The sequence below is a fragment of the Acinetobacter sp. Ac8 genome (assembly GCF_055392545.1).
This window is the reverse complement of record NZ_AP043689.1, coordinates 2,418,054-2,475,382: the sequence shown is the minus strand read 5'-3', so window position 1 is coordinate 2,475,382 and position 57,329 is coordinate 2,418,054. Positions and strand designations below refer to the sequence as shown.

61 protein-coding genes (2 of these 61 cut by a window edge) are annotated in these 57,329 nt (G+C 37.6%); 39 read left to right on the top strand and 22 right to left on the bottom strand.

Going from position 1 to position 57,329, the window contains the following annotated elements:
• The 11 genes from ACZ5QH_RS11650 to ACZ5QH_RS11600 all read left to right on the top strand — a co-directional run.
• Positions 1 to 259: the 3' portion of a hypothetical protein gene (locus ACZ5QH_RS11650; RefSeq protein ID WP_303576026.1), read on the top strand. 125 nt of this gene lie to the left of the window's left edge; 259 of the gene's 384 nt are visible here — the last part of the coding sequence; the start codon falls outside the window, past its left edge; the stop codon is at positions 257 to 259.
• A complete protein-coding gene (locus ACZ5QH_RS11645) occupies positions 247 to 1,500 on the top strand; it encodes an MFS transporter (RefSeq protein ID WP_303576027.1) in 1,254 nt (417 codons plus the stop codon). Before ACZ5QH_RS11650 ends, ACZ5QH_RS11645 begins: the two co-directional genes overlap by 13 nt.
• Before the next feature lie 10 nt (positions 1,501 to 1,510).
• Positions 1,511 to 3,787, top strand: a complete 2,277-nt coding sequence (locus tag ACZ5QH_RS11640) for a TonB-dependent receptor (protein ID WP_303576028.1) — start codon at positions 1,511 to 1,513, stop codon at positions 3,785 to 3,787.
• A gap of 140 nt (positions 3,788 to 3,927) precedes the next feature.
• Positions 3,928 to 5,223, top strand: a complete 1,296-nt coding sequence (locus ACZ5QH_RS11635; protein ID WP_303576029.1) for an MFS transporter — start codon at positions 3,928 to 3,930, stop codon at positions 5,221 to 5,223.
• A 70-nt stretch (positions 5,224 to 5,293) separates the two neighbouring features.
• The gene (locus ACZ5QH_RS11630) at positions 5,294 to 6,892 is read left to right on the top strand and encodes a histidine-type phosphatase (protein ID WP_303576228.1); all 1,599 of its coding nucleotides are present in this window, start codon (positions 5,294 to 5,296) and stop codon (positions 6,890 to 6,892) included.
• A 63-nt stretch (positions 6,893 to 6,955) separates the two neighbouring features.
• Positions 6,956 to 7,630, top strand: a complete 675-nt coding sequence (locus ACZ5QH_RS11625; protein WP_239045563.1) for an HAD family hydrolase — start codon at positions 6,956 to 6,958, stop codon at positions 7,628 to 7,630.
• Positions 7,631 to 7,730: 100 nt separating this feature from the next.
• Positions 7,731 to 8,399: a 2'-5' RNA ligase family protein gene (locus ACZ5QH_RS11620; protein ID WP_239045564.1), complete on the top strand. Its 669-nt coding sequence runs from the start codon at positions 7,731 to 7,733 to the stop codon at positions 8,397 to 8,399.
• The gene (cobU, locus tag ACZ5QH_RS11615; protein ID WP_239045565.1) at positions 8,387 to 8,899 is read left to right on the top strand and encodes a bifunctional adenosylcobinamide kinase/adenosylcobinamide-phosphate guanylyltransferase; all 513 of its coding nucleotides are present in this window, start codon (positions 8,387 to 8,389) and stop codon (positions 8,897 to 8,899) included. The genes ACZ5QH_RS11620 and cobU overlap by 13 nt, the downstream gene beginning before the upstream one ends.
• Positions 8,900 to 8,979: 80 nt before the next feature.
• Entirely contained in the window at positions 8,980 to 10,032 is a 1,053-nt protein-coding gene (gene cobT, locus ACZ5QH_RS11610; RefSeq protein ID WP_004821763.1) for a nicotinate-nucleotide--dimethylbenzimidazole phosphoribosyltransferase, read from the top strand.
• A 30-nt stretch (positions 10,033 to 10,062) separates the two neighbouring features.
• Complete coding sequence (locus ACZ5QH_RS11605) at positions 10,063 to 10,674, top strand: histidine phosphatase family protein (protein WP_004821760.1); 612 nt, start codon at positions 10,063 to 10,065, stop codon at positions 10,672 to 10,674.
• Positions 10,671 to 11,411, top strand: coding sequence for an adenosylcobinamide-GDP ribazoletransferase (locus ACZ5QH_RS11600; RefSeq protein WP_034616781.1), 741 nt, complete (start codon positions 10,671 to 10,673; stop codon positions 11,409 to 11,411). Before ACZ5QH_RS11605 ends, ACZ5QH_RS11600 begins: the two co-directional genes overlap by 4 nt.
• A 129-nt stretch (positions 11,412 to 11,540) precedes the next feature.
• Here the strand turns inward: ACZ5QH_RS11600 and ACZ5QH_RS11595 are convergent, their stop codons facing one another.
• From ACZ5QH_RS11595 to ACZ5QH_RS11570, 6 genes are all read right to left on the bottom strand, one after another.
• Entirely contained in the window at positions 11,541 to 13,628 is a 2,088-nt protein-coding gene (locus ACZ5QH_RS11595) for a TonB-dependent receptor plug domain-containing protein (protein ID WP_303576030.1), read from the bottom strand.
• Between the two features lie 194 nt (positions 13,629 to 13,822).
• Positions 13,823 to 14,359: a DUF2058 domain-containing protein gene (locus ACZ5QH_RS11590; protein ID WP_004821753.1), complete on the bottom strand. Its 537-nt coding sequence runs from the start codon at positions 14,357 to 14,359 to the stop codon at positions 13,823 to 13,825.
• 15 nt (positions 14,360 to 14,374) lie between these two features.
• Positions 14,375 to 15,049: a YoaK family protein gene (locus tag ACZ5QH_RS11585; protein WP_004821751.1), complete on the bottom strand. Its 675-nt coding sequence runs from the start codon at positions 15,047 to 15,049 to the stop codon at positions 14,375 to 14,377.
• Between the two features lie 32 nt (positions 15,050 to 15,081).
• Positions 15,082 to 16,278 (bottom strand): serine/threonine transporter SstT, encoded by a 1,197-nt coding sequence (gene sstT / locus ACZ5QH_RS11580; RefSeq protein ID WP_303576031.1) that lies wholly within the window; start codon positions 16,276 to 16,278, stop codon positions 15,082 to 15,084.
• A gap of 169 nt (positions 16,279 to 16,447) precedes the next feature.
• A complete protein-coding gene (locus tag ACZ5QH_RS11575; RefSeq protein WP_303576032.1) occupies positions 16,448 to 18,175 on the bottom strand; it encodes a SulP family inorganic anion transporter in 1,728 nt (575 codons plus the stop codon).
• A 126-nt stretch (positions 18,176 to 18,301) separates the two neighbouring features.
• Positions 18,302 to 18,613 carry an ArsR/SmtB family transcription factor gene (locus tag ACZ5QH_RS11570; protein WP_004720219.1) on the bottom strand — a complete coding sequence of 104 codons (312 nt, stop codon included), beginning with the start codon at positions 18,611 to 18,613 and terminating at the stop codon, positions 18,302 to 18,304.
• A 233-nt stretch (positions 18,614 to 18,846) separates the two neighbouring features.
• On the opposite strand from ACZ5QH_RS11570, the gene ACZ5QH_RS11565 reads away from it, so the two are divergent.
• From ACZ5QH_RS11565 to ACZ5QH_RS11535, 7 genes are all read left to right on the top strand, one after another.
• Positions 18,847 to 19,104, top strand: coding sequence for a hypothetical protein (locus tag ACZ5QH_RS11565; RefSeq protein ID WP_303576033.1), 258 nt, complete (start codon positions 18,847 to 18,849; stop codon positions 19,102 to 19,104).
• Between the two features lie 6 nt (positions 19,105 to 19,110).
• Positions 19,111 to 19,854, top strand: coding sequence for a zeta toxin (locus tag ACZ5QH_RS11560; RefSeq protein ID WP_303576034.1), 744 nt, complete (start codon positions 19,111 to 19,113; stop codon positions 19,852 to 19,854).
• Positions 19,855 to 20,253: 399 nt separating this feature from the next.
• The gene (locus ACZ5QH_RS11555; RefSeq protein ID WP_151802199.1) at positions 20,254 to 20,670 is read left to right on the top strand and encodes a YeeE/YedE family protein; all 417 of its coding nucleotides are present in this window, start codon (positions 20,254 to 20,256) and stop codon (positions 20,668 to 20,670) included.
• Between the two features lie 2 nt (positions 20,671 to 20,672).
• Complete coding sequence (locus tag ACZ5QH_RS11550; RefSeq protein WP_303576035.1) at positions 20,673 to 21,083, top strand: DUF6691 family protein; 411 nt, start codon at positions 20,673 to 20,675, stop codon at positions 21,081 to 21,083.
• A 6-nt stretch (positions 21,084 to 21,089) separates the two neighbouring features.
• Positions 21,090 to 21,956, top strand: a complete 867-nt coding sequence (locus tag ACZ5QH_RS11545; RefSeq protein ID WP_303576036.1) for an MBL fold metallo-hydrolase — start codon at positions 21,090 to 21,092, stop codon at positions 21,954 to 21,956.
• 534 nt (positions 21,957 to 22,490) lie between these two features.
• Complete coding sequence (locus tag ACZ5QH_RS11540; protein ID WP_303576037.1) at positions 22,491 to 24,599, top strand: sensor domain-containing protein; 2,109 nt, start codon at positions 22,491 to 22,493, stop codon at positions 24,597 to 24,599.
• Positions 24,600 to 25,093: 494 nt separating this feature from the next.
• Positions 25,094 to 26,149 (top strand): 3-deoxy-7-phosphoheptulonate synthase, encoded by a 1,056-nt coding sequence (locus tag ACZ5QH_RS11535; RefSeq protein ID WP_244012633.1) that lies wholly within the window; start codon positions 25,094 to 25,096, stop codon positions 26,147 to 26,149.
• Positions 26,150 to 26,245: 96 nt separating this feature from the next.
• On the opposite strand, the gene gcvH is transcribed toward ACZ5QH_RS11535, so the two are convergent.
• The 8 genes from gcvH to ACZ5QH_RS11495 form a co-directional block, all read right to left on the bottom strand.
• On the bottom strand, positions 26,246 to 26,620 hold the full coding sequence (gene gcvH / locus ACZ5QH_RS11530; RefSeq protein WP_004720254.1) for a glycine cleavage system protein GcvH: 375 nt from the start codon (positions 26,618 to 26,620) through the stop codon (positions 26,246 to 26,248).
• A 117-nt stretch (positions 26,621 to 26,737) separates the two neighbouring features.
• Complete coding sequence (locus tag ACZ5QH_RS11525; RefSeq protein WP_004720255.1) at positions 26,738 to 27,769, bottom strand: AraC family transcriptional regulator; 1,032 nt, start codon at positions 27,767 to 27,769, stop codon at positions 26,738 to 26,740.
• A 93-nt stretch (positions 27,770 to 27,862) separates the two neighbouring features.
• A complete protein-coding gene (locus ACZ5QH_RS11520) occupies positions 27,863 to 28,312 on the bottom strand; it encodes a MaoC family dehydratase (RefSeq protein ID WP_004720258.1) in 450 nt (149 codons plus the stop codon).
• Positions 28,313 to 28,568: 256 nt separating this feature from the next.
• Positions 28,569 to 29,057 carry a GNAT family N-acetyltransferase gene (locus ACZ5QH_RS11515; RefSeq protein WP_034616573.1) on the bottom strand — a complete coding sequence of 163 codons (489 nt, stop codon included), beginning with the start codon at positions 29,055 to 29,057 and terminating at the stop codon, positions 28,569 to 28,571.
• A 136-nt stretch (positions 29,058 to 29,193) separates the two neighbouring features.
• A complete protein-coding gene (locus ACZ5QH_RS11510; RefSeq protein ID WP_303576039.1) occupies positions 29,194 to 30,393 on the bottom strand; it encodes an acyl-CoA dehydrogenase family protein in 1,200 nt (399 codons plus the stop codon).
• Positions 30,394 to 30,417: 24 nt separating this feature from the next.
• The gene (locus tag ACZ5QH_RS11505; RefSeq protein ID WP_303576229.1) at positions 30,418 to 31,704 is read right to left on the bottom strand and encodes an acyl-CoA dehydrogenase family protein; all 1,287 of its coding nucleotides are present in this window, start codon (positions 31,702 to 31,704) and stop codon (positions 30,418 to 30,420) included.
• Between the two features lie 258 nt (positions 31,705 to 31,962).
• Positions 31,963 to 33,336 (bottom strand): ABC1 kinase family protein, encoded by a 1,374-nt coding sequence (locus tag ACZ5QH_RS11500; protein WP_004720267.1) that lies wholly within the window; start codon positions 33,334 to 33,336, stop codon positions 31,963 to 31,965.
• 151 nt (positions 33,337 to 33,487) lie between these two features.
• On the bottom strand, positions 33,488 to 33,793 hold the full coding sequence (locus tag ACZ5QH_RS11495; RefSeq protein WP_004720270.1) for a hypothetical protein: 306 nt from the start codon (positions 33,791 to 33,793) through the stop codon (positions 33,488 to 33,490).
• Between the two features lie 353 nt (positions 33,794 to 34,146).
• On the opposite strand from ACZ5QH_RS11495, the gene ACZ5QH_RS11490 reads away from it, so the two are divergent.
• From ACZ5QH_RS11490 to aroC, 3 genes are all read left to right on the top strand, one after another.
• A complete protein-coding gene (locus tag ACZ5QH_RS11490) occupies positions 34,147 to 34,530 on the top strand; it encodes a lysozyme inhibitor LprI family protein (RefSeq protein WP_303576040.1) in 384 nt (127 codons plus the stop codon).
• A 114-nt stretch (positions 34,531 to 34,644) separates the two neighbouring features.
• Positions 34,645 to 35,655, top strand: coding sequence for a 50S ribosomal protein L3 N(5)-glutamine methyltransferase (gene prmB / locus ACZ5QH_RS11485; RefSeq protein ID WP_004720275.1), 1,011 nt, complete (start codon positions 34,645 to 34,647; stop codon positions 35,653 to 35,655).
• Between the two features lie 12 nt (positions 35,656 to 35,667).
• Positions 35,668 to 36,762, top strand: coding sequence for a chorismate synthase (aroC, locus tag ACZ5QH_RS11480; RefSeq protein WP_303576041.1), 1,095 nt, complete (start codon positions 35,668 to 35,670; stop codon positions 36,760 to 36,762).
• 210 nt (positions 36,763 to 36,972) lie between these two features.
• Here the strand turns inward: aroC and ACZ5QH_RS11475 are convergent, their stop codons facing one another.
• Positions 36,973 to 37,446: a hypothetical protein gene (locus tag ACZ5QH_RS11475; RefSeq protein ID WP_004821699.1), complete on the bottom strand. Its 474-nt coding sequence runs from the start codon at positions 37,444 to 37,446 to the stop codon at positions 36,973 to 36,975.
• A 129-nt stretch (positions 37,447 to 37,575) separates the two neighbouring features.
• Positions 37,576 to 38,055: a CinA family protein gene (locus ACZ5QH_RS11470; protein WP_034616588.1), complete on the bottom strand. Its 480-nt coding sequence runs from the start codon at positions 38,053 to 38,055 to the stop codon at positions 37,576 to 37,578.
• Positions 38,056 to 38,519: 464 nt separating this feature from the next.
• On the opposite strand from ACZ5QH_RS11470, the gene ACZ5QH_RS11465 reads away from it, so the two are divergent.
• Positions 38,520 to 38,750, top strand: coding sequence for a hypothetical protein (locus ACZ5QH_RS11465; RefSeq protein ID WP_034616591.1), 231 nt, complete (start codon positions 38,520 to 38,522; stop codon positions 38,748 to 38,750).
• A 143-nt stretch (positions 38,751 to 38,893) separates the two neighbouring features.
• Here ACZ5QH_RS11465 and ACZ5QH_RS11460 read toward each other — a convergent pair whose 3' ends face one another.
• Positions 38,894 to 39,337 carry a universal stress protein gene (locus tag ACZ5QH_RS11460; protein WP_262086116.1) on the bottom strand — a complete coding sequence of 148 codons (444 nt, stop codon included), beginning with the start codon at positions 39,335 to 39,337 and terminating at the stop codon, positions 38,894 to 38,896.
• Between the two features lie 34 nt (positions 39,338 to 39,371).
• Positions 39,372 to 39,833, bottom strand: a complete 462-nt coding sequence (locus tag ACZ5QH_RS11455) for a universal stress protein (RefSeq protein WP_056511305.1) — start codon at positions 39,831 to 39,833, stop codon at positions 39,372 to 39,374.
• Between the two features lie 371 nt (positions 39,834 to 40,204).
• Between ACZ5QH_RS11455 and ureE the strand changes: the two genes are divergently transcribed.
• The 15 genes from ureE (at position 40,205) to ACZ5QH_RS11380 (ending at position 51,538) form a co-directional block, all read left to right on the top strand.
• Positions 40,205 to 40,687 carry an urease accessory protein UreE gene (gene ureE / locus ACZ5QH_RS11450; protein ID WP_004821691.1) on the top strand — a complete coding sequence of 161 codons (483 nt, stop codon included), beginning with the start codon at positions 40,205 to 40,207 and terminating at the stop codon, positions 40,685 to 40,687.
• Positions 40,674 to 41,339, top strand: coding sequence for an urease accessory protein UreF (locus ACZ5QH_RS11445; protein ID WP_239045577.1), 666 nt, complete (start codon positions 40,674 to 40,676; stop codon positions 41,337 to 41,339). The genes ureE and ACZ5QH_RS11445 overlap by 14 nt, the downstream gene beginning before the upstream one ends.
• Positions 41,340 to 41,397: 58 nt before the next feature.
• Positions 41,398 to 42,012 carry an urease accessory protein UreG gene (ureG, locus tag ACZ5QH_RS11440; protein ID WP_239045578.1) on the top strand — a complete coding sequence of 205 codons (615 nt, stop codon included), beginning with the start codon at positions 41,398 to 41,400 and terminating at the stop codon, positions 42,010 to 42,012.
• A gap of 79 nt (positions 42,013 to 42,091) precedes the next feature.
• Complete coding sequence (locus ACZ5QH_RS11435; RefSeq protein WP_303576042.1) at positions 42,092 to 42,658, top strand: HupE/UreJ family protein; 567 nt, start codon at positions 42,092 to 42,094, stop codon at positions 42,656 to 42,658.
• Between the two features lie 43 nt (positions 42,659 to 42,701).
• A complete protein-coding gene (locus ACZ5QH_RS11430; protein ID WP_151801393.1) occupies positions 42,702 to 43,571 on the top strand; it encodes an urease accessory protein UreD in 870 nt (289 codons plus the stop codon).
• 99 nt (positions 43,572 to 43,670) lie between these two features.
• The gene (gene ureA, locus ACZ5QH_RS11425) at positions 43,671 to 43,973 is read left to right on the top strand and encodes an urease subunit gamma (protein ID WP_004720298.1); all 303 of its coding nucleotides are present in this window, start codon (positions 43,671 to 43,673) and stop codon (positions 43,971 to 43,973) included.
• A gap of 28 nt (positions 43,974 to 44,001) precedes the next feature.
• Positions 44,002 to 44,310 carry an urease subunit beta gene (locus ACZ5QH_RS11420; RefSeq protein ID WP_151801394.1) on the top strand — a complete coding sequence of 103 codons (309 nt, stop codon included), beginning with the start codon at positions 44,002 to 44,004 and terminating at the stop codon, positions 44,308 to 44,310.
• A gap of 13 nt (positions 44,311 to 44,323) precedes the next feature.
• On the top strand, positions 44,324 to 46,024 hold the full coding sequence (gene ureC / locus ACZ5QH_RS11415; protein WP_303576043.1) for an urease subunit alpha: 1,701 nt from the start codon (positions 44,324 to 44,326) through the stop codon (positions 46,022 to 46,024).
• 192 nt (positions 46,025 to 46,216) lie between these two features.
• Entirely contained in the window at positions 46,217 to 46,834 is a 618-nt protein-coding gene (locus ACZ5QH_RS11410) for a lysozyme (RefSeq protein ID WP_303576044.1), read from the top strand.
• Between the two features lie 118 nt (positions 46,835 to 46,952).
• Complete coding sequence (locus tag ACZ5QH_RS11405; RefSeq protein ID WP_303576045.1) at positions 46,953 to 47,534, top strand: histidine phosphatase family protein; 582 nt, start codon at positions 46,953 to 46,955, stop codon at positions 47,532 to 47,534.
• A 15-nt stretch (positions 47,535 to 47,549) separates the two neighbouring features.
• On the top strand, positions 47,550 to 48,608 hold the full coding sequence (locus ACZ5QH_RS11400) for a hypothetical protein (protein WP_303576046.1): 1,059 nt from the start codon (positions 47,550 to 47,552) through the stop codon (positions 48,606 to 48,608).
• An 80-nt stretch (positions 48,609 to 48,688) separates the two neighbouring features.
• Positions 48,689 to 49,654 (top strand): allantoinase PuuE, encoded by a 966-nt coding sequence (gene puuE / locus ACZ5QH_RS11395; RefSeq protein WP_303576047.1) that lies wholly within the window; start codon positions 48,689 to 48,691, stop codon positions 49,652 to 49,654.
• Between the two features lie 126 nt (positions 49,655 to 49,780).
• Positions 49,781 to 50,302: a 2-oxo-4-hydroxy-4-carboxy-5-ureidoimidazoline decarboxylase gene (gene uraD, locus ACZ5QH_RS11390; protein WP_303576048.1), complete on the top strand. Its 522-nt coding sequence runs from the start codon at positions 49,781 to 49,783 to the stop codon at positions 50,300 to 50,302.
• Positions 50,303 to 50,335: 33 nt separating this feature from the next.
• The gene (gene uraH, locus ACZ5QH_RS11385) at positions 50,336 to 50,656 is read left to right on the top strand and encodes a hydroxyisourate hydrolase (RefSeq protein ID WP_105712584.1); all 321 of its coding nucleotides are present in this window, start codon (positions 50,336 to 50,338) and stop codon (positions 50,654 to 50,656) included.
• Between the two features lie 159 nt (positions 50,657 to 50,815).
• Positions 50,816 to 51,538: an outer membrane protein OmpK gene (locus tag ACZ5QH_RS11380; protein ID WP_105712585.1), complete on the top strand. Its 723-nt coding sequence runs from the start codon at positions 50,816 to 50,818 to the stop codon at positions 51,536 to 51,538.
• Between the two features lie 204 nt (positions 51,539 to 51,742).
• On the opposite strand, the gene ACZ5QH_RS11375 is transcribed toward ACZ5QH_RS11380, so the two are convergent.
• On the bottom strand, positions 51,743 to 52,237 hold the full coding sequence (locus tag ACZ5QH_RS11375) for an ureidoglycolate lyase (protein ID WP_303576049.1): 495 nt from the start codon (positions 52,235 to 52,237) through the stop codon (positions 51,743 to 51,745).
• 4 nt (positions 52,238 to 52,241) lie between these two features.
• Positions 52,242 to 53,249 (bottom strand): allantoicase, encoded by a 1,008-nt coding sequence (gene alc, locus ACZ5QH_RS11370; protein WP_303576050.1) that lies wholly within the window; start codon positions 53,247 to 53,249, stop codon positions 52,242 to 52,244.
• A 225-nt stretch (positions 53,250 to 53,474) separates the two neighbouring features.
• Between alc and hpxO the strand changes: the two genes are divergently transcribed.
• Entirely contained in the window at positions 53,475 to 54,632 is a 1,158-nt protein-coding gene (gene hpxO / locus ACZ5QH_RS11365; protein WP_303576051.1) for an FAD-dependent urate hydroxylase HpxO, read from the top strand.
• A gap of 194 nt (positions 54,633 to 54,826) precedes the next feature.
• On the opposite strand, the gene ACZ5QH_RS11360 is transcribed toward hpxO, so the two are convergent.
• Entirely contained in the window at positions 54,827 to 55,759 is a 933-nt protein-coding gene (locus tag ACZ5QH_RS11360; RefSeq protein ID WP_303576052.1) for a LysR family transcriptional regulator, read from the bottom strand.
• Positions 55,760 to 56,055: 296 nt separating this feature from the next.
• Here ACZ5QH_RS11360 and ACZ5QH_RS11355 point away from each other — a divergent pair, with 296 nt between their 5' ends.
• Complete coding sequence (locus ACZ5QH_RS11355) at positions 56,056 to 57,111, top strand: aromatic ring-hydroxylating oxygenase subunit alpha (protein WP_303576053.1); 1,056 nt, start codon at positions 56,056 to 56,058, stop codon at positions 57,109 to 57,111.
• 66 nt (positions 57,112 to 57,177) lie between these two features.
• On the opposite strand, the gene ACZ5QH_RS11350 is transcribed toward ACZ5QH_RS11355, so the two are convergent.
• Positions 57,178 to 57,329: the 3' portion of an aldehyde dehydrogenase gene (locus ACZ5QH_RS11350; protein ID WP_303576054.1), read on the bottom strand. Its footprint extends 1,330 nt past the window's final position; the window shows 152 of its 1,482 coding nt (coding positions 1,331–1,482); its start codon lies beyond the right edge, outside the window; it ends in the stop codon at positions 57,178 to 57,180.

Sequence of the window (57,329 nt, the reverse complement as noted above, 5' to 3'; positions counted from 1 at the left end):
TTTGGTGATGAGCAGTGCAAAAGGTACAACATTTCCACAGGAATACCGTCAAATTCAAGCGAATTGGTATAAAAAAAATAAAGCCAATTTTTTTAAGTACTGTGTCGGTTTGGTACGGATCGCCTTAGATCAAGCCGATCAAGAACGGCTCAATACACCTGCGCTACATGTTGCATGGCAAGTTCCTTATTATGTGACATTAGATCGCGCTGATGCATTGCAATGGGCAGTACAGAGGTGGCTATTATGCAACGCATAAATAATTTAACCAAACCATCTGTCACTCAACAGATTTCCGTACTTAGTTTAGGTGTTGTGGTTGTTTTATATTTGGCCCATGCCTTGCCTTTATATTTTTATAATGTGGCATTGCCTGCGATTTTAAGGCACCAAGGGGTAGATCTACGCTGGATTGGGCTATTGTCACTGCTTTACATTCCATGGGCATTCAAATTCTTTTGGGCACCGCTCATTGACCGTTTTTATATTAAAAAATTAGGCAAACGAAAAACGTGGTTGCTGTTCACTCAAATTGCTTTGGTTTTAGGGATTATTGCGCTTGCATTGACTCAGTTTTCTTATGGGTTACTGGTCTTTGTCATTATTGGTTTATGGATATCGAGTTTTGCAGCCACCCAAGATATTGCCATTGATGGATATACCGTTGAAGCATTTTCACCACAAGATTACCGCTTTGGCAGTATGGCGCAAAGCATTGGCGTTGCACTTGGCAGTATGCTCGGTGGTGCTGCAACACTTTGGCTATATCAATATTATGGATGGCAAACAGCACTGATTTGTTTAGCAAGCTTAACCGCTTTGACGATGTTTGCAGTTTTTCAAATACAAGAAAAAAACACTGAACACATGATGAAAAGCCCACCGAGTTTAATGCGAGCATTTAAACGACCTGAAATTCGTTGGGCATTACTTTTAATTGTTAGTTATCGCTTTGTAGAAGCCCCCGCAATGGCAATGCTCAATCCAATGCTGATTGATCAAAAATGGTCACTTTCACAAATTGGCGTGTTGATGTCTGTGGTAGGGGCTGGTGTTGGATTGCTTGCAGCCGTTTCTGCTGCATTGCTGCTCAAAAAGCGAAAGGCGACCCAATTACTGCTATGGGCTGGCTGGGTGAGAACACTGATATATGGACTCTTAGGAATCGCTATTCTGTTCGGATGGCTAAATCAGTGGCAGCTTTTGCTGGGGGTTTTTGTGATTGCATTCCTTGCAATTCGTTATATCGCAATGACTTCTTTATATGCATATTTCATGCAGAGTAGCTCAAAAGCGCAAGCAGGGACAGACTTTACAATTTTGGTGTGTTTTGAATTGCTGGTCTATTTTATTGGCGGGGCTGGCTCAGGTTTTCTTGCCAAATCATTAGGTTATGGCAATTTTTATATTGTTTTAGCTATTGCATCTGTAGTGAGTTTGATTCTCTCACAACTCATTATTTCCAAATCACAAAAAACTCTAAGATCAGAGATGTTGTAAGGGATAAATCATGAAAAGAACATCAATTCAAATACAACTGACGTGTTTAAGTTTGGCTATTGCGACACAGATTTATGCGCAAGAGCCCACGACTCAAAAGGTTGAAAAGACTGGGGCAGAGGTAAAAAGCCTAGCGCCTATCGTGGTCACGGCAACACGTTCTGCAAAAAGTATTTCAGACATTGCTGGGACCGTTTATCGCATTGAGCGTAGCGAAATTGAAAAGCAAGCCAATGCAGGTAAAAGCACGGCAGAAATTTTAGGACTATTGGTACCTTCACTCACACCCAATACTGGTACAACTTCTAATTATGGTATGACCATGCGCGGCCGTGTGGTGCAATATATGATTGATGGGATACCACAAACAGGTTCACGGGATGGATCGCGTCAGCTCAATAGCATTCTTCCTTCAATGATTGACAGAATAGAAGTTGTGTCTGGGGCAACGAGTATTTATGGCTCAGGTGCAACTGGCGGTATTATCAATATCATTACCAGAAAAGGCGGTGATGAAGCTTTAAGTTTTGAAACTAAACTGGGGCTAACCTCTGGGAATAATTTTAAAGGCGATGCCTTGGCTTATGAAGCTTCACAAAATGTTTCATTTAACCAAGATCGCATCAAAGGTAATTTGGGTGTTGGCTATGTTAAACGGGGAGAAATTCAAGACAGTCGTGGCGATCGTATTGGGCCTGAGGTTGCGCAAACAGATCGTCAAGATACCCAAACCCTTGATGTCAATGGACAACTCACTTGGAACATTTCAGATCAACAGCACTTAACCGTTGGCGCACAATATTATAATGATGAACAAGACAGTGATTATGGACCTGATTTTGGTCAGGGTTTATCTGTCATATTTAGAGGAGCTACACCCAGTTTAAAAGCATTAAAAGGCTTACAACTCGAAGACCAACCTAGAACAAAACGCTGGTCAACGCACGCCCAATATAATCATAATGATGTATTGGGGCAAAGTTTAACCTTGGAAGCTTATTACCGTAAAGAGCAGGCAAGATGGTTTCCAACGGCAGTAAATTTACCGCATCCGCAATTACCTCTTCCTACTAGAAGTATTCCTGTTGTAATGCAGTCTAATACCGATATTAATATTTGGGGATCACGTTTAGCCTTACAGAAAGATTTTAGAGTTGCAGATCGGGCTTTAGGGTTAAGTTACGGTTTAGATTTTGAAAATGAGAAAAATGGTCAAGAAGGGCAAAGGTATGATACTAATACTTTTATTGCGAGTAATGGCTTAAATCATCAAGCGACAAAAAACTATGCGATGGGACCAGATGTTCAAATTGCAAAACTTGGTGCATTTATTCAGGCGAATTATGCAGTTACGGATCGTATAAATATACAGGCAGGCGTGCGTCACGAACGAATTAATAGTGATGTCAGTGATTCTACCCCGTACCCTGAAAGTATTGTCGCTGACTTCGATCCTAGCTATACGGCGAAAAGTTTAAAAGGTGGTGAAGTAAAACATAATGCGACTTTATTTAATTTGGGCGGGGTTTATCACTTAAATGATACGCAACAAATTTTTGCTAATTTTTCTCAAGGCTTTAGTATTCCAGACGTACAACGGATGCTGCGAGATGTTCCAGCAAGTTTTGTTGTGACCAGTAATAATATTGATCCGATTAAAGTGAATAATTATGAACTCGGCTGGCGTTTACAAGAGCAAAAGGGACTCAATCTAGGGCTGACTGCTTTTTATAATGATTCTGATAAATCTGTGAGGTTTAATGCTGCCCCAAATTTTAATATTGAAGTGATTGATACCGATGAACGCATATATGGTTTGGAAGCCAATGTAAAATATGCAATTTCTGATATGTGGAATATGGGAGGAACTATTGCTTATACGCGCGGTCAATTTAAAAATATACTCGGTGATTGGCAAGAGCTAGATGCTACACGAGTTTCACCACTGAAAGGCACGCTATTTTCAGAATGGAAATTTGCAGATAATATCCATTTACGCGTACAGACTTTAGCAATTGGTGGTACAGATCAGGCCGCTAAAGACTATGTCAATCCATTAAATGACCGCAGTATTCGAAAACCCGCTGAGATTAAAGGGTTTGCGATTATGGATGTGATCACCAGTGCAAAAGTAGGTCCAGGCAGATTAGGCTTTGGCGTTTATAATGTATGGAATACAGACTATAAAACAGTGTTTAGTCAAGCGGTTGCGCCAACCTATGGGGCTATTTCAAGTTTGGCTGCACAAGGTCGTAGCTACGGTTTAACTTATACGCTGAAGTATTGATCCAGATAAAGCCTCTTTAAAATTTGAAAGAGGCTTTTTATTGAGCAATATCTCGATGAAAAATACTGAATCGTGGGTAACTATATAAATCCAATAAAAATTTTCCTAATCAGTCAAGACTGCTATTTTAGGAGATTCAAATGAATAAAAATAATGATATTTGGATGATGGCAACGCTGATCAACGGGATCAGCTTATCCATGATTTTACCTTTACTCGCACCTCTTATTCGTCTATTAAAAATCTCAGAGCTTCAGGCAGGTCTGATGGTGTCTGCCAGTGCATTGCTGATGAGTTTGACTGCAATGTGGATTTCTAAAAAACCAAATCTTCAAAATCCTTATTATTTATTGAGTATCGGTTTTATTGGAATGAGCATAACGTGGGGACTATTTTCAGGGGTATTAAGTTATGGGCTAATGTATAGCATGCCAATTGGACTACTTTTCACTTTATTATTGCTTACACGAAGCAGTATTGGCTTTTTTATGGCAATGCCGCAAATCGCATTACAAAGTTATGTGATGACGCGATATTTAGATGAAACGACACGCAGTCAGAAGATGGCAAGCTTTGGTGCCTTAAACAGTGCAGGGCTAATTTTAGGGCCATTTTTAACCACATTACTCATTATTTGGGGAATATTGATTCCTTTGTGGCTCGCCGTATTGCTTTTGACTGTCATGAGTATGCTGATAGTAGGTTTATATCAACACAACGGGGAAAATGCTCAACAGTCACATTCAAAACGTCATGATCCAAACCATTCGCCTTTAAACTATCATTTTGATGAAGATCAGCATATTCAAGACACAGTTTTACAAAAAGAGATTTCTCAGCAAGATTCTAGTCATTCGCAATTGGTTCGTCTGAGTGATGATGATCTAAGAAAATCGATGATTTGGTTGATCCTTGGATTTAGTTTATATATTGCGATTATTACTCTGAATTTAACTGCAGGTTTTTATATTCAAGATAAATTTCAATTTAACATTCAGCAAAGTGCCCTCTATTTTTCCCAATGCTTGTTGATTGTGGGGATTGTTTCGGTCTTGATGCAAATTGCGATTTCTAAATGGTTTAAATGGTCTTTAACACAGCTTTTAATGGTCGGATTAAGCACGATGTTGGTTGGGCTGATCTTGTCAATTTATACCCAGCAGATCGTGATTTTTCAGTTGGCTTATGTTTTTTATGGTATCGCTGTGGCATGTCTAATGCCTGCATTTACCACAGGTGCATCACAATCAGTTTCGATAAATTTGCAAACTAAAATTGCTGCTTTATGCACCATGGCGCAAGCGCTCAGTTTGGTTGTTGCACCATTAATGAGCACAGGGCTGTACCAACTTAACATTATCTTCCCATATTATTTACTGCTTAGTATTTTCTTATTGCTGTCTTTTTATTTTGTTGTTTTTAAATGGAATAAATAGAGGATGGTCATACCAGTGTCATGTTCTTTGATTAGTTTGCCTGCATTAAATCAAATATGACATTTCAATGATGAAACCATTTAAAATTAAACATTCGCTAATCATTTGTTTTGCTTCAGGACTATTTTTAACAGCCTGCAATAATGATCATGATGATAATTCAGCTGTTGTCGTCCCACCTAAAGCTGATACATCACTATATTTACAGACCAAACAACCCTATCAACCTCAGCAGAAACTAAGCAGTTATGAAGCAACGCCAGCAGGTTATCGTGCAGTTTTTACAGAATTAGTTGCTCGACATGGTTCACGAGGTTTATCGAGTATTAAATATGATTTAGCTTTATACAACATGTGGTTAAAAGCAAAACAGGAAAATGCCTTAACGCCATTGGGTGAACAATTGGGTGCTGATTTAGAAGCCATGATGAAAGCCAATATTCTATTGGGTTATGGAGTGGAAGGTATACGCCAGTATGGCTATGGCAACGAAACTTCTGTAGGTATTAAAGAACATCAGGGTATTGCAGATCGCTTATTACAACGCTTACCACAATTGTTTAATCAAGCCAGTCAACAAGGTAAATCTGTACAGATCGTTAGCTCGGGTGTGGATCGTGCGGTGGACAGTGCTAAATTTTTTACCAATGAATTGTTGAAACAGCAACCAAGTTTAAAGACTGCAATTACACCAGCAAGCTATCAAAGCCTCAACAGTACCTCTATACCAAGTATTGTCGATGGCGGGGTAAATCGCTTTCATCTGTATTTTCATAGTTTAAATGCACAAGACGATTTGGCCAATGTTAAAACGGATTTAGACAAAACAGTCTATGCGGCTAGTTTAAAATATCAAGATTTTGAAGAGAATGATCCAGATTTAAAACAAAAAATTAAAACATTGAGTGCAGATCCTAATGCGCAAAAAATCGCAACAGAAGTATTAAGCCCAATTTTTAAAACAGCATTTATTCAAAAAATTGGTCAAACTGGCTATAGCTTTAGTAATTCAGGATCATTCACTGTAACAAGCCCTAAAGGTGAACAGATTACTGAAAAAGGAAAGGGGAAAAATACCATTGCCAGTGCAGTAGATGCTGCTGCTTATGTGTACGAGTTGTATTCAATCACTGGCGGAATGCAAGACGAGCTTGGAGCGACAAATTTTAAAAAATATATGCCAATTGAAGCGGCTAAGTTTTATGCGCAATATAACGATGCCAATGATTTTTATAGTAAGGGCCCAAGCTTTGATACAGGCAAAGCTGTAACAACAGATATTGCCAAATCACTCAAACAGGATTTATTTAAACAAGTTGATGATGTTATGAGCAATACACAAAAGAATGTTGCTGTATTAAGATTTGCTCATGCTGAAATCATAATCCCTTTAGCCACCAGCTTAGAGTTAAAGGGGATGATGCAATCTGTGCCCTTGACGCAGACGTTTAATTATTCAAATAGTGCGTGGCGTGGTGAAGATATCTCACCGATGGCAGCAAACTTACAGTGGGATATTTATCAGAATTCGCAAGGGCAGACTTTGTTAAAAATGCTCTATAACGAAAAAGAGATTGCTTTTAAAAAAGGTTGTGATTATGCCCGCTATAAAGCAAACAGCTATTATTATGATTATTTAAAGTTGAAACAATGTTATAGTATTCAATAGATTGCTATAAAATTTGAGGGAGAACGGGTTTCTCCCTTTTAATCTGTTTATAAAAGGGACACTGTGAAATTCCAGCAACATACGATTCAAGCTGCTATTTTTGATATGGACGGTACGATGCTGGACACTGAACGGCTTAGGTTTGATGTGTTAAAACAAGCGTCTTTGGAAATCACTGGTGTAGAATTTAGCTTAGATTATTTGATGCAATGTTTAGGGCTTAATGCGTTAAGCTCAGAACACTTAGCACAAAAGTTTTATGGTCAAGATATCCCTTACCAGCACATTCGGCAACGTGCTGAACAAATTGAACTTGAGATGATTTTGTCGCAAGGCGTACCAGTGAAAGCTGGGCTTTTAGAAATATTAGCTTATTTGCAATCTCAAAATATCCGATTGGCTGTCGCTACATCTAGTACCCGAAAAATTGCTGAAAAATATTTAAAACTTGCAAAAATTGATCATTATTTTACCTTGTTGGTCTGTGGCGATGACGTGATACAAGGTAAACCACACCCAGAAATTTTTAACAAAGCCTGCACGTTATTAAATCTAAATCCGCAACACAGCTTGATGATTGAAGATTCTGAAAATGGGATTACTTCAGCAGATTTGGCTGGGGGAGTAACGATTTTGATTGAGGATATTAAAGCGCCAAATCAGACCATGCTGGCAAGAGCAGATTACTACTTTGAATCTATGTTGGATTTTTATCAAGCAATCATAAAATCTGACTGAATAAAATTCATTTTCAATTGAACAACACTCAGTCAATTCAAGATTTAAACATGATGATTACGTGCTTTAATAGAAGCATTAAAATTAATGTGAATTTGATGTGTTTTTAGGTTCTCAAAGTTTAACAACTCCAACTGAGACACATGATTATCCCGAGTGGCACAAAGGGAGAAAACACTACGCCTTATGGTATATCGAAATTCATCATCCTGAATTATTGGCTTATTTAAGCGATTTAACAGAAAAATTCTCAAACTATTTATTGCACCCCAACACACGCCAATTTCATATCACATTGTATATTTGTGGCTTTCTAACCGAAGATAAAAAGCAATTTGATGATGATTTTATCCAAAGTAAATTTCAACAACAGCTTAAAATTTTGAGCCAAAACCAGTTAAATAGTTTTAAATTAACAACAGGAAAAATAAATAGTTTTAGCAGTGCTTTATTTATAGAAATTCAAGATCACGAAAATAGCCTAAGCAATATTCGACAATTATTATCCCATTCAAGCCAAGAAATTGCTGCTTTAGATTATTGTCCGCATATCACCTTAGGTTTGTATTCAGCTGAGTTTAAAGCGCAACAAATATTTAAGGCTATCGAAACGATTGATCAAAAAAGTTTTGAAATTGGCATTGATCAGCTTAATTTTGGTATATATCAAGCGCAAGTCTTACAGGGGCCTTTAGCTACGTTACATCAGCTTATACTCAATCCGAAAAAAACAGATGGATCTTGGGAGTCAAATTTATGTTGCAATTAATCCTAGGTGGCGCGCGTTCTGGCAAAAGTAAATTAGCTGAACAGATCGCAAAAGACTCAAATCTACAAGTTGTTTATATTGCTACCGCACAAGCATGGGATGATGAAATGCGACAACGTATTTCACACCATCAGACACAACGACCTGATGCATGGCGGCTGATTGAAGAACCACTTTACCTAGCCGATTGTTTAAAAAAAATAGATCAACAAGAACAAGTGATTTTGGTGGATTGCTTAACCTTATGGATGAGTAATTTATTGATGCATGAGGACTCAAATCTTCAGCGCATCGAATGTGAAAAATTGCTGAAAATTCTACCTACATTAAAGTCTAAAATTGTTTTAGTTAGCAATGAAACAGGACTCGGTGTTATACCAATGGGTGAAATAACTCGAAAATTTGTTGATGAATCAGGACGTTTACATCAACTATTAGGTCAAATAGCTGATAAAGTAGTGTTTTGCATCGCAGGTTTTCCGATGTTATTAAAAGGATAAATATTGTGATTTTTATCATATAAACTTGAGCATTTTAACGATTAACAATGAATTTTTAAAATACGAGATGGAGAGCAACAATGAATTGGTGGTTAGAAGCATGTAAAGTGCCAAACGCAGAAACAAAACAACAGGCTGAAGAACGTCAATTACAATTGACCAAGCCAACAGGCTCGCTGTCTGTTTTGGAAAATGTCGCCGTGCAATTGGCAGCTTTGCAAAGTAATTCAAAACCGAATGTAGATAAACCTTGGATCACGATTTTTGCAGGTGATCATGGGGTAATGGCTGAAAATATTTCAGCATATCCGCAAGCTGTAACGCGCCAAATGTTGCAAAACTTTGCAACGGGTGGGGCTTGTATCAGTGTGATTGCTAAAGAATATGCTGCGACTTTACAAGTCATTGATTGCGGCACAGTGGGTGAGGTTTACCAATATCAAGGCGTTGAACGTCATAGTATCGCTCAAGGGACTGCCAATTTTGCTCAACAAGTGGCAATGACTGAACAACAATGTCAGCAAGCCATGGCGCTAGGGCGTGAGAGTGTAGAAAAAGCCATTGCACAGGGTGCTTCAATTTACATTGCTGGGGAAATGGGGATTGGAAATACCTGTTCAGCTTCAGCGATTGCATGTTTCTTATTAAATGAACCAGCTGAGCAACTGACAGGTGTAGGCACGGGGATTCGTGCTGATCAGTTGATTCATAAAAAAAATATCATTCAGCATTCACTTGAGTTACATAAAAATTATGTTGAAAATGATGCATTTAAAGTTTTGTGTGCTGTAGGTGGCTTAGAAATTGCTGCAATGACAGGAGCTTATATTCGCTGTGCTCAACTCGGGATGCCTGTAATTGTCGATGGCTTTATTAGTTCTGTGGCGGCATTAGTCGCGGTACGACTCAATCCTGAAGTTCGACAATGGATGTTGTTCGGTCATCAGTCTGCTGAATATGGGCATCAACGCCTATTACAAGAGTTGAATGCTGATCCATTATTAAAGCTTAATTTACGTTTGGGGGAAGGCAGTGGTGCGGGTGCTGCCTTGGGTGTGATTAAGTTGGCATGTAGTTTACATAACAATATGGCCACTTTTGCTGAAGCTGCGGTAATTGGCGAGAAAGTTTAAATTTATTCATAATTCAAAAAGAGCATATGCATGAAATTGAGGATTGATCTATTACGTCACGGGGAAACTACGCTGAATCATACTTTGCGTGGTTCGACTGATGATGAATTGACAGAATTGGGCTGGCAACAAATGCACCAGACCATTTCCTATGATCAATCCTCTGTGCAAACACAATGGGATTTTATGTTTAGCTCGCCTTTAAAGCGCTGTTTCTCATTTGCACAGAGACTTTCTGAACAAGTTCAAATACCACTAATGCAAGATCATCGATTACAAGAAATTCATTTTGGTGATTGGGAAGGTATTTCAACACAGCAGATTTATGCAAAAACGCCTGAGTTATTGGAAAATTTTTGGCAATCTCCGACACGTTATACTCCACCAAATGCTGAAAGATATTTAGATTTTCAGTATCGAATTAAGCAAGCATTACAAGCGATCAAAGAACAAATGCTGATTACACAAAGTCAAACAGCTTTGATTGTGACGCATGGTGGTGTGATTAAGCTTTTAAAATGTATGGCGCTACAACAATCTCTTGATGATATTTTAAAAATGTCTGCTGAGCTTGGGCAATTAAATCGCTTTATGTTGGACAGCGAAACCATGCAATTAGAGTTATTGGAGAGCAATAAATGACCCCATTTTTTATTGCATTGCAATTTTTAACGATTTTCCCTGTTTATTTAAAAAATATGCCTTCGCCAAAACAAAATGGTCAGTCACTGCTATTTTATCCAGTGATTGGGCTTTTGATTGGTTTGGTTCTGTTTGCCGTTGCCAGTTTTCTACATGTTTTGCCTGTAGTTTTACTCAGTACCATTATTCTGGTCATCTGGATTTTGCTCACGGGTGGCTTACATTTAGATGGTTTAGCGGATACTGCGGATGCTTGGGTCGGTGGCTTTGGTGATAAAGAAAATACCTTAAGAATTATGAAAGACCCAGCATGTGGACCGTTTGGTGTGCTGAGTTTAATTGTTATCTGTTTGATTAAATGGTCTGCACTGTATGTGTTATTACAGGAACAACACTATACTGCTTTGATTCTATTTCCTATTTTAGGGCGTTTAACACCATTATTTTTATTTCTGACCACTGAATATGTCCGTGAAAAGGGCTTAGGCTGGTCCATTGCTCAATATATCCCTAAAACTTGGGCAATGATCATTTTTGGTATCAGTTTATTGGGCGCAGGTTATTTTGTTTGGGTTGGTTTGGTGACCGCAACGATTTTTATCCTCACCTTAATTTATCTACGCTATAAGTTTATTCAACGAATCGATGGGATTACGGGTGACACCATTGGTGCCAGTATAGAAATCGCAGAAACCGTCTGTTTACTCTGTTTTATCATTTGTGGTTTTTATATTTAATAAGATTAAAAAAACCGAAGTTTTTAAAACTTCGGTTTTTAAATTGATCACTTATTTATGTTTATCTACTCATTATTTATCAGTAAATAATTAATAAGATTTTGATTTATATATCTATGCTAATCAAAATTAGAATTTTTTCTCTACACTGAACAAGAAGCTTGGAATAGCATCATTGACCCGAGCTTCATATAAAGCACCATCACTTTGATTATTTAAGCGCTCTTTATAGTCTGTACTCAAAATATTACGAGCACTCAGTGTTGTTGCCCAGCCTTTAGGGAAGCGTTTTGTCGCACTAATATCCACATTTACACGTTGATTGGTTGTACGATCATAGGGAAGATTGTCTAAAGCACGGGTAAATTCAGGCGTGTAGCTTAGATTAATACTGCTTGACAATTGCCAAGGCTGGTAATTGTATGAAACGCCTGTACTTGCTGTATAAGGGGCAACATCACTGGCTAAACGGGTATTATGGTCGGTATCTTCGATTTTGGCGCGTACCGTCGATAATTGTCCATTCAACATAAATGAATGACCATTTTCGGTTTGTTTTAAAGCATAGCGACCTGAAATTTCTACACCGTAGGTTGTTGCTTGGTCTTGATTATACGGACGTTCAACAAAGCGTGTGCCTTCTTGACGAATCACTTTTTCGATATAGTCATCAATATCTCGATGAAAAACCGTAATATTTACGCCACCTGCAGTAGTGTTATAACCCAAGGTTGTTTCCAGTGCGGTGATTTTTTCAGGCCGAAGATTGGGATTACCACCACGGTCTGGGTTATTGATAGAGCCTGCATCAGCATCTGTTGAAATGGAAACAGTCGGCATGAGATTGTTACTATTTGGACTTTTAAAGGCGCGACTAATATTGGTTTGCAAAGACCATTGATCGTTAAAGTCTAAACGGTGTGCAAGCACAGGGCTGAGGTTTTGATCACTGTATTCAACCAAGCCTGAACGTTCTAACCATTCCTGACGTGCGCCCACGGTAAGCGTTTGACGTTTTGAAAACTTCCAACTGCCTTCCAAATAAAGTGCGTAACGTTGCTCATCTAATGTATCAGCAATATTGCTTGCTAGCGCATTGGCACGCGCATCAAGTCCAAATTTTACTTGTTTGCTTTCGTCAAACTTGCGTACCCCATCATACGCTAAGCCGTATTCATTCACAGTTTCATCAATATAAGAACTGTATTGATTGGAACGAGTGGATTCAGTTTCATTTTGCTTTTCAATAGACAAGCGGACTTTGTCTGAGTCACCTTTATCTTTACGCTCATAACGGGTATTTAAACGAATACTGTCATTTTTATCATTTTGAACTTGATTACTACTAGAGCCTTCACTTTCATTCTTACGATAAAAAATTTCTGAAACCAGTTTTTGTTGATCATCAATTTGATATTCAACACGTGGTGCAAACATGGTATTTGTACGATTGGTAGTGCGTATTTGTTGGCGTGTACCATTTATATTTTCAATTTCTGTGCTTGATTTGCTGTCATTCCACATTTGATTGGCTGAAACACTGTAAATCCATGCACCATCACGCCCATCTGCTTGTACACTGATATTTTTACGCTGTTCTTCTTTTTGATCCGAATGGGTGATGCCATATCCTAATTTAACATTGCCACTGATTCGAGCATCGTCTAAGGGTTCTTTTAAAATGATATTGATCACTGCGGATGAGGCAACTGAGGCTTGAGCTACACTAGGTTGTTTGGTGATTTCAATTCGTTCAATCATTTCAGGCGTAATTGAGTCAACAATAGACATACCACCACGTGGTCCACCTTGTACGGCTTCACCATTAATCAAAAATACTGGTGCGCCACCACCACGAAAACGCATGCTGCCTGAACCGCTTGATCCACGTGGTCCTTGTCCAGGTGTTGGCATTTGAAAACCTGCTGCACGTCTTAAAGCATCATTGACCGATTGATCGCCGAATTGCAGCATTTCTTCACGTGTCACAATGGTTTTAGCGACCGCACTGATATCAGGATCTTTAGCATGTGTTTGTTCAGCGGCAAAAACCAAGGTTTTTAATTGTTTTGGTGATTCATTTTCTTTAAGTTGAGTCGCTTCAGTAGTTTTATTTGCAGATATTGTTTCATCATTTGCAAGGCTTGCAGAGGTAATGGCGAATATTGCAAGGCTTAAAGTACTCAATGTACCCCAGTAAAGTTTTGTACGGTGCATGTTGCATCGTTCCATTTATGTAATTTCGCGTAAGATTAGCGCACAATTATGTAGAAATTTTGAGGAAAAGTGCATGGATGAAAAATAAATTTAATGCTGAATTTGTTTTTATTTAAATCAAAAAAAAGCCTAATGAGTGAAGCATTAGGCTGATGAAATTTCTAAAAATATAAACTGAAAAATAGAACAGGGGATTACCACATCAAGTCATCTGGAATAACATAAGCAGCATAAGGATCTTCCTCATCTGTCACTTGTTCATTCTTCTCAGAATTATTGACAATAATAAATCCAGTCATTTTTTCATTGATACGTTCACCCAAAGCTTTGGGTAAAATTGCGTAGGCATCATTATTGTCATGTGCAATTACCAAACTGCCTGAAACCAAGGCATTATAAACTTGCTGATTGATATAGATTTTCTTAACCGAACCATCGATAAACTGATAGACCGCATCGCCATCTGTATCTGTGATTTTATGTTGACCAATCATTTGGATAATTGAAGCTTTTAAGGCTTTTTCATCTAAAATGCGTTGTTTCTCTTGATTCAGCGCTTGGTCTTTACTGATTTTCTCTTGTTTGTCTTGTTCAATTTTAGCTTTAAGCTCAGCTTCATTACTCTGACCTGTTCGTTGTTCGTGCTGTGCCTGCTTTGACAATTTCTTTGCTTTTTTATTATCCACTAAGCCAGCTTTGAGTAACTGTGCTTGCAATGCGTTTTTGACCATAACAATAACCAACCATTAAATGTGTTTCGAACCATGCCGAAAATAAATAAACCAATACGTTAAGCTGAGTATTAAACTTAATCCAGCAGGGATAAGGAATGAATTTAATTGTAAATAAGGATACACGATACTGGCAATCAGCCCACCCAGAATAAATCCGCAAAGAATCAATAAATGTAATGTAACACGGCGCTTTTCAATACCGAGTCCTCGAAACAGATAGCCTAAAGCCAAACCAAGATCAGTTAAAACCCCTGAAAGATGTGTAGTGCGGATAATTGTGCCTTTATAGTGGCTGACCATGGCATTTTGCATCCCCATTGCGGTACTTGCCCAGAGTAAAGCATATTTTGGATAATAAGGAATAAATAACCAGCAAAGCAAAATAAACACACTGACAAGACTGAGTGGAACGCCATATCTACGACCCAGTTTAAAATTGCTATTACCTAAAATAAAGCCACTATAACTTGATCCAATCACATAACTGAGCATGACTAAGAAAAGGTAAAGCACATGATCATATTGTTGATGAATCAGTGCTTGCGCAAATAAACTGGCATTGCCCGTCATATGAGAGATGGATTGATGAAGGACGGTAATCAAACCAAGCACATTAATTATGCCTGCATTGACTGCAAGCATAAACGCACCTAGTTGAATCCAAACGGGCAAATACTGTAGAGGCATAATTCCTTCTTTTTATTCATATACCTTGTATATTACTTTTTAGAAAGATCAACTGCTGCTGTAAATAAGACATCAGTCGAGGAATTCAATGCTGTTTCTGTTGAGTCTTGAAGCACACTAATCACCATACCAATTGCAATTACTTGCATTGAGATTTCTGAAGGAATACCAAATAAACCACAAGCCACGGGAATTAACAACAGAGAACCACCAGCAACACCAGATGCACCACAAGCCGTTACCACAGAAACTACAGATAAGATTACCATAGTGACGATATCAACTTGAATACCAAGTGTATGCACAGCAGCGAGGGTGAGCACGGTAATTGTTACCGCTGCACCTGCCATGTTAATTGTTGCACCTAATGGGATCGCAACGTTAGCAGTAGTATCATTTACCCCTAAGCGTTTTGCCAAGTCAAGGTTTACTGGAATATTTGCCGCAGAACTACGGGTAAAGAATGCAGTGATTCCACTTTCTCTTAAGCATTTTAAAACCAAAGGATATGGGTTTTTACGCATCACAAAACCAACAATCAATGGATTGATCACGAGGGCTACAAAAAGCATGGTACCAACGAGTATAGCAATTAAGTGTGCGTAGTTTTTTAAGGTTTCTAAACCTGCTTGCGCAAATGTTGCAACAACTAAGCCAAAAATCCCCACAGGAGCAAAAGCAATCACCACACGAATAATGGCATTCGTCGCATCCGCAATATCTGTAATCACTTGTTGAGTGGTTTCTGAACCGTGACGAAGTGCCGCACCTAAGCCTACAGCCCAAGCTAAAATGCCAATAAAATTTGCCTCGTGTAAAGCCGTTATTGGATTGGTAATAAAACTAAGGAGTAGATTTTTTAATACTTCTGCTACGCTACCCGGTGGCTGTAAAGTCACTTCGCTTGCATGTGCAAAAACCAAAGTACTTGGAAACATTGTGCTAATCGTAATGGCACTTATCGCAGCCAATAACATTCCAATTGCATATAATCCAAGAATTGGTTTTAAGTTACTCGCGCCTTCACCAACTTTAAAGTTAGCAATAGATGAAAGAACCAAGACAAATACAAGAATTGGTGCAATGGATTTTAATGCTTTAATAAAAAGCTCGCCTAAAATAATGAAATATTGGGCTGAATTGGGGAATAGATACGCAACTATAAAACCAAGAATAATGGCAATAAGAATACGAGTAACTAAACTTAAACGTGCTAGGACAGCAAACATGTTGAACCTTTATGCCTAAACTGGTCTAAAATCGATGAACAAGCCGCGTATTCTATACCTAAAAGCGAAAACTTAAATAATACAATTTCGCCATAAAAATTAAGATATTAAAAAATATATAGCTTTTTCAGCAATCATAATAAAAAATGTTGATAATTTAAACGATTATTTAACTAAAAGTTTGGGCATCCAATTGATGCATGGCTTGGTAATGCGTTAAATAAATATTTCCACTGAGCTGTTTAATTAAATTGGACTGTTTTAAACGATCCATGACTGGACCTTTGACTTCCGTGAGATGCATTTGAATTTTTAATTTATTTAAATCACTGTTGATTTCTTCCAGAGTTTCTAAAGCACTTGCATCAATATTACTAATACTTGAGCAATTGATCACCACATGATGTAGTTCTGGGTGTTTACTGACTTCTAAAATGATAAATTCTTTTAAGGTATTGGCATTTAAAAAACTTAGATTTTCATCTATACGAATAGACACAATATTGGTACTGGTCAATACATCATGTCTTGAAATATTGCGGAAATGTTGCGTGCCTTCAACTAAGCCAATGACGGCAATATGCGGACGGCTAATACGCCATAACAGCAATAAAAATGTAGAAACAATACCAATAATCAAACCTGTTGAAATATCGATACACAACACCCCAAAGAATGTGACCCACATGGCAATCCCATCGGCTTTGGAATAACGCCATGTTTCGATAAAGGGTTTAAAATCAACCAATTTCCAAATGGATACCATAATGGTGACAGCGAGAATCGCTAAAGGAAGTTGTTTAAATAAACCGGTAAAATATAAACTCACAATCACGATAAAAATTGAAGATAACACACCAGCCATAGGCGTTTTTGCGCCTGCATCTGCATTAACCACTGTACGTGATAAACTGCCAGTCACAGGAAATGCTGACGTGACACCTGCACTAAAGTTGGCTAAACCCAGTGCAATCAGCTCTTGATTACTATTAAGCTCACTACGTTGTTGAAATGCTGTGGTCTGTGCAATAGAAATAGATTCGACAAAACTCACCATGGTAATCATTGCTGCACCGGGTAAAAGTTGGATCACCAAATCCCAACGCCAGTAAGGCATGGCAATTGGTGGAAATCCCGAAGGAATCTCCCCCACGGTTTTGATACCAAATTGGTCTATATGCAGGAAATGTATTAACGCAATCGAAATAAACACCAGAACCAAGGGCAGTGCTTTCACCCAGAATTGTAGAGAATGTGCATAAGATTGGCATAACTTAGATTTAAAAAAAACCGGGATGTAAATCAAAAACAGAATCGCACAGACACCAAAAATTAAAGTCTCAATACTGGTAAAGCTAATGTATTGCCATATGCTTTGAATAAACTCGATAATATTGCCTGATTTTAAGGGAACATCGAGCATAAACTTAACTTGGCTGAGTGCAATCAATACTGCGGATGCGATGATAAAACTCTTAATCACAGGATGGCTGATTAAACGGATTAAAAAGCCGAATCTAAAAATTCCCAGTAAACTTGAAAGTATGCCGACGAGAAGTGCCAATAAACATGCTGCTTGAATATATACAGGTGAACCCACCTCATAGAGCGGTTCAAGCGTAGCAAAGGTCATCATGGAAATCAGTGCAACAGGACCAATAGAAAGTGTTGGACTGCCACCCACAATGGCATAGATGATCATGGGTAAAATACTGGCATATAAGCCAGTCACAGGAGGCAACCCAGCAACCATGGCATAAGCCATACCTTGAGGTACAAGCATTGCAATGACGATTAAAGCAGCAAGTAGATCAGCCCTAAATTTAGGGACATTATAGTCTTGCAGCCATTGCCATGCAGGGAGTATTTTACTGAGTTGAACTTTTGGGGCAGCCATTGGAACTTCATTAGCATATTTTCATATATATTATGCAGAAAAAATGCTAAGAAAAATAGCGACAGCTAACTTATATACTGAATTGTTTGTTTTTATTTTAAATTTATCTAGACGCTAAGATGTGTATTAAACCTGTGGGCAATACAAATCATATAAGGTTGTTAATACCACTGTCAGTTTTTGATCTTTAATAGAATAATAAATTTGCTTCCCATCACGACGTGTTGAAACAACATCACTTTTACGTAACATCATCAATTGTTGAGAGAGCGTCGGTTGATTAATCTGAGTTTTTTCTTCTATTTGCGAAACATTTAACTCTTCTTGAGCAAGATGGCATAAAATGAGTAAGCGATCTGTATTGGCTAAAGATTTTAAAATAGTCACGACTGATGCAGCTGATTCACGCATTACATCAATTTCAAGATCACTAGACATCGGTAGGTTCCATCCATTATTTAATACAGTATAACTGTGTCAGTGCATGTCGTATGGCTTTTAGCTTATGTTTTTTGATGAATTTCTAAATCAATTTTGTGAATATATCTTCACATTCTGTTTTAACTTTCTACAGAACTAGATTTTCTCTGTTTACAGTTGAATAAATAGACAAAAATAAGTGATATGTTAAGATGTAACTACAGCTAAAAATCAAGCTGAGGATATTTGACATGACGACATTTACAGCAATGAAGACGACATTACGTGAGGAAGCAACGATTCCAGTGCTTGCTATCGATGCGTTTAGTGCGGCATTTAATCATGCAAGTCAGTCAAACGCTACAATCACTTATGTAAAAGATCAACAGCTGGTCCAACAAAGCAATGGTGAAGTCAAAGTTGTTGAAGATTTATCTTCTGCCTATGTGGTTCCCAAGCTTAAACACAGTGTGTTAAAACGTAAAAAGAAACAAGAGGTGATGGCATAACTTTATATGCGACAGCCAAGAATAAGAATGTTTGCTGGTCCAAACGGATCAGGTAAAAGCACAATTAAAGACTATTTAGCGCCCCATCAGATTGGGGCATATTTAAATGCAGATGAGCTTGTAAAACAATTATCTGCGACTCAAAGTTTGTGCTTAGATGATTATCATCATGATTTATCTAGCGCAGCGTTACTGAAATTTTTAAAACAAAAAAAACGTAAAAAGAATGACCAAGTCGTGCCGCTATTATCCTCAAAACCACAAATTGTGGATGGACTCATTATATTTAACCGAGATGAAATCGACTCCTATCTTTGCGCACGCATTATCGATTTTATTCGGATGGAATTTTTAAGGTTAAAAATGAGTTTCACTTTTGAAACTGTGATGTCGCATATCAGCAAAGTAGAGTTTCTACGTGAAGCCCAGAAACAAGGCTTTAAAACGTATCTGTACTATGTGGCAACCGTTGACCCAAAAATTAATATTGGACGTGTGCAATATCGGGTCGCTACAGGTGGTCATGCTGTACCAGTGCAGAAAATCTGTGAGCGCTATTACCGTAGTTTAGATTTATTGATGTTGGCAATTGAAGCCTCAGATCGTGCATATATTTTTGATAATTCAAGTCACGGTGAAAAAGCAGCTTTTATTGCAGAGATCGAAAAGGCTGAAGTACTAAAACTAAATCCTGTTGTAGAGCATTTCCCTAAATGGTTTGTAGACAAAGTATTGAGTGAATTTAATTAACTTTAAGATTAGATCTGTTTGATAAACAAAAAATCATGTTGAGTGAAGCATATTGGTATTAAAAGTTTCTTCTTCGTTTAGGATAAGGCAAGAATGAGGGGGTTTTATGTTGATTTATCGTATTAAAAAGGGTTGATAAACGAAGTTTATTGGCAAAATATTAAAAATTAAAATAAATTATAAGCCATTGATTATTCATTATAAATATGAATAAAGCTATTCAAAGATTTAAATCAAAACTAAAAATTAGGCTGTGCAATTCGTAGCTAATCATATAGCGATTATATTTGCAGTTATGACTTTGATTTGCACATTTCTATATATCATTATCTGAAGATGAGGTTGATTAATTTAAATAAATATATATTATAAAAACATATATTGTATGGATTTAAAGCAATGCATGATTTTATACTGGCCTTTTTGGGAGGAGTTCTACTTGGGCTGGCTGTAGTTGGCTACTTATTTGTAAATGGTCGTGTTGCTGGGGTAAGTGGTCTAATTGCACAAGTCCTCAATCCACACAGAATTTTTAAAACACCTGCTTTGTGGTTTTTATTGGGCTTATTCAGTACACCATTTATCTATGGAGTGATTTTTAATCCTGAAATCGTGATGCTAACGACAAGCCCAATTTTACTTGTCATCGCAGGTCTATTGGTTGGCTTTGGCACACGATTAGGTTCAGGCTGTACCAGTGGTCATGGAATTTGTGGGATAAGTCGTTTGTCTAAACGCTCAATTGTTGCGACTTGTACCTTTATGCTGGCTGGATTTATCACAGTGTATGTGATGCGTCATGTGATTGGAGCTTAATCATGAAAAATATCTTTGCATTTATCTTTGGCGGGCTATTTTCTGTAGGTTTAATGCTTTCGGGGATGTCGAATCCAGCAAAAGTCATTGGTTTTTTAGATATATTTGGCCAGTGGGATCCAAGTCTGGCTTTTGTGATGATTGGCGCAATAGTCGTTGCATTTATTCCTTCTCAAAAAGCGATACGTCATCCTGTGACTGTGTTTAATGAAGTGATCGAATTACCAAAAAATACCCAACTCGATACAAAGTTAATTGCAGGCGCTTTCATTTTTGGTATAGGTTGGGGAATAGCTGGAATCTGTCCAGCACCCGCATTTACATTGATTGGTTTGGGTTATTATCAAGCCTTATATTTTATTGTTGCCATGCTGTTTGGCGTATTGATTCATCGCAAAGTGACAGGAGCATAATTTTTTATGAATCCATTTGTACAAGATTTTTTTGATGAAGCCAGTAATACCTTTAGTTATGTGGTGGTTGATCCTGCAACTCAATACTGTGCCATTATTGACAGTGTATTGGATTATGATGCGGCATCTGCAACAACATCGACAACACATGCAGACCATATTATTCAGTATATTCAAAAACATCATCTTACAGTGCAGTGGATTCTTGAAACACATGTACATGCAGATCATTTAACAGCATCACAATATTTAAAAGAACAGTTAGGTGGTCAAATCGCCATGAGTGAAAAAATTGTGACTGTTCAAGATATTTTTAGTCAAATTTATAATTTTGATTATCAGGCTTTAAAAGCACAACATTCCTTTGATTATTTATTTAAAGATCATGAGATTTTTAAGATTGGTGAGTTAGAGGCATATAATCTCCCTACGCCAGGTCATACCCCAGCTTGTTTGACCTATGTGATTGGTGATGCAGCCTTTGTTGGTGATACTTTGTTTATGCCTGATTATGGCACAGCGCGTTGTGATTTTCCAAAGGGCAGTGCGGCACAACTTTATGATTCTGTAATGAAAATTTTTAACTTAGCAGAGCATACTCGGTTGTATTTATGTCATGATTACCTGTCAGAATCACGCCTAGATTATCATTGCCAAACAGACATTAAGAGCCAACGTGAAGAAAACATCCATATCCATACAGGGGTAACTAAACAAGCCTTTATTGCGATGCGGGAACAGCGTGATGCTACATTGGCTATGCCGAAATTGATCCTTCCAGCCATTCAAATCAATATGAATGCAGGTCAATTTCCTGAACCTGAAATAAATGGTATTCGTTATTTAAAATTACCTTTAAATTATTTTAGGTAAATTGCTTAAATTAAAATGTATTTATTAAATGATAATGATTTGAATTTTTGTTCAATAATTATGCGACTTAATCACGATGATTATTTATTTAGTTTTTTAAAATAATTTTCTTTAATATGCTTGAAAATTACGCAATGATTGATTTTTTTATGAATATTGTTAAGATTATTGTAAATAAGTGCAGAACTCAAGCATGGAATTGAGTCTCTTTAGAATAAATCATAACAGGGGGATTTTTTCTCATATTACAAAATATAAAATTTATTTATCAGGTTGATATTTAAAGATAATTTAAATAAACATGGGTTTGTCATAAATTTGAAACATACCTAAAAACTTAAAAGAATAGATTTTATAAACATTATTGTATACAATTTAAACTTATTGGTTAAAGTGTGACTTATATCACATGGTTTTTTTAAAAAAATAACGACTCGACACTTGGGTTATACAAGAAGCTGTGGTTATTTAAAATACATATAAGTTTGAACAATGGTTTATCTTAATTTTTGCGTTGATAGATAGGATTAATTTATGGCAGGCATTTATTTACCTTTGCATTCGAGTTTGAATCAGGTGGGTTCATTTCCAAAGTCTATAACTCCTCGATCTGCGCAAATTTTGAATGAAGTCAAAGAAGCTTTAGATCTGATACCACACCTTATTTGGGTGACAAAATTGGGGATTGGCTATTGTAATACCCCATTAAAAGAATTTATTGGTGTAGATACGCACAATATTTGCGATTCCGATTGGATTAAATGCTTACATCCTGATGATGCAGAACATATCTATAATATTTGGATAACAGCGCAGAAAACTGGTCAACGTTTTGAAAAAGAATGTCGTATCCGTCATGTGAATGGCGACTATCAATGGTTTTTGCTGATTGCTCAAAGTACGGTTTATAAACAACAGTTTTTTGATTGGACCATAACCTGCACCAATATTCATGAACGTGCAACGTTATTACGTGAAACCAGTGAGTCACTAAAAGCCAATACAGATATGCTTGATGTCAGTGTCGACTGTATCAAAATTATTACACCAGATGGTTATGTGTCACATATGAATAAATCTGGTTGTATTGCATTACTAGGACAAGAAAAAGTAAAAACTTTTGGTATGGAATGGCTTGGACTATTACCACCAGAAGTGCGTGAGCAGGGTAAAAAAGCCATTAAAGAAGCGGCAAAAGGGAAAAACGCCAGATTTGCAGGTAAAAGTGTCTTTGGTAATTTAACCATGTATTGGGACAATATTTTAACCCCTGTTGTCAATGAAAATGGTCAAACCACCAGTATTTTGTGTGTTTCACGAGATATAACCAAACAACGGATTGCCGAAGAAAAACTCAGAGTGATCTGTGAATTTGATGAAATGACGAGTTTGATGAATCGTCGTGCATTTAAAAGAAGATTAAAGGCATCAATCTCTAAAGCCAGAGAAAACCGAAGCAAAATTGGATTATTACTGATTGATTTAGATCATTTTAAACATATTAATGACACATTAGGTCATTCTGCTGGTGATCATTTACTTAAGGTTTTATCTAAACGCCTTGCGCATTGTTTAGATGAGAATGCCTATATCTCAAGACTCGGGGGAGATGAGTTTGCGGTGGTGATTGACCATGTGGAAAGTCATGCGCAGATTGAGGCTGTTTCCAAAAAATTATTACAACAACTCGATGCGCCTATTACTTATAGCGGTAAATTGCTGAATGGTGGTATGAGTATCGGCGGTTCAATTTATCCGCATGATGCCAAAGATGGTTCAGGATTGTTGAAATGTGCAGATGCTGCTTTAAATGACCTTAAAGAACGGGGTCGTGGTGGTATTCGTATGTTTGGTGTAGACATGTTTGAAATTGCCCAAAGTAAAGCCAAGCAATTAAATACAGCGCGCCAAATTATCCGTAACAATCAAATTGAACCATTTTACCAACCTAAAGTAAAACTGGATGATTGCTCAATTATTGGTTTTGAAGCATTACTCAGATGGCGAGATGTAGAGGGCAATGTTTATTTACCTGCGACTGTTGCTGAAGCATTTAATGATTTTGAGTTAGCGACTAAAATCAGCGAAACCATGCACGATAAAATATTTACAGATATTTCTCATTGGATCAAGCAAGGCTTTAACGTTGTACCGATTTCAATCAATGCTTCACCTGTAGAGTTTATGCGGGATAATTATGCCGAAATTTTATTAAAGCGCTTGACCCAGTATGCCATTCCACATCATCTTGTTGAAGTCGAGATTACTGAACATGTTTTGGCTGATCGTGGCTATGAATATGTCATTCGAGCGTTAAAAAAACTTAAACAAGAAGGTGTGCGGATTGCCTTAGATGACTTTGGAACAGGACATTCATCGATGACGCATATTCGTGATTACCCTGTAGATAGTTTAAAAATTGACTATAACTTTGTAAATCGTATGCATGAAGAAAAGTCAATTAAAGCGATCGTGGAAGGGATTGCAAAATTAGGTCCAATCCTTTCTTTAGATATTATTGCAGAAGGGATTGAAACGATTCAGCAGCTTGAAAATTTAAGAGCCGTGGGCTGTAAATTTGGCCAAGGTTTCTTATTTAGCCAAGCGATTTGTGCTGAACAAGTGCAAGAAATGTTGCAGTGATGGGCTTTGGATTAACAACAATGATTGGGTTAAATTGTGCCTTAACTCAATCATTTGTATTCCATACATAAAATATAGAAAAACTTTAAAAAAGGGCTTGAAAAGTCTACAGACTACAGGTATTGTAAATTCAATATAGATTTTTATGAACGACATAAAGATGAAAAAGCAACCTGTAATCGCTACTTCTTATTATTTCTGGCAATTCTTTAGATAATTGCCTGAAGTCGTTCGGGCAATGAATTGGTTGCCCATCAAAGTTAATACCTGATCGGCAACACCGATCAGGTTTTTTTATATCTGAATGTTAAAAATATTTTGAATCAATTAAGTGTAAAGATTTTGGAGAATGTCATGATGAAATTTAACTACGTATACTTTAGCAACTTTTATTGGACTTACTTTGGTCAAGTGAAAAACCTGATCGCCCATTTGAATAGATCCCATACGCTCAAATAAAAGTTCGGACTTTGTAGAGTCCAAAGGAATACATCATGAATGCACTAAATATTGCTTTACAACAAAATCAAACCATAGAAACTCAACTCAGTTTGCCTTATGAGTTAAAAGAAAAATTTGCATTAAAACATAAGCTTGCTTTACAAATTGCTGAGCAACGCCAAACAATTGAAAATATTCTCGATGGTACAGATGATCGTCTGTTGGTGATTACTGGCCCATGTTCTATTCATGATGAAAAATCCGCATTGGAATACGCAGATCGCTTAATACAATTACAAGAAAAAGTGTCAGATCAGATCTTTCTAGTGATGCGTGCATATATTGAAAAGCCACGTACAACAGTGGGGTGGAAAGGGTTTTTATACGATCCAAATTTAGATGGATCTGCCAATATGCAATTGGGCTTAGAAAAATCACGCCAATTGTATTTACAAATTATTGAAAAAGGTTTGCCAATCGCCAGTGAAATTCTAAGCCCTATGGCAACTGCATATTTTGATGATTTGTTGGCTTGGGGTGCAATTGGTGCACGGACCAGTGAATCACAAATTCATCGTGAAATTTCAAGCCATATGCCTTTTAGTATTGGCTTTAAAAATGGGACAGATGGCTCGATTCAAATTGCTTTAGATGCAATTCAATCTGCAAGTCATCCTCATCAGTTTCTAGCCATGGGTCAAAAGGGATTGCCTTGTATTGTACATAGTCATGGTAATCCTTTAGCACACATCATTTTACGTGGTTCAAATAAGGGCACAAACTATGATGCAGAATCGATTCAGCAGATCCGCCAACAGCATCAAGGGAAATTGCCCGCATTGGTGATTGATTGTAGTCATGGTAACAGCAGTAAAGATCCTTTAAAGCAACCGTTGGTTTTACAGCAAATCATTGAAGAAAGACATATAACCCATGTACGTGGTGTAATGCTAGAAAGTCATTTGGTGGATGGTAATCAAAAAATCTCTTGTGATATGACTTATGGTCAATCCGTTACAGACGGTTGTTTAGGTTGGAATAAGACGGAGCAATTGTTGTTGGATGTTGCAGAGCAGCTTTCGAAACAGGAGTTGTTGCAGACGGCTTGATGTACCTTATTTTCCGTTACGATATAAACAAAAAGATCAGACTCATCTGATCTTTTTGTGTTTAAACATTATTTTTAAGCATTAGGATTTTAAAAATTAAAGCCCAGCTTCATATTCGCTATTGCTGAGTAACTTTTCAACATCTGCAATATTGTCTGGTTTAATCTTATAAATCCAACCTTTGCCATACGGGTCATCATTCACAAAATCTGGATCATCTTCAAGGGCAGTATTCACTTCTACAACTTCACCCGAAACAGGCGCATGAATATCAGATGCTGTTTTAACGGATTCAACTACACCAGCTTGAGCGCCAGCAACCACATGGCTACCCACTTCAGGCGCTTCAACGTAGACTAAGTCGCCTAAAGCATCTTGAGCATGGTCAGAAATACCAGTAATCACAAGATCACCTTCAATTTTTACCCATTCATGTGTTGCTGCATATTTCAAATCTGAAGGATGATTCATAATGACTCCATTAATCAATTTATTTTTGGCACGAGTTATACAGGTTTTTTAATCAAAACAGAAAGCAGAGATACTGATAAACTTATTCATCGAAACAAATAATCGTGATAAATCACATTATAAGTATGGGTCTTTGCGCCAACTACTTGGGCTACGACCACTCCAGCGTTTAAATGCACGACTAAAGTTTGCAACATCACTATAACCGAGTTCATCTGCAATTTGTTCCAGTGTATAGTCAGTACGGGAAAGTAACGATGTGGCATGGCGATAACGTACTTCATCTACCAATGTAGAGAAAGAAGTACCTTCGGCAGCCAACTGACGCTTTAATGTACGGTCTGACATATGCAGACGATCTGCGACATTTTCAATACTTAAATAATGCTGTTCCGAATGAGTCAAGATATCACGTACACGCATTGCCAAGCGGCGCCTTTCACCCAAAGCTGAAAGTTCTGCTTCACATTGATTAATCGCAATTTGACTGGCAATCGGGTCAGCATTGACCATTTTTAAGCCCAAGTAGGATTTGTCAAAACTTGCAATGAGATGTGGCTGTTCAAAACGCATATTGTATTGCTTTGCCAGTTTCTCGATGTATTTGTCAAAACCATCAGGCTTGGGAAAATCAAAATCGATATCGCCATGCAAATAATCAATACCAGTTAAGGCTTTTGCCATGGTCATAATACCAAAGGTTAGCCCCATCACAATTTCCGTGCGTAAAGGTTCGATTTCGATATCACATTGCAATTGAAGTGTGGCTTTTTCACCAAAAGTAGAAAAATACAATTGTAGAAAGGGCATACGCAACTGGATAAAACGGTTGGCTAAGACAAGCGCATCGGTAATATCGTGTGCTGTCATGATGGCATAACCAATAAAGCCATGAATGGAGATACGCATTTGTGTACCAAGATGAAAGCCTAAGGTGCTTTCACCTGTAAGTTTTAATGCGTGTTTAATCAATTCATTGGCAAGTGGTGTCGGAATCCGACACTCAGGATCTGCTAACTGCTCGCTGGTAAAATTAAAGGGTGCGAAAAGTGTCTCTGCGCTATATCCCCAACGAGAAACAATATCTAATAATAATAGTCCATAAACACCAGGAATTCCCTGATCTTGGCGAGCTGAGACTGTTTTCATGTGCTTTCCATTGCTCTAAACATTGTTTTTACTTGTTTAATCATATTGTCATGATATGGAAAAACCCTTAAATATTGTAAGACAAATTTAGGATTAATGTGCATCAAAATTGCGCTTAAATACCACAATTTTAGTGGTTGAAATTAGCAATACATCGTCATCTTGATTTTTTGCTTGTGTTACATAGGTCACAATTGCGCGATCATTTTTGGTTTTAGAGGGCTGGATAGATACAATTTCGACATCGACATGTATTTTATCGCCCACACGCGTGGGTTTTGGCCATCTTAAACTTGATTCTGAACCAATTAAGCCATAAGCAACAGGGAAGCATTCAGTCCAAAGGCGCATGGTGACCGCTGAGGTATGCCATCCACTTGCAGCAAGTCCTTTAAAAATCGGGTGATCTTTGGCTTTTTCAGCATCCGTATGGAAAACTTGCGGATCATACTTATGTGCAAACTCTAAAACCTCATCCAAAGTCATTTCGTATTCACGACTTTTAAAATGATCACCAATATTTAAATCTTCCAAATACAACATTGTTTATACATTCCCTTAATTTCACACAATACTCATAAATAATGATGTTCTACGCATAAAAATTAAATTATTTAAACTTTTTCATTGTAAATCACCATTAAGCAATTTCAATGACTGTTTTGCCAATCATCCATTTTTTTAAGTCGAATTGAAATATCACTCAAAATATCGAGTGATTTAGACCATAATAACATTGTGTTATGTCCTGAAAGTAATGAAAATACGACCAAAGTGAATTGAACAAGCTTATGGTGCGTTAAAGCAATGTTTTAAGCATCCAAACTTCACAAACATGACTATGACCAGTATTACCTTTAGGTTGTGATAAATGCTTAAAGCCTAACTTCTCATAGAGTTTAATGGCTTGCCAGAGATCTTGAGTGGTTTCTAAATAACAAGACTGAAAGCCTTGTTGTTGTGCAAATTCAAAACACTTTTCTAAAATTTTCTTAGCAAATCCTAAACCACGGAGTTCAGGCAAAAAATACATCTTTTGAATCTCTAAAACAGTTGCATCACCTTGTAATGGTGAAAGACCTCCGCCACCAACAACGCGACCATTTGCATCCTCAATAATCCAATATTGGGCATTGGGTTGAGCATATACCTGATATAAATCATCCAAGATCGGGTCGGCTACAGCAAAGCCTGATTCAGGTGCTAAGCCAAATTCTTTAGATACTTCACGAATAACTTGTGCGATCGACGGATTGTCTTGTATTTGTATCGTTCTAATTTGGTACATAAGTAAATGAAAATAAAAAAGGTAGAATTTTTATAACAAAAATTCTACCTTTTGTGATCAGTTAAAAATTCAACTGATCAAAACTTTACCACTTGAATAGTGGTAAATAAGTAAATTTACAGGTCTTGCTGCAATACTATTTTAATTCACTCGAAGATTTACCCAATTCTCGACGGGCAATAATCAGCTGTTGAATCTGTTGTGTTCCCTCAAAAATATCTAGAATTTTTGAGTCACGCGCCCATTTTTCTAATAATTCATCTTCGTTATAACCCACACTGGCAGCCAGCTCTACACATTTTAAAGTGATTTCATTACAAATACGTCCAGCTTTAGCTTTGGCGATAGAGGCCTCACGAGAGTTTGGTTTTTTGTTATCTGCCATCCATGTGGCTTTTATGGTGAGTAAGCGTGCAGCTTCCCATTCTGCCTCCATCCGATAGATTTGTGCAGCCAAATTGGATGTTTGCAAATATGGAGCAGCATAATCGGGATCTAGTTCATCTTTAAAAATTTCTTTGATACGTTCTAAAGACGCTTTGGCACAGCCCACTGCCATGGCTGCAACAAGTGGACGGGTATTATCAAAGGTTTCCATCACGCCTGCAAAACCTTTGGCTACATCAATTTCTGCATTACCGAGTAAATTTGCTCCAGGGACACGGCAGTCAACAAAACTAATTGCCGCTGTATCGGATGCCTTAATGCCAAGTTTATGTTCAAGGCGTTCAACTTTCATTCCAGGTGTACCTTTAGGCACAACAAAAGATTTAATTGCAGCACGGCCCAATTTCTTATCTAAAGTTGCCCAAACCACGACTGAGTCAGCACGTTCCCCAGAGGTGACAAATATTTTTTCACCGTTCAGAATGTAATCATCACCATCTTTGGTTGCGGTTGTGCGAATCGCAGCAGAGTCAGAACCACAACTAGGTTCAGTAATGGCCATTGCAGCCCATGTCCCCTTAAAACGCTCAAGCTGTTCATCATTAGCGACGGCAGCAATCGCAGAATTGCCCAGCCCTTGACGGGGCATGGTCAGCAATAGGCCTGTATCGCCATAACACATTTCGATTACACCCAAGGCAGTCGACATATTGGTGCCATTTTTATTATTACTGTCGATATCGCCACGTTTATTAATTGCAGCGCCAGCATTGAGCCCATCACCACCGTCGTTCATACCATCCAGTAAAGAAGCCAGCATATCGAGTTCTTTAGGATAGGCATGTTCCGCTTTGTCGTATTTACGAGAAATTGGGCGTAAAACATTCAATGCAGTTTCGTGTGCTTGATCTAAAAGCATTTGGAATTTTTTTGGATTTTGTAAATTCATGATTTTTATCCTTTATCTTCTAAGTTAAGCGTGTAAGCCAGAATGTAGAACGGCAGTTGCACGTAAGTCGCGGTACCAACGCTCAGCCGGATGTTCCTTAGTAAAACCATGTCCACCTAAAATTTGCACACCATCTGTCGCAATTTTCATAGATTTTTCTGCACAAAGTAGACGGGCTAAATACGCTTCTCTATGGAAGGGTTGTCCTGCTTCTGCAAGACTGGCAGCATTTAAAATCAGCATACGCATTGCATCAATTTCAATCGCCATATCTGCGATCATAAATGCCACGCTTTGACGGTGTGAGATAGGTTCACCAAATGCAGTACGTTCATTGGCATATTTGATACTGTAATCTTTAACCGCTTCGCAGCTGCCAACAGCCATTGCACACCACATTAGATTGCCTAAATCTAAAAATGCAGGATAATTAAAATCGTCATCGCCTAAACGTTGGGCTGGGGTTTTGTCAAACTTCAAAGTTACCGTTTCAGTTGCTTTTAAACCCATTGCAGGTGATTTTTTCACTGTAATACTTGGATCTCGCTTTACAACGAAAACATCCGCTTGACCCTTAAAGTCTGCACTAACAAGGAATAAATCTGCTGTTGCACCTAATAGCACTAAAGTTTTTTCTCCAGTAATGCTGAATTGTCCATTGTTGGCAGTCGCTTTGGTTTTTAAGCGTAAGGGATTAAATGCTGGGGTTGCTTCTTGTACCGCAAAAGTGGCTTGAATATCGGTATCATTGGCAAAATTTGCTAAATAAACAGATTGAACTTTTTCAGAACCCCATTGTGTGATTGCATTGATGACACTAAAAGTAGAGAGCAGACCTGCAGCAAGTGAAAAATCCCCCTTAGCCAAGCGTTCGGCAATTAAAATATTACTCACAATATTTTTTTCAGATGCAACACCACCTAAAGCTTCAGGCAGTGCATAATAATTTAGACCTAAATTGGTACTGTGTTGCCAAAGCTCAACTGGAAACTTTTCGTCGTGATCCGCTTGATGGGCCAATTGATAAAGTACTTCGGACGCAAATTGATCCATGGCATCCACCGTCATTTGCTGTTCTTCAGTCAAACTCAGATCAAATAGGGACTTTTGCTGATTGGGCAGACGTTGTTTGGTTACATTTGAATCTGATTTAAATGCTTTTTGTGTTGCACTTAAGGTTTTAAAACCAGCTTTAGAACCTTGATAAAGTGATCTTTCGATAAATTTGCGCAATTTAAACTGATCAAGTAAATCACTACCTGCAATTTTTGTAATTAGATTTAAACCCAAACCTTGAGCTTTATTTACCATATTGGTCATGCCGAAGTCCCTGTATTTTAGTGTCGGTATACAACAATCCTGACATGCATAAAAATAAAAAACTATGTCAAAGCTGACAAAGTGATTGACCTTAGATGAATGGTAGAGTAGATGATATATTTGTTATTAATATTCTGATTTTTATTGTTTATTTTTAAATAAAAATACCCAACATTTGTTGGGTATTGGTAAAAGTGACATTTTTAAAACGTTTACAATCTCGTCTAACCTGTATGAAAACTAAAAAGATTAAACAAAAGGTACAATCATTTTACGAACATTGGTCTTTGCTTCAATCACCGTCATAAATGTATAAGCACCAATAAATTTACGACTGATAAACATAAATTCTTTTGGTGGAATACTGAAGTAACGTGAAGCCATTGATTTTGAAGCACGTTGCATCACACGGCTATGTAGCTGGCTTTTTTTCCAGTCATAACGGTTATGTTGATCCATCACCCCAGCAGGTAAATCTGGGTTATTTAAAGGTGTACTAAATGCTTCTGTTGCCAATAAAAATACTTTTGCCATATCGGGTTTAATGCTTAAAGGCATTGCATCAAAGAACTCATAGCCCGACATGGCATTGACCATTGCTTCAGCATCGTGGTTATAACCCGCTTTGATTAAATTACAAGCTACGCGAAGTAATTGGTCATCGAATTGACGTATAGCGCCAAAATCTAACAAAATAATTTTATCTTTTATCTCTTCACCATTGCCCAAACGAACAAGGTAATTACCAAAGTTCGGGTCGGTTTGCATTTCTCCCCACTCAAACAATTCACGAACTGCGATTTCAAGTGATGCTTCACCTAAAAGATTACGTCGCTCTTGTGGTAAAGACAGCATGACAGGGCTGTTGATGGGTACACCACGTTCAAAGGTCATGCACAGGACTTGATTGGTACAATAGTCATCAATAATTTGTGGCACGCCATAACGTGGATCTTCTTTAAGTCGCTGGCCAAAACGACGGGTTGTTGCCGCTTCAACTTTATAATCAACTTCACGATGCATCATTTCACGCACTTCATCAAACCACTGATCGAACTCACGGGTTTGTGGCACCATACGTGTCAATTTAAGCATATTTCGAAATAGGCTCATATCTGAGTCGATGGCGTCGGCTACACCAGGATATTGGATTTTAAGAACCAACTCTAATCCATCTGACTTACGTGTTGCACGGTGAACCTGAGCCAGAGAAGCTGTACCAATCGGCTCATGATCAATGGTAAGATCGTTGAGTTTTGAACCCAATTGACTGACCAATTGCTCTTTAATCGCAGGCCATGCAAGGGCAACTGTTTGATTATTGAGGGTGTTTAATGCTTGAGTAATTTCTTCAGGTAAAAAATGCTCGCCATAAAGCGCCATCATTTGACCGATTTTAACAATTGAACCTTTTAGCTTGCCAATTTCTTGCACAAGATAATTGGCTTGTTCTTTCATAGCTTGTTTACGTTTTTTTTCTTTTTCTTCTTCACTTGAAAAGATTGAACTCGCACTTGAAGCTGCCCAGCGTGTACCTGCCAATAATGATGCTTTTGCAATTGATAAGCGACGATCCATTGATGAGGTTTTTAACTGTTTGAGCTTTTCGTTCTGATCTGACATGAAGATAAAATCCTTTATAAGAGATTCGAAAAGATAAAAAGATGACTAATTGTAAGGAATATTACATGGAATGACTGTATTTAAACAGTTCAATTCGCTGAATGGGGGAATTAAATTAATTCCATCAAAATAGCCTAAGCAATATTAAAATTTACATTCTAAATTGGATTTTAAGCTCTTTGCGGAGTATTAAACCTTGCTTATTTGAAGCAATGTAATTGATGATCAGATCTTTAACGCTTTGATTAGTAAATCCCAGCGCATAGCCTTTAACAATGATAATGCTGGGCAAGCTAAAGAAAAAATATTTTACATCGTCTAGAGAAGGCGCTTCGTAAACACCTTGTTCAGTGAGGGTTTGTTGAAAAAACTGCTTTTCAATTTTGACATTTGGAGTGGATTCATCATCCCACCATGACTGACGCATCGCCATGAGGTTATTATGTTTGTAGCTCATAAATTGACTAAATTCATAAATATTTAAAAACTTGTTGTATATATAAAGGTGAAATGACCCAATTTCAAGTTAAGTGCTCAATCTCAGCAATTTTGCCACAAATAATTTATATTTTATAACCAAGCAGATTGATTTGTTTTAAAAACATACAACAATAGGCTTGAAAATAAATCTAAAAAACGAGTGACATGGCAAAACAAAGTTGATTGTTTTAAATCAAGTTTTAACAATAATTTATCTGCAATGATTGTATTTAGTTTCAAATCTTTTACACTCTTTTAGATAGGGGATTGTTGCTAATCAGTGCCAGAGTTCTTTGGATTAAAATAATGATTTTGGGATAGGGGAATTGGATGTATTTAAAGTATTGGGGTATCAGTTTAGTTGTATTATTGCCGATGCACACGCAGGCGATCGGTTATAGCTCAGATTATTTAAGCTGTATGAATTCAGCAGGTTCAAGCTCGGGAACACTTGCCAGTTGTATGAAAACTGAGTTGAGCAAGCAAGATGATCGTTTGAAATCATTATTTAAACAGACGTTGGATCTGTATACAGACAAGCAACAGAAAGTTCAAAAGAAATATCAAAAACAATGGTTTAAACTTCGAGATCAGCAGTGTGATGAGTCAAATAAATCAGTTTCTGATGATTATAAAATGAAGTATTACAATTGTGCCCTCAAACAAACAGTCAATAGAGCCAATATGTTAGAGAAACAAAGCTATCGTTTATAGTGCTTTATTGCACTATAAAATAATTGCTAAGTAAATTGTCGTAAAGCATTATAAATGTCATGCAAAACAAGGTATCATAAGGCGTTTAAAAATATGACCTTGGAGAAACCTTAAGTGGATCGACCGACTATTAGCCCTGAACATTTACAGGAAGCTGCTGAAAACCTATCAACAATTCGTGATTTTATTCGTTTTGGGGTTACAGCTTTACGTCAATACGATGCACATTTGGGTCAAGGTACAGAAGATTATTTCGCAGAAAGTTCTGCCTTGGTTTTACAAACGCTTTCTTTGGAATGGAAGGCGGATGCTGAAATTTTAGATTCAAAATTATTGCCAAGTGAAAAAGCTGAGTTTTTAAACCTACTCGAACGTCGTGTAAATGAAAGAATTCCAACCTCTTATTTACTTAACCTCTCTTATTTCTTTGGTAAGCCATTCTATGTTGATGAGCGTGTGTTAATTCCTCGTTCACCGATTGCTGAATTGATCGAAAACCGTTTTGCACCTTATTGTTTAGATGAAAATGGACAAACACGTGCAGGCGTGAATAATTTACCTGAAAACCCAAATCCAAAAACACCGCAACGTATCTTAGATATGTGTACGGGTTCAGGTTGTATTGCGATCGCGCTGGCATATGCATTCCCTGATTCAGAAGTAGATGCAACTGATATTTCTAAAGAAGCATTAGAAGTGGCTTCTATTAATGCGGAGCACCACAATAAGCAATATCAGGTGGCTTTGCTTGAGTCAGATTTGTTTGCCAAAATTCCAGCTGAAAATCAATATGATTTGATCGTTTCAAATCCACCGTATGTGGATGCTGAAGATATGGCTGATCTTCCAGATGAATTCCATCATGAGCCTGAACTTGCGTTAGCGGCTGGTCAAGATGGTTTGGATTTAGTTCGAAAAATGTTGGCTCAAGCTGCTGATTATTTAACTGAAGACGGTTTAATCGTAATTGAAGTAGGTAACTCAGAATGGGCAATGAAACAGAATTTTAATACCATTGATTTTTACTGGTTACAGTTCCAAAAAGGCGGTACAGGTATTTTTGCTTTGACTGCTGAACAATGTCGTACATTCCGTGATTTATTTATTCAATCTATTCAAGCTTAAGGAGTCGTAAGCATGGCAGGTAACAGTATTGGACAACTCTTCCGTGTAACGACTTGTGGTGAATCTCACGGCGTAGGCTTGATGGCAATTGTTGATGGTGTGCCACCGGGTCTTGAATTATCTGCTGAAGATTTACAAATTGATTTAGATCGTCGTAAACCGGGCACTTCTAAGTTTGCCACTCAGCGTAAAGAGCCAGATGAGGTTGAGATCATTTCTGGAGTTTTTGAAGGTAAAACGACAGGAACTTCAATTGGTTTATTGATCCGTAATACAGATCAAAAATCTAAAGATTATGGCAATATTGCGCAAACTTTCCGTCCAGGCCATGCAGATTACACCTATACGCAAAAGTATGGTTTCCGTGATTATCGTGGTGGTGGTCGTTCAAGTGCACGTGAAACGGCGATGCGTGTGGCAGCGGGTGCGATTGCAAAGAAATTTCTTTTTGAGAAATTTGCGATTGTGATTCGTGGCCACGTGACGCAAATTGGTACAGAAAAAGCACAAGCTTTAGATTGGAATGAAGTTCCGAATAATCCGTTCTTCTGTGGTGATGTCAATGCTGTTCCACGTTTTGAAGCGCTGGTGACATCATTGCGTGAACAGGGGACCAGTTGTGGTGCAAAGCTTGAGATCCTTGCAGAAAAAGTACCTGTAGGTTGGGGTGAACCCGTATTTGATCGTTTAGATGCTGATATTGCCCATGCCATGATGTCCATCAATGCGGTGAAAGGTGTTGAAATTGGTGATGGTTTTGCCGTTGCAGAACAATTTGGTCATGAAACCCGTGATGAACTTAGCACAGATGGGTTTTTAGCCAATCATGCTGGTGGTATTCTCGGTGGTATTTCTTCAGGCCAAACCATCCGTGTAGCGATTGCGTTAAAACCAACCGCAAGTATTACTACACCAGGGAAAACCATCAATCTAGTTCGTGAAGATACAGATGTACTCACCAAAGGTCGTCACGATCCTTGTGTGGGCGTGCGTGCGACACCTATTGCTGAAGCCATGCTTGCCATTGTATTGATGGATCATTTTATGCGTCACCGTGCACAAAATGCGGATGTGGTTGCACCATTTGCCCCAATTGAACCTAAATAGCAAATATATTTGAGATAAGAGAGGGTATTTTAGTTTTGAAATACCTTTAATTATTAGAGTAAATTTCAAATGATTTGTTTTTTTACTTAATAGAGTTATTGCTTAACAAATTTAGCTGAATGATCTTGGATTCATTATTTTAAGTTAAAGATTTTGAGTTAAAAAAACCAGACATTTTGTCTGGTTTTTTATATCTATACTTGCTCAGTCTTATTGAGTAACAATTTGACCTGTATAACCCTTTAAGAACGTCAGATACGCAGAAGACTGTTGACCATCTGCCTTTAAGATTGAACGTTCAACATCACCCTGATTGGTTACCAATTTAAGTGAAATTTCTTTACCATTACGGAATGAGTTAAGAAAGCTGACAGGAACATTAATCGAGTTTGATGAAACTGTACCCGCGTATTGTGTCGTGTTAATGGTTGAATATGTATATGGCTGACCATCCACTAAAAAGACAAATTGGGTAATATCATATTTTGTTGGATTGTTAATTTCTGCTGTGATTTTAAATCCATCACGGACTTCATCTTTCCAACGCATAGAAAGTTCAGGGCAAACTTCATTTGCTTCACAGATTAAAGGGCCTTTTGTAACAACTCTTTCTGGATAAGAGCCAGCACAACCCGCCAAAGTTAAACATGCTAAAGAAGAAATTACCGCAAATTGAAGTTTCATACCGCTTCCTAATAAGTTCATTTGTGTTATTGATATGTTGATAATCTATGTAAAATTTACCGCTTTTTAGTTAAAAAGTGAATTAAATATTTCAGTAATTTGTATTTCAGTTAAGACATAGCATAAATCTTAAACAAAATTTAAGATTTTTAATATTTCCTTTGCAACATTTTCAGTTAATTGATTTAAACGAGTCAACGGCTCACCTTCAATAAAATATTTAAAATTCGACAATGTGTTTTGATAATAGATTGAGATAAAAAAAGTACCTTCTGGTTTTTCAATACTAGCACTCCCACCAGGTTTAAGTAAGCCCGTACAACTGACAATGATATCTGCAGCGCTAAAGAGTTTTTTCCCTTGAACTGCCATTGCTTTCGTGACTTCAACTGATTCAGCGCTATATTTTTCGATGAGGGATGGATCAACTTGTAAAATTGAAATTTTAATAGAGGGGTCGTAGCTGACTAAACCGCCTAATAAAATATCTGCACCACTGTTTTTATAGATCGAAAATTGGCTGGATAAATAACCAGAACTTGCACTTTCAATAAATGCGACTGTTAAATTCTTTCTTTCAAGCAGATCACAACATTGTTTTAAAAGCATCGGTATGGCTCTAAATTAATTATTTATATTCAATAATTTAACTATAGGTGAATTGAGGAAATTTGCAAGAAAACCAAATAAAAAATAAGCATATTGAGCCATGAATTTAATTATTTTTGGATATTTTTATATATAAATCATAATATTAACTTATATGGTTTATTAAAGACAAAATTAATCAAAAGAACGCTGAGTTGAAATAAGTTTGTCATATTCATTTGCCATAATGACGGCACAAAACAACAAAAGCGAAGAATAAGCATCAAATAACAATCACAGAAAGTTAAAAGAATAATCAGCGTAAAGTCTGTAAATATGCAGTCAACCCACTTCTCAATAGGTGGGTTTTCCTTTTTTGGGCCAATCGTAGAATTACTATGCAATATGATGAATTTTTATATTTCAAACGCGTCAAAAAGTGATATAAATAAAAATAAAGTGCATATGAAAATGGAGTGCGAATGATGAAAACGACTGTTAAGTATGTTGTCTTAAAAAGTAGAGAATATCAGCTTGGCACAGCCTTATTTGAAGAAAGTATTGAAGCCGAAGGAAATTATTTTGATCAAATACCTGAGGTCATCCACTATCAAAATCATAATTTTAAAGTAAAGTCCAAAGAACTTAGCCGTAAGCAAATTTTTGATGATTTTGAAGAATCTCAAACCATTTTAGTCAAAGTTATCGCGGTTTAATAATTTTTCCAAGTTATCTTTGATCTGGACATTGCATAAATAAAACCCAGCTAAACTGGGTTTTATTTATTTGGTTTTTAGGGGCGTTTGACAATTCGTCTACAACGCAAATCATTTATGAACTGTCTATAGACCCTAATCAATCACTGTTTGACAATCAATACAGGAAGTTTGGTTTGACCCAGTACATCTTGCGCAAAACTGCCTAAGAAAAACTTTTGGAAGCCTTTGCGACCATGCGATCCCATGATAATTAAATCTGTATGTAATGATTCAGCAGTTTTAATGATGGTTTCAGCTGCAACCGAGTCTCTCACGACTTGTGTATCAATTTGAACACCTTGCTGTTCAGCCAATTGTTTGGCTTTGCCCAAACCTTCTTCCGCATTTTTAATTGCTTCTTGAATGTAATCTTTTAACATATCTGGCGAATAGTAAAAATCAGCAGCAGCAAAAGGGTCTTCAGCAACGACACTGATCGCAGTGACTTTGCTTCCAAAGGCTTTGGCAATCGCAGCAGCATGTTTTAATGCAGAAAAAGAAATGTCAGAACCGTCAACTGGGACAAGAATATTTTGATAAGTCATAATCACACCTTTTTAATTAACATTTCAAATAAAATTAAGCTTCTTCTTGGGTAGATTTAATAATCAACACAGGCAGTGGAGAAATCGACAACACTTCTTGTGCAACACTCCCTAAGAAGAATTTCTTCAGACCAGTACGTCCATGAGAACCCATTACAATAAGGTCCACATTGAGTTCATCTGCAACATCTAAAATTCCAGTAGCAGGAGGAACTTCACGCACCACTTTGGTATCTACTGTTGTTACACCATGGTGAACTAAAGTTTCTTGAATATCTTTTAAACGTGCTAAAGCATTTTTTTCAGCTTCAAATAAATATTGTGTTACAGCAGGCGCTATTTTATAAAAATCGACGCCTTTAAAAGGATCAACTGCGATCACACTCATCACAGTAATTTTACAGTTAAAAGCAAGTGCAATTTTCTCTGCATGTTCAAGTGCAGCATAAGAAATAGGAGAGTCATCTACAGCAAGCAGTATGTGTTGATAAGCCATTATAAGTTTCTCTCTCTTTTGTCTGATTATTTATTCATTGATAACACATTGCGCTGTTAGTCGCAAATTGTCGATAAGAATTTTAGTTGATCAAAAGTGTGTTATTTCAAGCTTTTGTGAAATACACATAATTTTATTATGGTTTTATTTTGTAACGTTTAATTGTTCTGATTTTTTATTGAAATCTCGCTCATGTAAATTTGATCTCAGGTTTTGGGTTGGCGTTCTAAATAAGATGCAGTTTGAATTCTTACGATTCTAAAAACTGGCATGATAAATGCTTTAATTTAATGCAAACCGATATTTATGAATAAAATTTTGGCATCAATTTGGAACATTTTAAATCAAGTGCCATAGAAAAGTGGATCAATATGAAAATTTATACGCAACGTCTAGACCATATAGAGTCAAACATTGAGGCTGAAAGTATTGAATTGACTTTTGATACTCGGCAAAAGAGCCGTTTTCGTGCAACTTTAAATAATGGGCACGATATTGGTGCGGATTTACCACGTACAGGCATTTTGCGTAGTGGTTCTTATATTGCAACTGAACAAGGTGAAGTGTTACGTGTAGATGCCAAAGCTGAAAAATTAATGCAAGTTTCGGCACTGCATAGTTTTGATTTACTTAAAGCTGCATATCATCTGGGAAATCGCCATGTTCCGTTAATGCTTACTCCAACAGCACTTTATTTTGAACCTGATCATGTCCTTGCAGAAATGATCCAAGGTTTAGGGCTAACTGTAGATGAAGTTGAACATCCATTTGAACCTGAAAGTGGGGCATATGCCCAACATCAGCATGATCATCGTTTAAGCCCGATTAAGGCTTTACATCATGTCCATCACTAACGCATCGCAACTATTAAGTCTATTGACCCTGTCATCGACAGCCTTACCCATCGGTGCATATTGTTATTCGCAAGGGGTGGAAAGTGCGATTGATCAAGGCTTGATTCATGATGAAGCAAGCAGTATTGCTTATTTTGAAGAAGTACTGGAAATGTTGCTGGTTAGGTTTGAACTCCCCGTTTTAAAACGTCTGATGCAACATTATTTAGATGAAGCTGAATTTTTAAATTGGGCTAACTTTTATAAAGCGAGCCGTGAGTCGAAAGAATTACGGGCTGAATCTCAGCAGTTGGCATTTTCTTTGAATGCTTGGATTCGTGATGTTTTAAAACAGCAACCTGAGATTAAAAAGCAGTTTGGTTTTGTCCCTGTTTATGCACATTTATGCGGAACATTGAAACTTAATCTGGTGGATGTGCTGACAGCATATAGCTTTACTGTTTTAGAAAACCAAGTGCTAGGTGCGGTTAAAACTGTCCCTTTAGGGCAAATGAGTGGTCAAAGAATTTTGTGGCATTTACATGGCTTAATTCCTCAAGCGGTAGTGCGTGCCTTGGCCTTAGAAGATGATGAGTTAAGTAGTGCCTTGCCCAATTATGCGATGTTAAGTATGTCGCATGAAACTTTATATTCACGATTATTCAGATCATAAATGACACGTTTCATTCGCTATTTTTTATTGAGAATGAAGCATAGAAAAGGAAAAAATGATGACAGAACGTAGCCCTTTACGTGTTGGAATAGGTGGTCCTGTTGGTTCAGGTAAAACAGCATTAACCTTGAATTTATGCCTTGCTTTACGCAACAAATATAATATGGCGGTTGTGACCAACGATATCTATACCAAAGAAGATTCTAATTTTTTAACTCGTCATGAAGCGATGTCACCAGAACGTATTGTTGGTGTTGAGACAGGTGGTTGTCCACATACTGCAATTCGTGAAGATGCTTCAATTAACTTGGCTGCAATTGATGATCTTTGTGAAAAATTTGATGGTTTAGAGCTGATTATTATCGAAAGTGGTGGAGATAATCTAGCCGCTACGTTTAGTCCTGAATTGTCTGATTTAACCCTTTATGTGATTGATGTTGCAGGTGGTGAAAAGATCCCACGTAAAGGTGGTCCCGGCATTACCAAGTCGGATTTATTGATTATTAACAAAACAGATTTAGCTCCAATGGTCGGTGCAAATCTCGATGTGATGGATCAAGATGCAAAACGCATGCGTGGTGACAAACCTTTTCTATTTTCAAATATGAAAACTCAAGATGGTTTAATACAAGTCATTGAGTTTATTGAAAAACAAGGTTTATTTAAAGCTTAGCGTAGAGATTAAAGCTTAGTCGCGATATTAAAAAAAATTGTAACTATTTGAATTGAAAAATAATCAAAGGAGAATTCGAATGCGTTTTTTTAAACACAGTCTGATGGCATGTGCTGCATATCTACCTGTATTGGCTTTGGCTCATCCTGGACATGATCACCATAGCGGTTTTTGGGCAGGCTTTATTCACCCATTTACAGGTTTAGATCATTTGATGATGGCAATCGCATTTGGTGTATTGATGTGGACGGCAAATCAACGCTGGAAGCTTTTCGGCTTGATTGGCTTAGCTATAGCGATGGTGATTGGCTTTATGATCGGTAGCCAAGGATTTATTCCAGCAGCAGTTGCTGAATACGGCATCATTGCGTCATTGATTTTATTGGCTGTTGCGCTTTGGACAAAAACAAATCAAGTTTTACCTATCGCAGCAGTTCTATTGGCAAGTTTTCACGGCGTTGCACATGGCGCTGAATTAGGCCAATCAGGTCATGCCAGCTTACTGATTTTAGGTATGGTGATAGCAATGGCATTGATCTATGCGGGTGGATTAGGCATTGGTGCTTTTATCAAAAAGTACGTTCCATATGGCAAAAAAATTATTGGTACTTTGGCAGCAATCGTTGCCGTTATTGGTTTGGCTTAATGTTTAAACGCTTAATTGCGGATATCAATTTATAAAGGCGGTCATGATAAGTTTAGTAGAACATCTTCCTGATCAGCGCCTTTGGTATGCCAAACTTGAATTGGGTTTTCAGGCTCAAACTGAGCGAACGGTATTGGCGCATCGTAGACATTTTGGACCTGTACGTGTGCAAAAGATGCTGTGGCCAGAAAAAACTGGAATTTGTCATGCGATTATTGTCCATCCGCCTGCGGGTATTGCAGGTGGTGATCATTTAACATTTGAGATCAGTGTAGATGCTGCTGCCCATGCCTTAGTCACAACGCCAGGTGCTGGTAAATGGTATCGGACCAATGGCAAACAAGCTTATCAACATATCCATATCTCAGTTAAACACAATGCTGTGTTTGAATGGCTTCCACAAGAAACCATGTTATTTGACGGTGCCAATGCTCACTCAGAAACCTTGATTCAGCTTGATCAGACAGCAAGCTTTATCGGTTGGGATATGTTGGTAATTGGTCGACAAGCTCGAGATGAAAAATTTCAATCTGGTGCTTATCACAGTCATTTTAAATTATGGCGAAATCAGCAATTACTGGTGGCAGACACACTGAGTTTTAAAGGCAATGATCGTTGGCTCAGTTCTTGTCTAGGCATGAATAATCATGCCGTTATGGGCAGTTTATGGGCAGTTCCTCCTGAAAAATTCCGAGCAAACATTTATTTAGAGGCACATATCGATTTAATTCGTGAGTTGATGATGCGAATGGATATGCCTGTAAGGTTAACCTTATTGGGTGATGTTATTAGTGCACGTTTTTTAGGCGATGATGTTCGACATTGTCATGATGCCTTTGCTGCAATTCGTGCCAGATTAAGGCGATATTGGTTTGATTTGGATGAAGCATTTCCACGCATTTGGCGAACTTGATTCATTCAAAGATCACCTTTTAGAAATAAAATCTGAGTGTTTAATTTAAAACTGAGCACATATTTTGCATAAAAAATGTGAGAACTTTAGGAAATACATATGGAACTCAATCCTACTGAAAAAGACAAACTGCTGATTTTTACAGCGGGTTTAGTTGCAGAACGTCGCAAAGCACGTGGATTAAAACTCAATTATCCTGAATCTATTGCATTTATTTCCGCAGCACTGCTTGAAGGTGCACGAGATGGAATGACCGTCAGTGAGTTGATGCATTTTGGCACCACCTTACTCAGTCGTGATGATGTGATGGAGGGTGTGCCTGAGATGATTGCCGAAGTGCAGGTAGAGGCTACTTTTCCAGATGGCTCGAAGCTCGTCACAGTCCATCAACCGATTGTATAGAACACTTCTTCAAAATTAGGATAAGCATATGATCCCTGGTGAAATTATTACACCTGATTGTGATATTGAAATGAATGTCGGTCGTGAAGTACTAAAAATTTCAGTGTCAAATATAGGTGATCGGCCGATTCAAGTGGGTTCACATTTTCATTTTTATGAAGCCAACGATGCTTTGCAATTTGATCGTGAACGTGCCAAAGGTTTTCGTTTAAATATTGCGGCTGGTACAGCGGTTCGGTTTGAACCGGGGCAGCGACGTGATGTAGAAATCGTTGCACTGGTCGGAAAACGTGAAGTCTATGGTTTCGCAGGGCGTGTGATGGGTAAGTTGGACTAAAAGGATAATCAATATGAAAATGTCACGTCGAGCTTATGCTGAAATGTTTGGTCCTACCGTTGGGGATCGAGTACGTTTAGCAGATACCGAACTTTTTATAGAAGTTGAACAAGACCTCACCACCTATGGTGAAGAAGTTAAATTTGGTGGTGGTAAAGTTATTCGCGATGGGATGGGACAATCTCAATTACTTGCAGCAGATGTTGCAGATACGGTGATTACCAATGCATTGATTGTTGATTGGTGGGGAATTATTAAAGCCGATGTGGGATTAAAAAATGGGCGAATTTGGAAAATAGGTAAAGCCGGCAATCCTGATATTCAACCCGATATTACCATTCCACTTGGTGCGGCCACTGAGGTGATTGCAGGTGAAGGGCAAATACTTACAGCAGGTGGAATAGATACCCATATTCATTGGATTTGCCCACAACAAGTTGAAACAGCGTTAATGTCGGGAACAACGACCATGATTGGTGGTGGTACTGGTCCTGCTGCAGGAACATCGGCAACAACGGTGACACCGGGGCCATGGCATATTTCAACCATGTTGCAAGCCATTGATGATTTACCTATGAATATTGGCTTATTGGGTAAAGGTAATTTGAGTCAACCTGAACCGATTGCGGAGCAGATTAAAGCAGGTGTGGTGGGGCTGAAATTGCATGAAGATTGGGGTTCTACCCCTGCTGCAATTGATAATTGTCTAACTGTGGCAGATGAATATGATGTGCAAGTTGCGATTCATACCGATACTTTAAATGAAAGTGGTTTCCTTGAAGAAACACTGGGGGCATTTAAAAATCGTACCATCCACACTTATCATACTGAGGGTGCGGGTGGTGGTCATGCACCTGATATTTTAAAAGCCATTGGTCAGGCAAATGTTTTGCCATCTTCAACCAATCCAACCCGTCCATATACCATCAATACCATTGATGAACACTTAGACATGCTCATGGTCTGCCACCATTTAGATCCAGCGATAGCTGAAGATGTCGCATTTGCTGAGAGTCGTATTCGTCGTGAAACGATTGCAGCAGAAGATATTTTGCAAGATCTCGGCGCAATTTCAATGATGTCTTCTGATTCTCAAGCCATGGGGCGTGTGGGTGAGGTGATTTTACGCACTTGGCAAACGGCGCATAAAATGAAAGTGCAACGTGGGCCATTAGAAGGTGATAATCAGTGCCATGATAATAATCGGGTGAAGCGTTATATTGCAAAATATACAATAAATCCCGCCATTACTCATGGTTTAAGCCACGAAATTGGTTCTATAGAAGAAGGGAAACTTGCTGATTTGGTGTTGTGGAAACCTGCGTTTTTTGGGGTAAAACCATCGATGATCATTAAAGGTGGCATGATTGCGGCAGCGCCAATGGGGGATATCAATGCCTCAATTCCAACACCACAGCCGGTACATTACCGTCCAATGTTTGGGGCGTATCCAAGAGGCGTGCATAATACCTGTATTACTTTCTTGTCACAGGCCGCAATTGAACTTGGTGTTGCTGAAAAATTACAATTAAAGAAGTTAATTTCACCTTGTAAAAATACCAGAAACATCACTAAACAAGACATGAAGCATAATAGCTATTGTCCTGTGATGGATGTGCATCCTGAAACCTATGAAGTTCGTGCAGATGGTGTACATCTAACTTGTGAAGCTGCTGAAGTATTACCAATGGCACAGCGTTATTTCTTGTTTTAATTCTATGTATATCAACAACAAGAAGATAAAACTCCTTTCTTATGATAAGAGCGGAGTTTTTCTATTTAAAATCAATAGATCTATACCCAATGCAACCAAAGACAACTTTATTTATTCAAAAAGCTATGTTTAATATTGGGTGGTATTGGTACAGCGATATAACCTTTTCCTTTTTTTTTTTGAGTTTTATTGATGACGCGATTTTGGTCTAAATTTTTTTCCAAGTTATTTTCTACGTTGTTTTCAAAACCATTGAATCAACAGCAGCGCGAATTGAATAAACATAGAGCTGATTATTCCAATTCAAATATCGGTGTCGCTATTGATTCTGATACGAATGTCATTGGCTTTGCACAAGATCAAATTACTCATGTAAGTCCTCAAGGCGTGGATTTGATTTGTAGTTTTGAGGGATTAGAGCTTAAAGCTTATGATGATGGTGTCGGGGTTTGTACTATCGGTTATGGAACGACGATTTACCCACATGGAAAAGCTGTTCAGTATGGTGATACTTGTACCATTGAACAAGCAAAAAACTATATGCAATATGACCTTAGACGTTTTGAACAAGCAGTAAATGCTGTTGTAAATGTGCCATTAAATCAGAATCAGTTTGATGCGTTGGTTTCATTAAGTTATAACATTGGTATTGGTGCTTTTAAAAACTCAACTTTATTAAAATTATTGAACGCCTCTGATTATTACGCTGCCAGTGATCAATTTGATGTTTGGATCAAAGCAGGTGGCAAAACAGTACAAGGTTTAGTAAACCGAAGAGCAGTAGAGAAAACTTTGTTTCTAAAGCACTAATATATGAGTTAGTTTCTCAACTGTTGTTCTGCAAACGTTTGTTAAATTCCAGATGATTAATTTTGAATTATCATTGTTTTTAAAATGTTGTCTAAAAATTAAAATAGTAAAGGTTTATATGAGTATTTATTTAATCCGTCATGCGCAAAGTTTAGGTAATGTAAACGGTAAAACTGAGTCACATGCAGGTATTCCTTTAACTGAATATGGACATGAACAGGCGCAAAAACTTGTTGATGTTCTACCTCCAGCAAAGCAGATTTTTATCTCTCCATTCCTCCGTACACGTCTAACAGCTGAACCAATTTTATTACGAGATCAGATTACCCCTCAAGTTTTGGATATTCAGGAGTTTTCTTACTTATCCGATACGCGATGTAAAAATACCACTTTACAAGAACGAAAACCTTGGGTAGATGATTATTGGAACCAAGCAGATGTCAATTTAGTGACAAGTGAAGGTGCTGAGTCTTTTGCAAATTTTTATCAACGCGTTACGGACTTTATTTCGCACTTGGATTCATTAAAAGCACATTATCAACATGATCATTTACTGGTATTTAGTCATGGTCAGTTTTTACAGTTATTGAAAATGCTGGTAGAGCAAAAGCGAGAATTATCATCACAATTAATGCGTGATTTTCGTTATGCATTGTTAAATCATCAATTAGACAATACAGAGTTTTTTATTTTTAAATAAAATGAGATTAACAGCATGAATTTTATAATAAGAAAAATTGCTCTATTGACGGTTTTTACGTTTATACCTGTATCTACATATGCAGATATTGTGGCTTTAAAGTCAGATTTAACTCAATTTGCGCAACCTCTTGAAACACAATGTAAGGGGCCTGAAAGCTATATGCCTCTTAACATGTTGCATAAATTTTTAAATCGTTCAAATTCTGAAAAAATAGATGTGTATTCGATGGATGTTATTTTTGTTTCAGATTTTTTGGGTTATTTAGAAGATAAAAATTGTGCTTTAGCGGCATCTGATTTCACCATATCGGGCGTTAAAATTTTGAATCAATATCGTGACTTATGGGAGAAAGATTTACCAAAAGAGAGAAAAATCCTGAGATATGAAACCTACCTTGCAGCAGGTGATGCAAATTTGGTGAAATATAAATGGACGCATAAGATTCAATATCTAGATGACGCGCATCAATTTTATACACAGTACTTAGTGACCAATGCAATCAGTCAACAACAAAAACAACAATGTGGGAAAAAATGTGCTGAATACTTAGCTGATGTAAGTAAGATGCAATACTTTAATCTGTATGATTACGCGTCTATATCCTATGAATATCAAAAACTTTTTCGTGATATCTATGAACAATATTCACAACAAGATGCAAATTTTTCAGACAATCTCGAAAGTCTGAATCTGGTTTTTGAACGCACTGATCAATTTGAAGTGAATGCAATTAAAACCACAGGATTAAGCTCAGTAAATAAAGAGGTGGCTTCTTTAAATAATTTTGATCGCATTTTTAGTTCTGGTGATAAAAAACTTATAGAACTTTATACAAAACGTTTAGATCAATATCTACAAAATAGAATCCAGCATAAATTATTAGATGCAGAGATGACGGATAAAATTTATCAATTCTTGTTAAAAGAATCGAATGAAAATAATACGATGATTGTACGTACTCAGCAGGAAAGTGCTCTTCAACCTAATCTAAGTTTTCAAATTGGAAAACACCACTATATTTTCAAGGGAACAAGTCATCACGTGCAGTTAACTTTCCAACCCGTTGACTAAAGCATGAGTGAGATTGGCATAAAAACTGCTTGATCATTCACACTAAAAAATGGTGATTGAAAAGTTTAAAGGCGGTTTGAGTGAATAAAACTTATTTACGTGGGCAAGACTTAATAGACCAAATCCAAAATACTCCCTATTCACGAGATCTCATTGGCTATCACGGTGAAGTACCCAAAGTAGCATGGCCAAATCAAGCCCAAATAGCGGTACAGTTTGTTCTTAACTATGAAGAAGGTGCTGAAAACCATATCGAACATGGTGATGCCGGTTCTGAGCAGTTTTTATCTGATATCGTGGGAGCAGCAAGTTTTCCTGACAAGCATATGTCGATGGATTCGATGTATGAATATGGCGCTCGTGCAGGATTCTGGCGTATTCATCATGAGTTTAAAAAGCGTAACTTACCCATGACCATATTTGGAGTGGGTATGGCGCTGGCACGTAATCCATATATTGTGGAAGCCATTCAACAAGCTCATTACGATGTGGTTTCACATGGACAGCGTTGGCTAAATTACCAAAATATAGATATTGAAACGGAACGTCAGCATATTGAGCAAGCAATCAGTATTCTAGAAACCCTATTTGGCACTACACCAATGGGTTGGTATACAGGGCGAGATAGCCCAAATACTCGTAAATTATTGGCTGAATTTCCACAGATCAAATATGACTGCGATTACTATGGTGATGATTTGCCATTTTGGACAAGTTTAACCAATTTACAAGGCCAAAGCCGCCCGCATCTGATCATTCCATATACATTAGAAAGTAATGATATGAAATTCTGTGCGCCTGCTGGTTTTAACAGTGGCGAGCAATTTTACCAATATTTAAAAGATGCCTTTGATGTGCTTTATGCAGAAGGTGAAACTGAGCCGAAAATGCTATCGATTGGCATGCATTGTCGTATTCTGGGACGTCCCGGTCGTTTTAAAGCATTACAGCGTTTTTTAGATTATATCCAGACACATGAAAAAGTCTGGATCTGTCGTCGTGGCGATATCGCTGAACATTGGTTTAAGCACCATCCAGCCACATAATTGTAGGTATTAGGATGTGGCTTTTAAGGTAAGCACTTTATTTTTAATTGAATGCAGTAAAGCGCGCAGCAAAGTCTATATAAAAGTGTTTGAAAATTTTAGCGAACTCGAGCATAGGTATTATTCGTGAAAATAGAAGAATTTAATCAAGCATCATCAGAAGAGCTTACAACCTTGCTCAAGCATTGTGTGCACATTCAACGTTGGTCAGATGAAATTTTGTCACAACGTCCATTTGGTAGCACTCAAGCGTTAATGGATTTTGCAAAAGCACAAGCCTCAACTTGGACATGGTTAGAGATTGCAAATGCATTAGCGACACACCCACGAATCGGTGAAAAAAAGGCTAAGGCTGTGCTGAGTGAAAAAGAGCAAGCATTTTCCAATCAAGAGCAATCAGCAATAAAACAGAGCACTGAAACACAACATGCTTTATTGCATGGCAATATTACTTATGAAAAGAAATTTGGTCATATTTTTTTAATTCGTGCTATGGGCTTAGATCAGACTGAAATTCTACAAGCACTGAAATATCGTTTATTAAATGATCCTGAAACAGAACAGCGTATTGTTAAACAACAACTTGGTGAAATTGCAATGTTAAGACTCAATCAGGAACTGAGTGAAAATGAAAGCTTAAATGATTGATTGCATTAAAATAATGTTTAGAAAGGAAATAACATGATCAGTACCCATATCTTAGACACGCATCTTGGCAAGCCTGCCGTAAATGTTCTGATAAAATTATTGGATAGCCAAGACAATATTGTTGCAGAATCAAGGACCAATGAAGATGGACGGGTTGCAGATTTTAATTTAAGTGGAATTAAAACAGGGGATTATAGTTTGGTTTTTTATACTGCTGAATATTTTGACCGTTTAGCCTTAGCAACGTTTTTCCCAAAAGTTGTGATTCATTTTTCAGTCCTTGATTTGGCACAACATTATCATATTCCTTTATTAATCAGCCCATTTGCTTATTCCACGTATCGTGGTAGCTAGCTTTTATAGAACTAGATTTATAGAACTAGTTTTTTCATGATTTTAAAGCCCATTGATTTGGGCTTTTTTTATGAAATTTTGACCAAGTGTAAAAAATTGGCTTTGTTTTTGCTTATTCACGCAGGTGTTTACCGCTATTTCTGATGGGGAATTTATACAATGAAATTAACACAATTTGCTGCGCTTTCAACTTTCGTTTGCACCGCTTTTAGCACCCATGCTGCGCCTATTTGGCAAGACTTTAGCATTACTGGATTATATGGAAAAAATTATGAATTAATTGCTCGGGAAGATGATCAATCGACCATTACTTTTGAATATGCAGCCAAATTAAAATATGGGGACTTCTTTGCATTTGCGGATCGTACCAATAATGATGTTTCAGGCAATGAGACCTATTTTGAAGTTTCACCACGATTGAGCTTAGGCGCGATTTCAGGGCATAAGTTGGAAGCAGGGCCAATCAAAGACGTTCTCATTGCCACAACATGGGAAGGCGGTGAAGGGTTTAACAATTATTTGTATGGGATCGGGGTAGATTTGGCGATTCCATATTTCCAATATGCACAATTAAACTTTTATAAAGCAGACAATTACAAGAATACAAATGATGATTATCAGCTGACTTTTGTTTTTGGTGTGCCTTTTAAAATTGCATCAGAAGATTTTCTTGTTGATGGTTTTCTGGATTGGTCAACCGCTGAAGATGATCATGCCAGTGAGTTAAACTGGACCACCCAATGGAAATGGAATGCGGGTAAACATATTTCACCAGATACGAAATTGTATTTAGGTGTTGAATATTCCGTTTGGAATAATAAATATGGAATTTCTGGTAAAGATGAAAATAATGTCAGTGCTTTAATTAAATATCATTTTTAAATGATCTTTATCTGATCATGTTTTTAAATGCATGAATAGGATTGAGATAAGCTTAAGATCATTTTTCCAAACCAGCGCAACACTGAGTGATGCTGCACTGGTTTTTTAACAACATAGAGTAAAATCTTATCTCAGTACTTCTCAGCACTTTTAGTGTGAATGTTTTGATCCATGCATTTTTTATTTGCTGTTTTGAAAGGATGATTATAAGGTCAGGACAATATTTTCATTAAAGTGAAAAACATCACAATTGTGACCCTCACCAATCCGATCGATTACAGCAAAGTCGCTGGGTGCTTCAAGCGTCAATAACGGATGATGCCAAGTGCCTGCACGATAGTTTACAGCCTGTTGGCCATTGCTTATAAAGGCATAAATATGATCAAGATCAGGTTGATCCTGATCTAAAGCCGCTGCAACAACAACCAAGAAGGATTGACCTTGCATCGGAATAAATGCCTGTGAACCGATTGGATGGCGTTCAAGCATTTGAATTTCGCAAGGCACTTGGGTTTTTTGAATATTACGGAAAATACTTAATCCGACTTCAGCATTGGCCGTTTGGGCCAAGGATAAAGCATGATAGCGTTCCGTATGTGCGCCATTGATATGGAAAAAGTCATTGCCAGCACAGGCAATGACCTCACCGAATGCGGCAAAAGCTTCAGCAGTTAATGGCTGAATTTGAATATATTTCATAAAATCACTCTGCAATTTTACCCCATAATCGGATACGGCTAATGCCACCGTCTGGAATCATATTGACACGAATATGTGAAATTTTTTCATGTTTTAAAATGTCGGCTACATAATCATGAATATGATCCATTTGCATATCCTGAGCATTGAGTAGAAATGGCCAAAACATACTTTGCGGAATCAATTGTGGATCAGTCGCATTTTCAATATATATCGCCTGAATCGATACTTGAGCGGGAAAATTGCCTTTAAAATGTGCGGTATCAATTTCAATTTTTTCAATTACACCACTTTGACCGAGCGCCAAAATACACCAGTCAAATCCAGGTGCACGGCGGCGTTTGGTTTCCCAACCATCACCCATATTGATCCCACGATTCGGATTGATTAAATTACGAGGATGGCCAAAATGGGCATCACTATAGGCAATCACGCGTCCACCATTTTCAAGTGCCAGTAAATCTAATGTATGTTGGCGATCTTGGATCTGTATTTGCACTTCACCATAGACGCGAAAACGTGCAATGCCACCATCAGGAAAAATATTTAAGCGTATATGGGTAAAGACTGCTGAATTTTTAATGTCAAAAATATGATGTTGGCTGGGGCCAAGAACAGAATTATCTAGAATGGGCTGCCATAGTGCATTGCTTAAGTCCCCATTTGGTGCATAACAGGCTTCAATTGAAGCAGAAGCAGGGTAATTCCCCGTAAAAAAAGTGGTATCAATATCAAAGGCTGTAATTTTTCCAGCAACACCTAATTTAACAATTGCCCAGTCATAGCCTGCATGGCGTTTACGGCGGGTTTCCCATCCATCCATCCATTTGCCGTGATCATCAAATTTATCTTCTACAAAAATGGGTGGATTAAATTGCAACATTCGTTTTGCTTCTGCAAAAAAATCATCTGAACATTCAAGTACTTTTGTACCAATTCGGGGATCTGCCAAATTGCTGTATTGTTGCAAATGTGCAGGAAGCTCAAAACTTGGTGCAAGTAAAGTTGCCATATTTATTTACCATTCATATTACGATTCATATTACGATTCATATCATTTTATTGATTGATATCAGCACTTAAAGTTCAATAAGCACTCATAAAAACAATATTTTAGCGTCCTCATCATGCATAGCCTATGCCAACTTTGCTTAAGGAATGTTGTGATTTTTATATAAATGGCACGTTTTTAGCATTTTAGTCATAAGTGTTAAAGAAACAGACAGAGGAGAAATAGATGGAGATTACTATTATCGGTGCAGGTATGGGGGGATTAACCGCAGGTATTGCACTAAAAAAATTCGGACATACGGTCACCATCTATGAACAAACTGAACAAATTCTAGCTGTAGGTGCTGCTATTTCTTTATGGTCAAATGGTGTTAAGTGTTTAAATTATTTAGGCTTAACGGATCAAGTTGCTAAACTTGGTGGTCAAATGGATCATTTAGCCTATATCGATGGCTTAACTGGTGAGCACATGACTCAATTTAGTTTAATGCCTTTGATTGAAGAGGTTGGGCAACGGCCTTATCCAGTTTCCCGTGCAGATTTACAAAACATGTTGATGGATGAATTTGGCCGTGAGGATATTCATCTTGGGAAAAAAATGGTTGCACTAGAACAAGTAGATCAACACATAAAAGTTCAGTTTGCAGATGGCAGTGAAGTCACCACAGCATTGTTAATTGGTGCTGATGGAACACATTCGCTGACACGTCAGTATGTATTGGGTGAACAGGTTGAACGTCGTTATGCAGGTTATGTTAATTGGAATGGCTTAGTCGAAATTTCAGATAAATTTGCCCAAGCAGATCAATGGACAACCTTTGTTGGAGAGGGAAAACGTGTTTCACTTATGCCAGTGTCAGAGCAACGTTTTTACTTCTTCTTTGATGTGCCATTGCCTGTAGGTTTAGAAAACAGTAAAGCCCAATATAAAACACTCTTTAAACAATATTTTAAGGACTGGTGCCAACCCGTTCAAAACTTAATTGAAGCGATTGATGAGCAAAAAACCAATCGAGTAGAAATTCATGATATTGAACCTTTTACCCAGTTTTATAAAGGGCGGGTGGTGATTATGGGGGATGCAGCTCACAGTACTACGCCTGATATTGGTCAAGGCGGTTGCCAAGCCATGGAAGATGCAATTTACTTAGCACGCGCTTTGCAAATCAATACATTAGGCTTAGAGGATGCGTTAAAACGTTATCAAAATAAACGTAATGAGCGTGCCAATGAGCTGGTATTACGTGCCCGCAAGCGCTGTGATGTGACCCATATGAAAGATGAGGCTGTGACCGAAGCATGGTATCAAGACTTACGTCAAGAACAAGGCCCACATATTATGCGTGGCATTATCAGTAATATTATCGGAAATCCTTTAGATTAAATGTTGCTAGGTCGATGCTGAATTTAAATTACTGAATCTAAATTCAGCATCGGAAATCTAATGCTTTTGATTCATATATGTTTAGGGAGTTATTGCTAGTCATCACTCAGATACACGTCATTGCTTTGTTGCTTAAGGGGCTGTTGTTCATTTCTTTAAATCAATGATTTGTATTACAACATACCCAAACCTGATTATTGATAAGGGATCAACTTGAGCTTAAATGCTTCGATTTGTTCAATAAGATGCTTAATCATAATTTGCGATACGCGTGAAAGTTGTCGTTTGGGCGCAACACATAAAGCCAGTGTTAATGGATATAAACCCTTTTCTCGAATCGGCTTAAAAACCAGCTCGTCACGTTCTAAATATGGATATGCATCAATAAATGACAATAAACCAATGCCTAAATTCTTTTGAATTAATGACATAATCATTCGAATGTCATTACAATCTAAGTGTTGTTGTGGGCTAAATTTATGATGTTTATACAAGGTCTGCACATAATCATGAATAATTAAAGGAGCGCCAGGAATCAAGTGTTTATCGTTGACACTATCTGACAAATAAACTTTCTCATTTTTTGTTAAAGGGTGATCTTTAGGTAAAACAAAACCGATTGGGATTTCGACAAAAGATAAAACCTCTAATTGATGATGGCCTTTCGGGTTTAATAAAATTCCAAAGTCAATTTCAGCGTCCACAATCATATTTGACACAGTTTCACTATCTTGGATATGAAAATTAAAATTGATCCAAGGGTAGTTGTCATACATATATTGAATTGAATCTAAAACGAAGCCATCACTGAGTGCAGAAATCAATCCGCAATCAATTGTTCCCCGAGAAAGCCCTTGGATTTCATCAAACCGATTACGGGTTAATTGAAATTCTTTTTGCCACTTAATCAAATCCGCATAGAGTAACTCTCCAGCAAGCGTCAGTTTTAAACCACTGGGTAAACGTTCAAACAGATCAATGCCAAACTCTTCCTCAGCAAGTGCGATTTGACGATGTACCGCTGATACTGAAATATAGAGTTGATCTGCTGCTTTTCTTAAGCTGCCTGTCTTGGCAACCGCAATAAAATAATCAGAAAATCGCGAAAAAGTTGTATTCACAGGCATATGGGCTGTCCATTATTTATATTTCACGGACTTATTCCTAAGCAATGAAAATCAAGGAAATTTAAAACTCGCTAAAATCACAGATCACTAAGCGATTTTTATGCCAAGGATGAGTTTTTTCTAAAAATAATTTTCAGATAGGTGTTCTATTTTTTAGAACGAGATAAGCAAAACATTCTAATAGACAGAATTAGACAAAATTCGTAATTTAAAACTCAGCCATGATTTTAGCTGAGCAACATGCTGAAATCACAGCATAAGATCATGACATTAAATATATATTCTGTGAGTTTTGTATGAATGCAATTCCAGTTCTGAACTTATTTAGTCAACCACAATGTAGTGGTTTTGAGCCTAAAGACTGGGAAATACTTGCTCAGCATTGGTATCCTGTTGCTCGTGTGCAAGATGTGACAACAGCCCCACAACAAGTACAACTCCTTGATGTGAAAATGGCACTTTATCAAACTGCAAGTGGTGCGATTCAGTTGGTGCGTGATATTTGTCCGCACCGTGGTGTACCACTCAGCAAAGGTTGGGTACAAGGTGAAGAGATTGTTTGTCCCTATCATGGATTACACTACAACACAGCAGGTCAATGTACAAAAATTCCAGCCCAGCCAGACCTGACAAATATTTCAGAGCGCTTTAGTCTCACCAAATTTCCTGTAGTTTTAAAATATGGTTTGGTTTGGACAAGTTTATTTAGTCGTGATGCAAGCCATGCAAACTTTCCAATATTGGACACTTGGGATGATCCTGAGCATCAGCCCGTACTGCCACCATTTGTTGACATTGCGGGTTCAAGCGGGCGGCAATTGGAAGGCTTTATTGATGTCGCACATTTTGCTTGGGTACATCAGCAGTCTTTTGCTGATGCTGAAAATCCTGTTGTACCCAAATACATCACTGAGCGTACAGACTATGGTTTACATACTGAATATGTCAGTAATGTGAGCAACTACCCGCATGGCTTACAACATCTGGCACCAGAGGGTTTTTTATGGAAACGAATTTTTGATGTTTACCCACCATTTTCAGCGGTGTTAAAGGTTGAATTTCCACGCGAAGGTGTGTTGAAAATTTTAAATGCCTGTTGTCCTGTATCACATAACAAAACCCGCTTATTTGTACCACTGACCCGTAATTTTGATACCACAGGCGACTTGCAGGCAGTTTACGACTTTAATGCGCAAATTTTTGCAGAAGATCAGGACATGGTAGAGAGTCAAAAACCAGAAGAGCTTCCATTAGATATTACAATGGAAGCACATTTTGAAGCAGATCGTTCATCTACAACTTACCGTCGAATATTGGCAGAATGGGGGTTAAGCAAACGCTATATTGTGTAAATTTTCCTTATATCATCAGGAGCACTTTCAATCTTTCTTTTTGACGGATTGAGTGCTCTTTTGGATTTACAATTGAATCCATGTGGTTTTTAACTGTGTAAATTTATCAATCGCATGTAAAGATAAATCACGGCCATAACCTGACTGTTTATATCCTCCAAATGGAGTACTCACATCTAAAGCATCTACTGTATTAATAGAGACTGTGCCGACTAAAA

What these genes read in the sequence shown, in the direction of transcription:
- ACZ5QH_RS11645 (WP_303576027.1), top strand. Translation starts at nt 247, where the DNA reads ATGCAACGCATAAATAATTTAACCAAACCATCTGTCACTCAACAGATT.
- ACZ5QH_RS11640 (WP_303576028.1), top strand. Translation starts at nt 1,511, where the DNA reads ATGAAAAGAACATCAATTCAAATACAACTGACGTGTTTAAGTTTGGCT.
- ACZ5QH_RS11635 (WP_303576029.1), top strand. Translation starts at nt 3,928, where the DNA reads ATGAATAAAAATAATGATATTTGGATGATGGCAACGCTGATCAACGGG.
- ACZ5QH_RS11630 (WP_303576228.1), top strand. Translation starts at nt 5,294, where the DNA reads ATGAAACCATTTAAAATTAAACATTCGCTAATCATTTGTTTTGCTTCA.
- cobU (WP_239045565.1), top strand. Translation starts at nt 8,387, where the DNA reads ATGTTGCAATTAATCCTAGGTGGCGCGCGTTCTGGCAAAAGTAAATTA.
- cobT (WP_004821763.1), top strand. Translation starts at nt 8,980, where the DNA reads ATGAATTGGTGGTTAGAAGCATGTAAAGTGCCAAACGCAGAAACAAAA.
- ACZ5QH_RS11605 (WP_004821760.1), top strand. Translation starts at nt 10,063, where the DNA reads ATGAAATTGAGGATTGATCTATTACGTCACGGGGAAACTACGCTGAAT.
- ACZ5QH_RS11600 (WP_034616781.1), top strand. Translation starts at nt 10,671, where the DNA reads ATGACCCCATTTTTTATTGCATTGCAATTTTTAACGATTTTCCCTGTT.
- ACZ5QH_RS11595 (WP_303576030.1), bottom strand. Translation starts at nt 13,628, where the DNA reads ATGCACCGTACAAAACTTTACTGGGGTACATTGAGTACTTTAAGCCTT.
- ACZ5QH_RS11590 (WP_004821753.1), bottom strand. Translation starts at nt 14,359, where the DNA reads ATGGTCAAAAACGCATTGCAAGCACAGTTACTCAAAGCTGGCTTAGTG.
- ACZ5QH_RS11585 (WP_004821751.1), bottom strand. Translation starts at nt 15,049, where the DNA reads ATGCCTCTACAGTATTTGCCCGTTTGGATTCAACTAGGTGCGTTTATG.
- sstT (WP_303576031.1), bottom strand. Translation starts at nt 16,278, where the DNA reads ATGTTTGCTGTCCTAGCACGTTTAAGTTTAGTTACTCGTATTCTTATT.
- ACZ5QH_RS11575 (WP_303576032.1), bottom strand. Translation starts at nt 18,175, where the DNA reads ATGGCTGCCCCAAAAGTTCAACTCAGTAAAATACTCCCTGCATGGCAA.
- ACZ5QH_RS11570 (WP_004720219.1), bottom strand. Translation starts at nt 18,613, where the DNA reads ATGTCTAGTGATCTTGAAATTGATGTAATGCGTGAATCAGCTGCATCA.
- ACZ5QH_RS11565 (WP_303576033.1), top strand. Translation starts at nt 18,847, where the DNA reads ATGACGACATTTACAGCAATGAAGACGACATTACGTGAGGAAGCAACG.
- ACZ5QH_RS11560 (WP_303576034.1), top strand. Translation starts at nt 19,111, where the DNA reads ATGCGACAGCCAAGAATAAGAATGTTTGCTGGTCCAAACGGATCAGGT.
- ACZ5QH_RS11555 (WP_151802199.1), top strand. Translation starts at nt 20,254, where the DNA reads ATGCATGATTTTATACTGGCCTTTTTGGGAGGAGTTCTACTTGGGCTG.
- ACZ5QH_RS11550 (WP_303576035.1), top strand. Translation starts at nt 20,673, where the DNA reads ATGAAAAATATCTTTGCATTTATCTTTGGCGGGCTATTTTCTGTAGGT.
- ACZ5QH_RS11545 (WP_303576036.1), top strand. Translation starts at nt 21,090, where the DNA reads ATGAATCCATTTGTACAAGATTTTTTTGATGAAGCCAGTAATACCTTT.
- ACZ5QH_RS11540 (WP_303576037.1), top strand. Translation starts at nt 22,491, where the DNA reads ATGGCAGGCATTTATTTACCTTTGCATTCGAGTTTGAATCAGGTGGGT.
- ACZ5QH_RS11535 (WP_244012633.1), top strand. Translation starts at nt 25,094, where the DNA reads ATGAATGCACTAAATATTGCTTTACAACAAAATCAAACCATAGAAACT.
- gcvH (WP_004720254.1), bottom strand. Translation starts at nt 26,620, where the DNA reads ATGAATCATCCTTCAGATTTGAAATATGCAGCAACACATGAATGGGTA.
- ACZ5QH_RS11525 (WP_004720255.1), bottom strand. Translation starts at nt 27,769, where the DNA reads ATGAAAACAGTCTCAGCTCGCCAAGATCAGGGAATTCCTGGTGTTTAT.
- ACZ5QH_RS11520 (WP_004720258.1), bottom strand. Translation starts at nt 28,312, where the DNA reads ATGTTGTATTTGGAAGATTTAAATATTGGTGATCATTTTAAAAGTCGT.
- ACZ5QH_RS11515 (WP_034616573.1), bottom strand. Translation starts at nt 29,057, where the DNA reads ATGTACCAAATTAGAACGATACAAATACAAGACAATCCGTCGATCGCA.
- ACZ5QH_RS11510 (WP_303576039.1), bottom strand. Translation starts at nt 30,393, where the DNA reads ATGAATTTACAAAATCCAAAAAAATTCCAAATGCTTTTAGATCAAGCA.
- ACZ5QH_RS11505 (WP_303576229.1), bottom strand. Translation starts at nt 31,704, where the DNA reads ATGGTAAATAAAGCTCAAGGTTTGGGTTTAAATCTAATTACAAAAATT.
- ACZ5QH_RS11500 (WP_004720267.1), bottom strand. Translation starts at nt 33,336, where the DNA reads ATGTCAGATCAGAACGAAAAGCTCAAACAGTTAAAAACCTCATCAATG.
- ACZ5QH_RS11495 (WP_004720270.1), bottom strand. Translation starts at nt 33,793, where the DNA reads ATGAGCTACAAACATAATAACCTCATGGCGATGCGTCAGTCATGGTGG.
- ACZ5QH_RS11490 (WP_303576040.1), top strand. Translation starts at nt 34,147, where the DNA reads ATGTATTTAAAGTATTGGGGTATCAGTTTAGTTGTATTATTGCCGATG.
- aroC (WP_303576041.1), top strand. Translation starts at nt 35,668, where the DNA reads ATGGCAGGTAACAGTATTGGACAACTCTTCCGTGTAACGACTTGTGGT.
- ACZ5QH_RS11475 (WP_004821699.1), bottom strand. Translation starts at nt 37,446, where the DNA reads ATGAAACTTCAATTTGCGGTAATTTCTTCTTTAGCATGTTTAACTTTG.
- ACZ5QH_RS11470 (WP_034616588.1), bottom strand. Translation starts at nt 38,055, where the DNA reads ATGCTTTTAAAACAATGTTGTGATCTGCTTGAAAGAAAGAATTTAACA.
- ACZ5QH_RS11465 (WP_034616591.1), top strand. Translation starts at nt 38,520, where the DNA reads ATGAAAACGACTGTTAAGTATGTTGTCTTAAAAAGTAGAGAATATCAG.
- ACZ5QH_RS11460 (WP_262086116.1), bottom strand. Translation starts at nt 39,337, where the DNA reads ATGACTTATCAAAATATTCTTGTCCCAGTTGACGGTTCTGACATTTCT.
- ACZ5QH_RS11455 (WP_056511305.1), bottom strand. Translation starts at nt 39,833, where the DNA reads ATGGCTTATCAACACATACTGCTTGCTGTAGATGACTCTCCTATTTCT.
- ureE (WP_004821691.1), top strand. Translation starts at nt 40,205, where the DNA reads ATGAAAATTTATACGCAACGTCTAGACCATATAGAGTCAAACATTGAG.
- ACZ5QH_RS11445 (WP_239045577.1), top strand. Translation starts at nt 40,674, where the DNA reads ATGTCCATCACTAACGCATCGCAACTATTAAGTCTATTGACCCTGTCA.
- ureG (WP_239045578.1), top strand. Translation starts at nt 41,398, where the DNA reads ATGACAGAACGTAGCCCTTTACGTGTTGGAATAGGTGGTCCTGTTGGT.
- ACZ5QH_RS11435 (WP_303576042.1), top strand. Translation starts at nt 42,092, where the DNA reads ATGCGTTTTTTTAAACACAGTCTGATGGCATGTGCTGCATATCTACCT.
- ACZ5QH_RS11430 (WP_151801393.1), top strand. Translation starts at nt 42,702, where the DNA reads ATGATAAGTTTAGTAGAACATCTTCCTGATCAGCGCCTTTGGTATGCC.
- ureA (WP_004720298.1), top strand. Translation starts at nt 43,671, where the DNA reads ATGGAACTCAATCCTACTGAAAAAGACAAACTGCTGATTTTTACAGCG.
- ACZ5QH_RS11420 (WP_151801394.1), top strand. Translation starts at nt 44,002, where the DNA reads ATGATCCCTGGTGAAATTATTACACCTGATTGTGATATTGAAATGAAT.
- ureC (WP_303576043.1), top strand. Translation starts at nt 44,324, where the DNA reads ATGAAAATGTCACGTCGAGCTTATGCTGAAATGTTTGGTCCTACCGTT.
- ACZ5QH_RS11410 (WP_303576044.1), top strand. Translation starts at nt 46,217, where the DNA reads ATGACGCGATTTTGGTCTAAATTTTTTTCCAAGTTATTTTCTACGTTG.
- ACZ5QH_RS11405 (WP_303576045.1), top strand. Translation starts at nt 46,953, where the DNA reads ATGAGTATTTATTTAATCCGTCATGCGCAAAGTTTAGGTAATGTAAAC.
- ACZ5QH_RS11400 (WP_303576046.1), top strand. Translation starts at nt 47,550, where the DNA reads ATGAATTTTATAATAAGAAAAATTGCTCTATTGACGGTTTTTACGTTT.
- uraH (WP_105712584.1), top strand. Translation starts at nt 50,336, where the DNA reads ATGATCAGTACCCATATCTTAGACACGCATCTTGGCAAGCCTGCCGTA.
- ACZ5QH_RS11380 (WP_105712585.1), top strand. Translation starts at nt 50,816, where the DNA reads ATGAAATTAACACAATTTGCTGCGCTTTCAACTTTCGTTTGCACCGCT.
- ACZ5QH_RS11375 (WP_303576049.1), bottom strand. Translation starts at nt 52,237, where the DNA reads ATGAAATATATTCAAATTCAGCCATTAACTGCTGAAGCTTTTGCCGCA.
- alc (WP_303576050.1), bottom strand. Translation starts at nt 53,249, where the DNA reads ATGGCAACTTTACTTGCACCAAGTTTTGAGCTTCCTGCACATTTGCAA.
- hpxO (WP_303576051.1), top strand. Translation starts at nt 53,475, where the DNA reads ATGGAGATTACTATTATCGGTGCAGGTATGGGGGGATTAACCGCAGGT.
- ACZ5QH_RS11360 (WP_303576052.1), bottom strand. Translation starts at nt 55,759, where the DNA reads ATGCCTGTGAATACAACTTTTTCGCGATTTTCTGATTATTTTATTGCG.
- ACZ5QH_RS11355 (WP_303576053.1), top strand. Translation starts at nt 56,056, where the DNA reads ATGAATGCAATTCCAGTTCTGAACTTATTTAGTCAACCACAATGTAGT.